The sequence below is a fragment of the Rhizobium rosettiformans W3 genome, assembly GCF_004912135.1.
In the GTDB taxonomy this organism is placed as follows: Bacteria; Pseudomonadota; Alphaproteobacteria; order Rhizobiales; family Rhizobiaceae; genus Allorhizobium; species Allorhizobium rosettiformans.
The window spans coordinates 53,033-109,127 of sequence record NZ_STGU01000011.1 but is presented as its reverse complement, the minus strand read 5'-3'; the positions used below and the strand labels follow the sequence as shown (position 1 = coordinate 109,127).

Below are 56,095 nucleotides of genomic sequence, written 5' to 3'. Positions count from 1 at the left end.
GCTACTGGCCCAAGGCGCGGAGCGCATTGATGACTGAGCATAATGTTCGCAACTTCAACATCAACTTCGGCCCGCAGCACCCTGCGGCGCACGGCGTTCTCCGCCTGGTGCTCGAACTGGACGGCGAAATCGTCGAACGCGTCGATCCGCATATCGGCCTGCTCCATCGCGGCACCGAGAAGCTGATCGAGACCAAGACCTATCTGCAGGCGCTGCCCTATTTCGATCGTCTCGACTATGTCGCGCCGATGAATCAGGAACATGCCTATTCGCTGGCCGTTGAGAAGCTCCTCGATATCCAGATCCCGATTCGTGGTCAGCTGATCCGCGTTCTCTACTCGGAAATCGGCCGTATCTTGTCGCACCTCCTGAACGTCACCACGCAGGCGATGGACGTCGGTGCGCTGACGCCGCCGCTCTGGGGCTTCGAAGAACGCGAAAAGCTGATGGTGTTCTACGAGCGCGCTTCTGGCGCCCGCATGCACGCCGCCTATTTCCGCCCCGGTGGTGTCCACCAGGATCTGCCGCATCAACTGGTCGAGGATATCGGCAAGTGGTGCGACCAGTTCCCGGAAAAGCTCGACGACATTGACGACCTCCTGACCGGCAACCGTATCTTCAAGCAGCGTAACGTCGATATCGGCGTCGTCAGCCTCGATGATTGCTGGGCCTGGGGCTTCTCGGGCGTCATGGTCCGCGGGTCGGGCGCTGCCTGGGATCTGCGGAAGTCACAGCCTTACGAATGCTATGCCGATCTCGACTTCGACATCATGGTCGGCAAGAACGGCGACTGCTATGACCGCTACCTGATCCGCATGTTCGAAATGCGCGAGTCGGTGAAGATCATGAAGCAGTGCGTCAACCGGCTGCTCGGCGACGCCAAGACCGGTCCGGTCTCGTCGCTCGACGGTAAGGTCGTTCCGCCGAAGCGTGGCGAGATGAAGCGATCGATGGAAGGCCTCATCCACCACTTCAAGCTCTACACCGAAGGCTACCACGTGCCGGCCGGTGAGGTTTATGCCGCTGTCGAAGCCCCCAAGGGCGAATTCGGCGTCTTCCTCGTCTCCGATGGCACGAACAAGCCCTATCGCTGCAAGATCCGCGCCCCGGGTTATGCGCATCTGCAGGCCATGGATTTCCTGTGCCGCGGCCACCAGCTGGCCGACGTCTCGGCGATCCTCGGCTCGCTCGACATCGTGTTCGGGGAAGTAGACCGCTGATGCTGAAGAACCTCGCAGCACTGTTGATCTGTCTCGGTGCCACCCAGGCGGTGGCCCAGGACAACAACGTTGTCTCGTCGAGGGATACAGTGTCGATGGCGAAGCTGATCCGCGATGGATACGAGATCAAGAGCTCCAGCTGGACCGGCTCGAAGCTCTTCGTATTCCTTCAGAAAGACAATTCGGCCTATGCCTGCGAATTCGCCAATGTGACGAATACGCGGTGTGGTTCCATAAACTGAGACAAGGCGTGAGGAAGTATGTCCGTTCGTCGACTAGCCGAAGAGCAATTCCAGCCGGCAGGCTTTTCCTTCAACCCGGAAAATGCCACCTGGGCTGAGGCCACCATCCGCAAGTATCCGGCGGGCCGCCAGCAATCGGCAGTCATTCCGCTTCTGATGCGTGCGCAGGAACAGGAAGGCTGGGTCACCAAGGCTGCGATCGAGTATGTCGCTGAAAAGCTGGAAATGCCCTATATTCGCGTCCTCGAAGTCGCGACCTTCTACACCCAGTTCCAGCTGAAGCCGGTCGGCACCCGCGCCCATATCCAGGTCTGCGGCACGACGCCCTGCATGCTGCGCGGCGCGGAAGACCTGATCCACGTCTGCAAGTCGAAGATCCATCCGGAGCCCTTCGAGCGCAATGCCGAGGGCACGCTGTCCTGGGAAGAGGTCGAGTGTCAGGGCGCCTGCGTCAATGCGCCGATGGTCATGATCTTCAAGGACGCCTATGAAGACCTGACGCCGACCCAGCTCGAGCACATCATCGATCGCTTCGCAGCCGGCAAGGGCGCCGACATCAAGCCCGGTCCGCAGGTCGACCGCATCTTCTCCGCGCCGGTCGGTGGCCCGACCACGCTGACCGACGAGATCCAGCCGATCCGCTTCAACGACATGGCCGCTCCGGAACCCGAAGAAGTGTCCGTGCCGCCGGCCAATGCGGCAAAGCCTGTGACCGACGCCCCGGAAACGGACAAGAAGCTGAAGACGCCGGCGACCGCCAAGAAGGCGGCAGCCGAAAACGTCAAGCAGAAGGGCGACAGCGCCGATACGGCCCGCCCGGTCGAAAAGGAAGCCGCGCCGGCTCCTGCTTCGGTCATGGACGAGAAGAACCGTCCTGCCGGCATCGACCGTCCGGAAACGCCAGACGATCTGAAGATGATTTCGGGCGTCGGCCCGAAGATCGAAGCGACACTGAACGGCCTTGGCATCTACAAGTTCGAGCAGATCGCCAAGTGGAAGAAGGCAGAGCGCGAGTGGGTCGACACCTATCTCAAGTTCTCCGGCCGCATCGAGCGGGACGACTGGGTCAAGCAGGCCAAGGCGCTCGCCAAGGGCGGCGAAGCGGAATACATCAAGGTCTTCGGCAAGAAGCCGCGCTGAGAGGTTAGGTTATGTTGAGAGATCAGGATCGCATCTTCACCAATATTTACGGCCTCAAGGACAAGTCCCTGAAGGGCGCCATGTCGCGCGGCCACTGGGACGGCACCAAGCAGATCCTCGAAAAGGGCCGTGACTGGATCATCAACGAGATGAAGGCTTCCGGCCTTCGCGGTCGCGGCGGCGCAGGCTTCCCGACCGGTCTCAAGTGGTCCTTCATGCCGAAGGAATCGGATGGTCGTCCGCATTACCTCGTCGTCAACGCAGACGAGTCGGAGCCCGGCACCTGCAAGGACCGCGAGATCATGCGCCATGATCCGCACACCCTGATCGAAGGCTGCGTCATCGCCTCCTTCGCCATGGGCGCTCATCATGCCTTTATCTATGTCCGCGGCGAGTTTATGCGCGAGCGCGAAGCCCTGCAGGCCGCGATCGACGAGTGCTATGACTACGGTCTGCTCGGCAAGAACAACAAGCTCGGCTACGACATCGACATCGTCGTGCACCACGGCGCCGGCGCTTACATCTGCGGCGAAGAAACGGCACTTCTCGAAAGCCTTGAAGGCAAGAAGGGCCAGCCGCGCCTGAAGCCGCCGTTCCCGGCCAACATGGGTCTCTACGGCTGCCCGACCACGGTTAACAACGTCGAATCGATCGCCGTTGCCCCGACCATCCTGCGTCGCGGTGCGGCCTGGTATTCGAGCTTCGGCCGTCCGAACAATGCCGGCACCAAGCTTTTCTCGATCTCCGGTCACGTCAACAAGCCGTGCACGGTCGAGGAATCCATGTCGATCACCTTCCAGGAGCTGATCGAGAAGCATTGCGGTGGCATCCGTGGCGGCTGGGACAACCTGCTCGCCGTCATCCCGGGCGGTTCCTCGGTACCTTGCGTACCGGGCGCCCAGATGAAGGACGCCATCATGGACTATGACGGTCTGCGCGAGCTCGGCTCCGGCCTCGGCACCGCCGCTGTCATCGTCATGGACAAGTCGACCGACATCGTGAAGGCGATCTGGCGCCTCTCGGCCTTCTACAAGCACGAGAGCTGCGGCCAGTGCACGCCGTGCCGCGAAGGCACCGGCTGGATGATGCGCGTCATGGAACGCATGGTGAAGGGCAATGCCCAGAAGCGTGAAATCGACATGCTCTTCCAGGTTACGAAGCAGGTCGAAGGCCACACGATCTGCGCGCTCGGTGATGCGGCCGCATGGCCGATCCAGGGCTTGATCAAGCATTTCCGTCCCGAGATGGAAAAGCGCATCGACCAGTACACCCGCAACGCGATCGCCCACGGGGTGGTCATGGAAGCGGCAGAGTAAGGGGCAAAGGGTATGACGAGCTCTTCGGACAAGGGCGGGAAGAGGGGGCCGGACGAACCGGCTTCCGACGCTCGTGCCTCCGAAGGCCTCGACGACCTGATGACCAACCCGGCGGCTGTTATGGCCGCCGCCACCGCGTTCGGTTTCGGCGTGGCGGCGCAGATGAGCAAGCTCTTCCTCGGCTCCATCCAGGGTGCCATGGAAGTGACCGGTCAGATCGCGCGCCAGCTTGAGGACGAGCGCAAGGCGGCAGAGGGAGAAAAGCCAGCCGAGGCAAATGTCGAGGCACCGGCCCAGACGGCAGAGCCAGCGCCAGTTGCGGCGAAGGCGAAGCCCGAAAAGCCGGCGGCCGCGAAGGTGAAGGCTAAGGCAGCCACCCCCGCCAAGGTGGTTCCGGTCAAGGCTGACAAGCCAGCGCCGGCGCCGAAGGCCAAGGCAGCACCGAAGGCGAAGTCGGCCGCAAAGCCGGCAGAGCCGCCGCAGGAAAAGGCGGCAGCTAAGCCAAAGGCCGCGCCGAAGGCCAAGGCGGCGCCGAAGGCAGAGGAAGAGGTTGCAGCCTCGGCTGCGAAGCCGAAAAAGGCCTCCGGCAAGGCCGACGATCTGAAGCGGATCGACGGCGTGGGCCCGAAGGTTGAACAGGTTCTGAAGGGCAGGGGGATCACCCGCTTCCAGGATCTGGCTGAAATGGATGAGAAGGCGCTCGTCGCGCTGGACAAGGAATTGGGTCTCGACGGCCGTGCGCTGCGAGACGACTGGGCAGGCCAGGCGCGCCGTTTGGCGGGCAGCAAGCTTCGGTCACGAAAGTGAGATTAAGGTCCGGCCGCGCAGGGGCGATGCGCCGGGCTTGAGGGATAAAACCGGCAGTTTTCATCCGGTGCGGACGAAGGCTGTCAGTCGCGGCAGGAATGCCACGGCAGGATGCGCGGAAGCGTGAGGCAGGAAGGCGAATATGGCTAAGCTGAAGATCGACGGCAAAGAGATCGAGGTTCCGGATCATTTCACGCTGTTGCAGGCGTGTGAGGAAGCTGGCGCCGAGGTCCCGCGGTTTTGTTTCCATGAACGGCTGTCGGTCGCCGGCAATTGCCGCATGTGCCTTGTCGAGGTGAAGGGTGGCCCGCCGAAGCCGGCCGCGTCCTGCGCCATGGGCGTGCGCGACATCCGTGGCGGCCCGAACGGCGAACTGCCGGAAGTCTACACCAACACGCCCATGGTCAAGAAGGCCCGCGAAGGCGTGATGGAATTCCTGCTGATCAACCACCCGCTGGATTGCCCGATCTGCGACCAGGGCGGCGAATGCGACCTGCAGGACCAGGCTATGGCCTTCGGTATCGATAGCTCGCGCTACACCGAAAACAAGCGCGCCGTGGAAGACAAGTATATCGGCCCGCTGGTCAAGACGGTGATGAACCGCTGCATTCACTGCACGCGCTGCGTCCGCTTCACCACCGAAGTCGCTGGCATTGCCGAACTCGGCCTGATCGGCCGTGGCGAAGACGCCGAGATCACCACCTATCTCGAGCAGGCGATGACGTCTGAGCTGCAGGGCAACGTCGTCGACCTTTGCCCGGTCGGCGCGCTGACCTCCAAGCCCTTCGCTTTCACCGCCCGTCCGTGGGAACTCGGCAAGACCGAATCGATCGACGTCATGGACGCACTCGGTTCGGCCATCCGCGTCGATACCCGTGGTCGCGAAGTCATGCGCATCATGCCGCGCGTCAACGAGCAGATCAACGAAGAGTGGATCTCCGACAAGAGCCGCTTCGTCTGGGATGGCCTGAAGACCCAGCGTCTCGACCGCCCCTATGTCAAGAAGGACGGCCGCCTGCAGCCCGCGACCTGGGGTGAAGCCTTCGCCGCGATCAAGTCTGCCGTCGCCTCGACCTCTGCCGACAAGATCGGCGCCGTCGCCGGCGATCTCGCTTCCGTCGAAGAAATCTTTGCGCTGAAGTCGCTGATCAACGCGCTGGGCTCGTCGAATACCGACTGTCGCCAGGATGGGACGGCACTCGATCCGTCGCTCGGTCGCTCGACCTATCTCTTCAACGCCGGCATCGAAGGCATTGAAGCCGCTGATGCAATCCTCATCGTCGGTGCCAACCCGCGCTACGAGGCTGCGGTTCTCAACGCCCGCATCCGCAAGCGTTGGCGCCGGGGCGGCCTGCCGATCGGTGTGATCGGTGAAGGCGGCGAACTGCGTTACCCCTATGAGTACCTGGGTGCTGGCACCGAGACGCTCTCCGAACTCGTTTCTGGCAAGAACAGCTTCGCCGAAACGCTGAAGGCCGCCAAGAACCCGCTGATCATCGTCGGCCAGGGCGCATTGACCGGTGCTGACGGCAAGGCGGTTCTGGCGAATGCGGCGAAGCTTGCAGCCGATGTCGGCGCTCTCTCGGACGAGTGGAATGGCTTTGCCGTCCTGCACACCGCAGCGTCGCGCGTCGGCGCGCTCGACCTCGGCTTCGTGCCGGGCGAAGGCGCTGTTGCAGCCGGTCAGATGCTCTCCTCGCTCGACGTCGTTTTCCTGCTCGGCGCCGATGAACTCGACTTCTCCGCCAAGACCGCCAAGTGCGTCGTCTATATCGGCAGCCACGGCGACAACGGCGCACACCACGCCGACGTCATCCTGCCGGGCGCGACCTACACCGAAAAGTCGGGCACTTGGGTCAACACCGAAGGCCGCGCCCAGATGGGCAACCGCGCCGGCTTCGCGCCGGGCGAAGCCCGCGAAGACTGGGCAATCCTGCGCGCACTCTCCGACGTGCTCGGCAAGAAGCTGCCCTTCGATTCGCTCTCGCAGCTGCGCGTGAAGCTCTACGAAGCCCACCCGCATTTTGCCGAGATCGACGAGATCGTACCGGGCGCCTCGGCCGATATTGCTGCACTGGCGAAAAAACCCGGGAAGATGGGCAAGTCTCTGTTTGCGTCGCCGGTCAAAGACTTCTATTTGACGAACCCGATCGCACGCGCTTCGGCCGTCATGGCTGAGTGCTCCGCATTGGCCCGCAACAACTTCAAGGCTGCGGCAGAGTAAGGGCAGGGGACCATGGATAATTTCGTTTCCACCTACGTGTGGCCGGCGGCCATCATGATCGGGCAGTCCCTGCTTCTGCTCGTCTGCCTGCTCGTCTTCATCGCCTATATCCTTCTGGCCGACCGCAAGATCTGGGCAGCCGTCCAGCTGCGCCGTGGTCCGAACGTTGTCGGCCCCTGGGGTCTCTTCCAGTCCTTCGCCGACCTTCTGAAGTTCGTCTTCAAGGAGCCGATCATCCCGGCAGGTGCCAATAAGGGCGTCTTCCTGCTCGCGCCCCTGGTCGCCGTGACGCTGGCACTCGCGACCTGGGCCGTCATTCCGGTCAATGCCGGATGGGTGATCGCCAATATCAATGTCGGCATCCTCTTCGTCTTTGCGGTCTCGTCGCTTGAAGTCTACGGCATCATCATGGGTGGCTGGGCTTCGAACTCGAAGTACCCCTTCCTCGGCGCGCTTCGCTCGGCAGCGCAGATGGTGTCCTATGAAGTCTCGATGGGCTTCGTCATCGTCACCGTTCTGCTCTGCGTCGGCTCGCTGAACCTGACCGACATCGTCGTTGCCCAGAATACTGGTCTTGGCACGATGATGGGTCTGCCGGCCTCCTTCCTCGACTGGCACTGGCTGGCGCTCTTCCCGATGTTCGTGATCTTCTTCATCTCGGCATTGGCAGAAACCAACCGTCCGCCCTTCGACCTCCCGGAAGCCGAATCCGAACTCGTCGCCGGCTTCATGGTCGAATATGGCTCGACCCCGTACATGATGTTCATGCTCGGCGAATATGCCGCCATCGTCCTGATGTGCTCGCTGACCACGATCCTCTTCCTCGGGGGCTGGCTGCCGCCGGTTGATATCGCGATCCTGAACTGGGTCCCGGGCATCATCTGGTTCGTGCTGAAGGCAACGATGGTCTTCTTCATGTTCGCGATGGTGAAGGCCTTCGTTCCGCGCTACCGCTATGACCAGCTGATGCGTCTCGGCTGGAAGGTCTTCCTTCCGATCTCGCTCGCCATGGTCATCATCACTGCATTCGTGCTGAAGCTGATGGGTTGGGCGTAATGCCCGGCTGCAACCTCAGCTGCATTGGAGAATAAGATGGCAATTGCACAGGCTATCAATTCGGTCTTTCTGAAGGAGTTCGTCGGCGCTTTCTTCCTGTCGATGCGCTACTTCTTCAAGCAGAAGGCGACGATCAACTACCCGTTCGAAAAGGGACCGGTTTCCCCGCGTTTCCGCGGTGAACATGCGCTGCGCCGCTATCCGAACGGCGAAGAGCGCTGCATCGCCTGCAAGCTCTGCGAGGCGATCTGTCCTGCCCAGGCCATCACCATCGAGGCCGGCCCGCGCCGCAACGACGGCACCCGCCGTACGGTGCGTTATGACATCGACATGGTGAAGTGCATTTATTGCGGTTTCTGCCAGGAAGCCTGCCCGGTCGACGCGATCGTCGAAGGTCCGAACTTCGAGTTCGCCACCGAGACCCGCGAAGAACTCTACTTCGACAAGGCACGCCTCCTCGACAACGGCGACCGCTGGGAACGTGAAATCGCGCGCAACATCGCGATGGACGCTCCCTACCGCTGATCCCCTCGGGATCGATCGCCTCAGGCGGAGCGCGGGGCTTCGCCGGGGCACATGATGAAATTTGTAACGGGCGTGCCGATGGGGATATCGGTCACGCCTAATCGGGCGGCGGGGCAGGGCCCTCGTCCGGGGGAAGATGAAAAGGCACCAACATGGGTCTTCAGGCTCTCTTTTTCTATCTCTTCGCCTTTGTCGCGGTGGCTTCGGCCTTCATGGTGATATCGGCTCGGAACCCGGTCCATTCGGTCCTGTTCCTCATTCTGACCTTCATCAACGCATCGGGCCTTCTGCTGCTGACCGGGGCTGAATTCCTCGCGATGATCCTCTTGGTCGTCTATGTCGGCGCGGTTGCGGTTCTCTTCCTCTTCGTCGTCATGATGCTCGACATCGACTTCACGGAGTTGAGGGCAGGGGCTGCAAAATATGCGCCCATCGGTGCCCTGATCGGCCTGATCGTCGCGGTCGAGCTGGTCGTCGTCATCGGCGGCAGCACGATCAGCCCGGAAGCGCTGAACGCGATCACCCAGCCGATCCCGGCCGTGGCTGAACGGCAGAACACGCAGTCGCTCGGTGACGTCCTCTACACGGACTACGTCTTCTTCTTCCAGATTGCGGGCCTCGTCCTCTTCGTCGCCATGATCGGCGCGATCGTGCTGACGCTCCGCCACCGCACAAATGTCAAGCGCCAGGACATCTCCGCCCAGGTCGCCCGCACGCCCGAGACTGCCGTCAAGGTGGTCAAGGTCAAGCCGGGCCAGGGCGTCTAAGCCGAGCACGAGGTCAAGGAACAGAAAAATGGAAATCGGTCTTTCCCACTACCTCACGGTCAGTGCCATCCTCTTCACCCTCGGCGTCTTCGGTATCTTCCTGAACCGCAAGAACGTCATCGTCATCCTGATGTCGGTCGAGCTGATCCTGCTCGCCGTCAACATCAACATGGTGGCCTTCTCGACCTTCCTCGGCGACCTCGTCGGCCAGGTCTTCGCGCTGTTTATCCTGACGGTCGCGGCCGCTGAAGCGGCCATCGGTCTCGCGATCCTGGTGGTCTTCTACCGTAATCGCGGCTCCATCGCCGTCGAAGACGTCAACATGATGAAGGGCTGATCGGGTCATGATCTACAAGGCTATCGTCTTTCTCCCCCTGATCGGCTTCCTGATCGCCGGCCTGTTCGGTCGACAGATCGGCGCCAAGGCTTCGGAATACGTCACCACCGGTCTGATGATCATCGTCGCGGTGCTCTCCTGGATCGTCTTCTTCAACGTCGCCATGAGCCATGAGGCCCACGAGGTCATCAAGGTTCCGGTTCTGCGCTGGATCCAGTCCGGCGGCATCGACGTCGAATGGGCCTTCCGCGTAGACACGCTGACCGCCGTCATGTTCGTCGTCGTGAACTCGGTGTCGTGCCTCGTGCACCTCTACTCGATCGGCTACATGCATCATGATCCGCATCGGCCGCGCTTCTTCGCCTACCTCTCGCTCTTCACCTTCGCGATGCTCATGCTCATCACGTCGGACAACCTGCTGCAGATGTTCTTCGGCTGGGAAGGCGTGGGCCTCGCGTCCTATCTGCTGATCGGTTTCTGGTTCAAGAAGCCGTCGGCGTCGGCTGCCGCCATGAAGGCCTTCATCGTCAACCGCGTCGGTGACTTCGGCTTCATTCTCGGCATCTCCGCCATCTTCGTGATGTTCGGCTCGATCAACTTCGAGACCATCTTCGCCTCGGCCCAGTCCTACCTGCCGGCCGACCCGAATGCGGCTCCGGAAGTCGTGCTGAACCTCTTCGGTCTCGAACTCGACCGCAGCCATGCGCTGACCGGCGCCTGCCTGCTGCTCTTCATGGGCGCGATGGGTAAGTCGGCCCAGTTCCTGCTGCACACCTGGCTGCCGGACGCCATGGAAGGCCCGACCCCGGTCTCGGCTCTCATTCATGCCGCGACCATGGTCACCGCCGGCGTCTTCCTCGTCGCCCGCATGTCACCGATCTTCGAACTTTCGCCGGATGCGCTGACCATCGTCACCATCGTCGGTGCGATCACGGCCTTCTTCGCCGCGACCGTCGGCCTCGTGCAGAACGACATCAAGCGCGTCATTGCCTATTCGACCTGCTCGCAGCTCGGTTACATGTTCGTGGCACTCGGCGTCGGCGCCTATGGCGCGGCCGTCTTCCACCTCTTCACGCACGCCTTCTTCAAGGCGCTCCTGTTCTTGGGTGCGGGCTCCGTCATCCACGCCGTCGATGGCGAGCAGGACATGCGTTACATGGGTGGCCTGCGCAAGCACATCCCCTATACCTTCTGGGCGATGACGATCGGCACGCTGGCGCTGACCGGCGTCGGTATCCCCGGCACGATCATCGGCTTTGCCGGCTTCTTCTCGAAGGACGCGATCATCGAGTCTGCCTTCGCCTCGCATTCGGCTGTCGGCGGCTTTGCCTTCACCCTGCTGGTGATCGCAGCGCTCTTCACCAGCTTCTATTCCTGGCGGCTGGCCTTCATGACCTTCTTCGGCAAGCCGCGCGCTTCCGCTGATGTCATGCACCATGTCCATGAATCGCCGATGGTCATGCTGCTGCCGCTGCTTCTGCTCGGCATTGGTGCAGTCGTTGCTGGCGTGATCTTCCACGACTACTTCTTCGGCCACCACTATGCCGAATTCTGGAAGGGCGCACTCTTCACGCTGCCGACCAACACGATCCTCGAAGAGTATCATGAAGTGCCGAAGTGGGTGAAATGGAGCCCGTTCGTCGCCATGGCGCTCGGCTTCGTCACCGCCTGGTACATGTATATCAAGAACCCGTCGGCACCGAAGAAGCTCGCGGAACAGCAGTGGATGCTCTACCAGTTCCTGCTCAACAAGTGGTACTTCGACGAGCTCTACGACTTCCTCTTCGTTCGTTCTGCCAAGGCACTTGGCCGCTTCCTCTGGAAGAAGGGTGACGTTGCCACAATCGACGCCTATGGCCCGAACGGCGTTGCCTCGGCCGTCGGCGGCCTGACCCAGAAGGTCGTCCGCCTGCAGTCCGGCTACCTCTACCACTATGCCTTCGCGATGCTCATCGGCATTGCGGCCCTCGTTACCTGGATGATGCTCGGGAGCTCCCTCTGATGACCGATTGGCCCATTCTCTCGACGGTCACCTTCCTTCCTCTGGTCGGCGTGGCTCTGCTTCTGCTGACCCGTGGTGACACCTCTCTCGGCCGCCGCAACATCCTGAACGTCTCGCTGCTGACGACGGTCTTCACCTTCGTCGTGTCGCTCTTCATCTGGATCAACTTCGACAATTCCAATGTCGGCTTCCAGATGGTTGAGAAGCATTCCTGGCTCGGCACAGGGATCTCCTACCATGTCGGCGTCGACGGCATCTCGATGCTCTTCGTCATCCTGACGACGCTGCTCATGCCCTTCTGCATTCTCGCGAGCTGGACTTCGGTCGAGAAGCGCCTGAAGGAATACATGATCGCCTTCCTGGTGCTCGAGACCCTGATGATCGGCGTCTTCGTGTCGCTCGACATCGTGCTCTTCTACGTCTTCTTCGAAGCCGGCCTGATCCCGATGTTCATCATCATCGGCGTCTGGGGTGGCAAGGATCGCGTCTACGCGTCCTACAAGTTCTTCCTCTACACGCTGCTCGGCTCGGTGCTGATGCTGCTCGCCATCATGGCCATGTACTGGGATGCCGGCACGACCGATATCGCAGCGCTTCTGCAGCACGACTTCCCGCCGCAGATGCAGACCTGGCTCTGGCTTGCCTTCTTCGCGTCCTTCGCGGTGAAGATGCCGATGTGGCCTGTTCATACCTGGCTGCCGGACGCACACGTTCAGGCACCGACGGCCGGCTCCGTCATCCTGGCGGGCATCCTCCTGAAGCTTGGCGGCTACGGCTTCCTGCGCTTCTCGCTGCCGATGTTCCCGCTGGCCTCCGACATGTTCGCGCCCTTCGTCTTCGCGCTGTCGGTCATCGCCATCATCTACACCTCGCTGGTCGCGATGATGCAGGAAGACATCAAGAAGCTGATCGCCTATTCCTCCGTCGCCCATATGGGTTACGTGACCATGGGTATCTTCGCCGCCAACCAGCAGGGCGTGCAGGGTGCGATCTTCCAGATGATCAGCCACGGCTTCGTCTCCGGCGCGCTCTTCCTCTGCGTCGGCGTGATCTATGACCGTCTCCACACCCGCGAGATCGCGGCCTATGGTGGTCTGGTCAACAACATGCCGAAATACGCGCTGGCCTTCATGGTCTTCACCATGGCCAATGTCGGCCTTCCGGGCACCTCGGGCTTCATCGGCGAATTCCTGACCCTGATCGGCGTCTTCCGCGTCAACACCTGGGTTGCGCTCTTTGCCGCCACCGGCGTCATCCTCTCGGCAGCCTACGCGCTCTGGCTTTACCGCCGGGTGGTCTTCGGTGCGCTGGAGAAGGAAAGCCTGAAGGCGATGCTCGACCTTTCCGCTCGCGAAAAGCTGGTTCTCTACCCGCTGATCGCACTCACCATCTTCTTCGGCGTCTATCCGGCTCCCATCCTCGATGCGACCGCCGCTTCCGTCGACAATCTGGTGAACAACTACTCCGCAGCCTTGCAAGCAGCCCAGTCCCTGGCGCTGATTGCGAACTGACGACAGGATCCTTTGGACATGACCGTTGAAACTCTCATTGCTAGCCTGCATCTGGTCACGCCGGAATTGATCCTGGCCGTGGGCGCCATGGTGCTGCTCATGATCGGCGTGTTTTCGGGCGATCGGTCGAACAGTGTCGTCACGGGCCTTGCGATCGCGCTTCTGATCTTCTCCGGCGCCTGGTTGCTCTTCGCCGGCAACGAAGGCGAAGCCTTCAACGGCGCCTATCTCGCCGACGGCTATGCCAAGTTCATGAAGATCCTCGCCCTCATCGGTTCGGTGACGGCGATGATCATGGCAGTCGGCCATGCCCGCTACGACCATCTCGACAAGTTCGAGTTCCCGGTCCTGCTGGTGCTCGCGACGCTCGGCGTCATGCTGATGATCTCGGCCAACGACCTGATCACGCTCTACATGGCGCTCGAACTGCAGTCGCTCGCGCTCTACGTCGTCGCCGCGATCAACCGCGACAGCCTGCGTTCCACCGAAGCTGGTCTGAAGTACTTCGTCCTCGGCGCCCTGTCCTCGGGCATGCTGCTCTACGGCATGTCGCTGGTCTATGGCTTCACCGGCAACACCGGCTTCGATGAAATCGCTGCTGTCCTCTCGACTGGCGAACCGTCGCTCGGCCTGATCTTCGGCCTCGTCTTCGTGTTGGCCGGTCTGGCATTCAAGATCTCGGCTGTGCCGTTCCACATGTGGACGCCGGATGTCTACGAGGGCGCACCGACTCCGGTCACCGCCTTCCTGGCGGCTGCCCCGAAGATCGGCGCCATGGCGATCTTCGTCCGTATCGTCATCGATGCCTTCCTGCCGATCTTCGCCGAATGGCAGCAGATCGTCGTGTTCATCGCGATCGCCTCGATGGTGCTCGGCTCTGTCGCCGCCATCGGCCAGAAGAACATCAAGCGACTGATGGCCTATTCCTCCATCGGTCACATGGGGTATGCGCTGGTCGGTCTCGCCGCCGGCAATGACACCGGCGTCGCCGGCGTCCTGCTCTACATGATGATCTATCTGGTGATGACGCTCGGCACCTTCGCCTGCATCATGGCGATGCGCCAGAAGGAAGGCGGCAATGTCGAGAATATCGACGATCTCGCCGGCCTTTCGACCACGCGTCCCTTCATGGCCTTCGTGCTGACCGCGCTGATGTTCTCGCTCGCCGGCATTCCGCCGCTCGCAGGCTTCTTCGCCAAGTACTTCGTCTTCGTGGCCGCCATCGAAGCCAAGCTCTATGCGCTCGCCATCATCGGTGTTCTGGCCTCGGTCATCGGTGCCTACTACTACCTGCGCATCATCAAGGTCATGTGGTTCGACGAAGCCAAGGGTGAGTTCGCCCGTACGGCCGTCGAGCTGCGTCTCGTCTTCGGTCTCTCCGGCCTCTTCGTGGTTGGTTATGTCCTCTTCGGCGGCCCGCTCGGCACGGCCGCGGAAGCTGCTGCAAAGACGTTGTTTAATTGACCAGCCTCGGTAGACCGGGCCGGATCTCGCTCGACGATTTCCGGCACGAAGCCTTAGACGAAGTCTCGTCCACCAATACGGAAGCATTCGCCCGCGCTCGCGCGGGCGATTCCGGTTTTCTGTGGCTGACAGCCGAGCGCCAGACCGGCGGCCGCGGCCGCCGCGGTCGGCCATGGGTGTCGGAGCGTGGCAATCTCTATTCGACACTTCTGCTGATCGATCCGGCACCGCCAGAAGATCTGGGGTCCTTGCCGCTCGCCGTAGCGCTTGCCGTCCATGCCGCCGTGCAATCGGTCATGCCGCCAGGCGGCGAGGTCGTGGAAATCAAGTGGCCCAACGACGTGTTGATCGGCCGCCAGAAGACGTCAGGCATTCTGCTCGAGGCAGAGCGCCTCTCGGACGGTCGCATGGCGCTCGCGATCGGCATCGGCATCAACATCGCCCACCGCCCGGATGTCACGCTCTACCCGGTGACCTCGCTCGCCGACCAGGGGGCGTCGATCTCGCCACCAGAGTTCTTTGCGCATCTTTTTGCCGAAATGGCAGAGGTGCTCTCCGTCTGGGATGAGGGCAGGGGGATCGCCGAAATTGTTCGCCGCTGGCGCCGTGTCGCCTGTGGCATTGGTGAGAAAATCACGGTGAACCTGCCGGACCGCTCGATTTCCGGTATCTTTTCCGGAATCGATGATAAGGGAATTTTGTTGCTCGACCGGGGCCCCGACGGAATGATGTCGGTCGCGGCCGGAGATGTGTTTTTCGGGTAGACTGGATCGGAAGTAAGAATGGCCAATAACGACGAACTGGTTTTCCTGCCGCTGGGCGGCGTGGGTGAAATCGGCATGAACCTCGCATTGTACGGCTATGGACCGCCGTCCAATCGACAGTGGATCATGGTCGACTGCGGCGTGACCTTCGCCGGTCCCGATCTGCCGGGCGTCGATCTGGTTCTTCCGGATATCGAATTCATCAAGAAGCAGAAGAAGAACCTCAAGGGCATCATCATCACCCATGCCCATGAAGACCATTACGGCGCTCTGAACGACCTCTGGCCGGGCCTCAACGTGCCGGTCTACGCCTCGCGCTTTACGGCCGGCATGCTGGAAGCCAAGCGCGACTATGAAGGCTCGCGCGCCGAAATCCCGATCACGCCCTTCAAGCAGGGCGACCGCATCAATGTCGGTCCCTTCGAGATCGAGGCGATCGGCGTCAACCACTCGATCCCCGAGCCGATGTCGCTCGTCATCCGCACGCCGCTCGGCAATGTCGTGCATACCGGTGATTGGAAGATCGACCATAACCCCTCGCTCGGGCCGCTGACCGACGAAGCCCGCTTCCGCGCCGTCGGCGACGAAGGCGTGCTGGCACTGCTCTGCGACTCGACGAATGCCGTGCGTGACGGCGTGTCCCCCTCCGAGGAGGAAGTCTCCGCAGGCCTGCAGAAGATCATCGAAGCGGCAGAGGGCCGTGTTGCGATCACCACCTTCTCCTCGAATGTCGGCCGCATCCGCTCGATCGCCCAGGCCGCCGAGGCTGCCGGTCGCGAAGTTCTGCTGCTCGGCAGCTCGCTGAAGCGGGTCACGAATGTGGCTCAGGACATCGGCATCATGCAGGGCATCAAGCCCTTCATCGCCGAAGACGAATACGGCTTCATCCCGCGCGACAAGATCGTCGTCATCCTGACCGGCAGCCAGGGCGAGCCGCGTGCGGCACTCGCCAAGCTCTCGCGCGACGAGATGCGCAATGTGGCTCTCACCTCGGGCGACACTGTGGTGTTCTCGTCCCGCGCAATCCCGGGCAATGAGAAGGCGATCCTGGAGATCAAGAACGGTCTGATCGAGCAGGGCGTGCACATCGTCACCGACAACGAGGCGCTGGTGCATGTCTCTGGACACCCCCGCCGCAACGAGCTCCTGAAGATGTACGAGTGGGTCCGCCCGCAGATCCTCGTGCCGGTGCATGGTGAGGCAGCGCATCTGGTCGCCCAGAAGGAGCTCGCGCTGCAGGCCGGCATTCCGACCGTTCCTCGCGTCCGCAACGGCGATGTTCTGCGGCTTGCTCCCGGTCCGGCCGAGGTGATCGATCAGGCGCCCTTCGGCCGCGTCTACAAGGACGGCAAGCTGGTTGGCGACATTGAGGAAATGGGCATCGCCGACCGCAAGAAGCTGGCTTATGTCGGCCACGTGGCCGTCAGCGTCTTGCTCGACAGCCGCTTCGACTTCCTCGGCGATCCCGAAGTCGTGCCCTTCGGTCTGCCGGAATATGATGACGAGGGCGAGTCGATGGAAGACACGCTCTATGATGCGGTCCTCGGTGCCGTTGAAAGCATCCCGCGCAGCCGCCGGAAGGATCTGGAGACCGTTCGCGAAGCCGTTCGCCGGGCAGTCCGCTCCACCGCCAACGAGGCCTGGGGCAAGAAGCCCGTGGTCACGGTCTTCCTGACCAAAGTCTGAGGGACGGCGCGGGCAGGGATGACCTAATCTTTGCCCGCAACGTATGGAGGAAGAAATGCTCGGCCGCGTCAATCACATCGCCATTGCCGTCCCGGATCTCGCTATGGCGACCGCGAGCTATCGCGACACGCTGGGTGCCAAGGTCTCCCAGGCGCAGGCTTTGCCCGAGCATGGGGTGACCGTCGTCTTCGTCGAGCTGGAGAACACCAAGGTGGAACTCCTGGAGCCGCTCGGCGAGGCCTCCCCGATCGCTGCCTTCCTCGAAAAGAACCCGGCAGGTGGCATGCACCACATCTGCTACGAGGTGAACGACATCCTCGCCGCTCGCGACCAGCTCTCCGCATCCGGCGCCCGGGTGCTCGGCAGCGGCGAGCCGAAGATCGGTGCCCATGGCAAGCCGGTCCTCTTCCTCCATCCCAAGGACTTCTTCGGCACCCTGATCGAGCTCGAACAGGTCTGAAGCGCAGTCACGCCGCGATGAAGTCTTCTTGATCGCTGGCAAATCCGGCCTGCGACTCTTTTGTCTTTGTGCCGGATAACATCCGCGCTTATAGGAGACGGACGGCGCAGGTAGGGACCTGCCGCTCAAGTCTGGAGCGAGACATCATGGCGATCCTGTCGGGACTGGCGGTTTATTTCGTGATCTGGTGGCTGACGCTGTTCGCCGTCCTGCCGATTGGCCTGCGCACTCAGGACGAAGAGCAGGAGGTCGTGCCGGGGACGGTCGCGAGTGCGCCTGCGCGGTTCCGGGCCCTGCGCATTTTCTTGACGACCACGATCGTATCGGGCTTGATCTATGGCGCCTGGTATGTGGCCGGCGCCTATTTCGGCATAGGCTTCAATGACTTGCCTGTCATCATGCCGGGCCTTGAGCCCAAGGCCTGATCTCCCACGGCAACGACGCATCTGTCGATAAGGCAAAAAAAAACAAGGTCAAAAGACCTTGTTCGAAGCTTCGCGTGATCCTTCACCATTTAAGGGGCTGCGAACGTGCGCGCCTAGATCTGATCCTCCCAAGACTTGACCGCGAGTGTGGCAAAGATTTGAACTCCCTGCCTCTTTTATGGGCTGAACCTAGCCCAATCAGTGACCGTTGTCACCCCTGAATCTTGCAGATTTGTTACAGTCACCAAAAAAAATTTCTGCAGATGTTTTTGTCGCATGAAAGTCATGGAATGGCCGGATCTGCAGGGCTTGTCGGCACGATTTCTGTACCCAGGGTGGCTCTTGGCGCAGCGAAATCGGCCCAGCTGTGGGCAGGGACGGTGAACGGCGCTTGCGGGTTTTCTTCTGAAGACCAAACGGCTATGAACGCTTCCTGATATCCATCCTCAATCGCTGATTCCGCGCGTTTGTGCGGCATCGACAACCATCTGGAATTCGTTATGCGTCTGTCGCGCTACTTCATGCCGATCCTCAAGGAAAATCCCAAGGAAGCGGAAATCGTTTCCCACCGCCTGATGCTGCGGACGGGCATGATCCGCCAGCAAAGCCAGGGCATCTATTCCTGGCTGCCGCTCGGCAAGCGCGTGCTCGACAAGGTCAACGCCATCATTCGCGAAGAGCAGAACCGTGCCGGTGCCATCGAGCTGTCGATGCCGACCCTGCAGTCGGCCGAGCTCTGGCAGGAAAGCGGTCGTTACGAGGATTACGGTAAGGAAATGCTGCGCATCCGCGACCGGCAGGACCGCCCCATGCTCTACGGCCCGACCAACGAGGAGATGATCACCGACATCTTCCGCTCGTCGGTGAAGTCCTACAAGAGCCTGCCGCTCAACCTCTACCACATCCAGCTGAAGTTCCGTGACGAGATCCGGCCGCGCTTCGGCACCATGCGCTCGCGCGAATTCCTGATGAAGGACGCCTATTCCTTCGACCTCACCCAGGCTGACGCGATCCATTCCTACAACAAGATGTTCGTCGCCTACCTGCGCACCTTCGACCGTCTCGGCCTGCGCGCCATCCCGATGCGCGCCGACACTGGCCCGATCGGCGGCAATCACAGCCACGAATTCATCATCCTGGCCGATACCGGTGAATCGGAAGTCTTCTGCCACAAGAGCTTCGTCGACTTCGATATTCCGGCAGCCGACACCGATTTCGACAGTGTCGACGGTCTGCAGTCGATCTTCGACAAGTGGACCTCGGTTTATGCCGCAACCTCGGAAATGCATGATGAGGCCGCCTTCGGTGCGATCCCGGACAGCGACCGCCTCTCGGCGCGCGGCATCGAGGTTGGCCACATCTTCTATTTCGGCACGAAGTATTCCGAGCCGATGGGTGCCAAGGTACAGGGTCCCGATGGCAAGGAACACCTTGTCCACATGGGCTCCTATGGCATCGGGCCGACACGCCTTGTTCCCGCCATCATCGAAGCCTCGCATGACGAGAACGGAATCATCTGGCCGGCGTCTGTCGCGCCCTTCGACGCCGTTGTGATCAACATGAAGCCGGGTGATGAGGGCTGCGACACGACCTGTGACCGCCTCTACACCGCCCTGCAGAATGCCGGCAAGGACGTGCTCTATGACGACACGGACGATCGCGCGGGCACCAAGTTCGCGACCGCCGACCTGATCGGCGTTCCCGTCCAGGTCATCGCCGGTCCGCGTGCCGTCGCCGCCGGCGAAGTGGAGCTCAAGGACCGCAAGACCGGCGCCCGCGAGACCCTCACGATCGAGGCCGCGATCAACAAGCTGACGGCCTGAGGCTTTTCGCCTCAAGCCGAACCGAGACTGGGTGCGCGAGATCGCAATCCCGAGGCAAGGAGAGACCATGGCGAAGACGGCCGCTGGCAACGAGACGGCAGACAAGGGGAAGGCGGCATCCGCGCGCGCCTTTTCCGGCTTTGAGCGCATGGTGGCCTGGCGCTATCTGCGCGCCCGCCGCAAGGAAGCCTTCATCTCCGTGATCGCCGGCTTCTCCTTCATCGGGATCATGCTGGGTGTTGCGACCCTGATCATAGTCATGGCCGTGATGAACGGCTTTCGCACCGAACTCGTCTCGCGCATCCTGGGCATCAACGGCCATATGATCGTCCAGGCCGTCGACCAGCCCCTGAGTGATTATGCCGGGCTTGCCGAACGTTTTGCGGCAGTCCCGGGCGTCACCATGGCGCTGCCGTTGGTCGAGGGCCAGACGCTGGCCTCGGGTCGTGAAGGGGCCGGCAGCGGCGCGCTCGTGCGCGGCATCCGGCCGGATGATTTGACCAAGCTCACCGTCGTGTCGTCCAACATCCGCTCCGGGGACATGGTCGGCTTTGCCACGGGGCAGGGCGTCTTGATCGGATCGCGCATGGCCGCGCAGCTTGGTCTGGCCGCGGGCGACACCATCACGCTGGTCTCGCCGGAGGGCGATGTCACGCCGCTCGGTGTCAATCCGCGCGTCAAATCCTACCCGGTCTCCGGCATCTTCGAGATCGGCATGTCCGAGTATGACGCCTCGATCATCTATATGCCGCTCGAGGAGGCCCAGCTTTATTTCAACGTCGAGGGCATCGTCCAGTCGATCGAGCTCTTCATCGCCGATCCCGACGCCGTCGACGAGCTGCGCCCGCAGATCGAGGAGGCCGCCGGTCGCCAGATCTTCCTCACCGACTGGCGCCAGCGCAACCAGACCTTCTTCTCCGCACTGCAGGTCGAGCGCAATGTCATGTTCATGATCCTGACGCTGATCGTTCTGGTCGCCGCCTTGAACATCATCTCCGGCCTGATCATGCTGGTGAAGGACAAGGCAAGCGACATCGCCATCCTGCGCACCATGGGCGCGACCTCGGGCGCGATCATGCGGATCTTCTTCATGACGGGTGCCGCGATCGGCACGGTTGGCACGATCGCCGGCGTCTTTCTGGGCGTGATCGTCTGTCTCAACATCGAGAGCATCCGCCAGTTCTTCTCCTGGGTCTCCGGCACCGTGCTCTTCGATCCGGAACTCTATTTCCTGAGCCAGCTGCCGGCCGACATGAACATGAGCGAGACGCTCTCCGTCGTCATCATGGCACTCAGCCTGTCCTTCATGGCGACCATCTTCCCGGCCTGGCGGGCTTCGCGCCTGGATCCGGTTCAGGCCCTGCGTTACGAATGAGGATGCCGAAATCAATGGCAAAAGACGTGGTTCTCACGCTCACCGGCATCGATCGCCATTATGGCCAGGGCGAGACAGTCCTCTCGATCCTCAAGGGGGCGGACTTCACGCTGCGAAGCGGTGAGACGGTCGCGCTGGTCGCGCCGTCCGGAACCGGCAAGTCGACGCTTCTGCATGTGGCGGGGCTGCTCGAACACCCCGACGGCGGCGAAGTCACCGTGGGCGGTGTCGCCTGCCAGGAGCTCGGCGATGAGGAGCGCACCGCCATCCGCCGCAAGTCGATTGGCTTCGTCTATCAGTTTCACCATCTCCTGCCGGAATTCTCCGCGCTGGAAAATGTAATGATGCCGCAGCTGATTGCGGGACTGTCCAAGCCGGAAGCCGCAGAACGCGCCAAGCAGCTTCTTGACTATATGCGCGTCGGCCACCGTGCCGACCACCGGCCTGCCGAATTGTCCGGCGGTGAGCAGCAGCGTGTCGCCATTGCCCGTGCGGTTGCCAATGCGCCGCTTGTCTTGCTCGCAGACGAGCCGACCGGCAACCTTGATCCGGAGACGGCGAGCTACGTCTTCTCGGCGCTTGAAGCGCTCGTCCGCCAGTCCGGTCTTTCGGCCATGATCGCGACCCACAATCACGACATCGCGCGCCGCATGGATCGCTGTGTGACCCTCGTCGACGGCAAGGTCGTCGAACTCGAGGTCTAAGACCCAAATCCCAGTCTGAAGCAGGCCCGTGCCTCGGTAGAATCGCTCTACCGAGGTTCACGGTCTTTTTGGGTTGACTTTGGAACAAGATAAGAACAAAATAAAAACATAAAGGGACAAGGAGACAGAGATGACCGATATTCTTCGCGACGTTGCTGCATTTGCCTCGATGGCCGTCTTCGTATCCAGCATGACTCTGCTGATGATGGCTCTCTGAAATTAAGGGCGGCAAAGCTGGTGAGGAAGGCTTTGCCGCCCGACTTCCTTCTGGACTTCGCGGACGCGAAGACCGAAAATCCCGACCGATTCATGAAGCAAGGAATGAAGCGGTATGGGCGAGGACAGCGTCGTTAAGGAAGCGTCCGGTGGGCTGGGCAATGGCCCCGGTTTTGTGCATCTGAGGGTGCATTCCGCCTATTCGCTGCTCGAAGGCGCTCTGCCGCTTAAGAAGATCCTCGGCAAGGCTGTTGCCGATGAGCAGCCGGCGATCGCAATCACCGATACCAACAATCTCTTCGTCGCGCTGGAGTTCTCCCAGAAAGCACTCGGGGACGGTATCCAGCCGATCATCGGCTGCCAGCTCTCGATCGACATGGAGGATGCCACCGGTGAAAAACGCGGTGGCAACGGGCATCTCCCGGATCTGCCCTCAGTCGTTGTTCTGGCCTCTGACGCAGACGGGTATGAACGGCTCGTCGATCTGGTGAGCCGTGCCTATCTCGGTGGCGATGCCGGGCAGCCGACGCATGTGAAGCTCTCCTGGTTCGAGGAGAGCGGCACTGAAGGGCTGATCCTGCTCACTGGCGCTGGCGGCGGTCCTGTCGACAGGATGCTGAAAGACGGGCACAAGGCTCAGGCGGAAAGCCGGCTTCTTGCGCTGAAACAACTGTTCGGTGATCGGCTCTATGTCGAACTCCAGCGGCACGGGGAATACGATCGCACGCATGAGCGGCGCATGGTGCAGCTCGCCTATCAGCATGATATTCCGCTGGTCGCCACCAACGAGGCCTTCTTCCCGGCGCGGGATGACTATGACGCCCATGACGCCTTGATGGCTGTGGCCCACAACGCCATCGTCTCCAACGATGACCGCTTCCGTCTGACCCCGGATCATTATCTGAAGAGCCGGGCAGACATGATGAAGCTCTTCGCCGATCTGCCGGAAGCGCTCGAGAATTCCGTCGAGATCGCACGACGCTGCTCCTTCATCCTCGATACCCGCAAGCCGATCCTGCCGCGCTTCACCGGCGGCAGTGATGACCCGGAAGAGGCCGAACGCGAGGAAGCGCTCGAGCTTCGCCGCCAGGCGGTCGAGGGTCTCGACCAGCGCCTCGCGGCGCTCGGCATGGCGCCGGGCTACGAGGAAAAGGATTACCGCGAGCGGCTGGAATTCGAGCTCTCGGTCATCGAGCGCATGAAGTTTCCGGGCTACTTCCTGATCGTTTCGGACTTCATCAAATGGGCCAAGCAGCATGACATCCCGGTCGGCCCGGGCCGTGGTTCCGGTGCGGGCTCGCTGGTTGCCTATGCGCTGACGATTACCGACGTCGATCCGCTTCGCTTCTCGCTGCTCTTCGAGCGCTTCCTCAATCCGGAACGCGTCTCGATGCCCGACTTCGACATCGACTTCTGCCAGGAGCGCCGCGAAGAGGTCATCCGCTACGTCCAGCGTAAATATGGCCGCGAGCAGGTGGGCCAGATCATCACCTTCGGTTCGCTGCAGGCCCGTGCGGCTCTGCGCGACGTCGGCCGCGTGCTCGAAATGCCCTATGGTCAGGTCGACAAGATCTGTAAGCTCGTGCCGAACAATCCGGCCAATCCGACGCCGCTGTCGAAGGCGATCGAGGAGGAGCCGAAGCTGCGCGAGGCGGCCGACGAGGAGCCTGTCGTCGCGCGCCTCCTGGAAATCGCCCAGAAGATCGAAGGCCTCTACCGTCACGCCTCGACCCACGCCGCCGGTATCGTCATCGGTGACCGCCCGTTGTCGAAGCTGGTGCCGATGTATCGCGATCCGCGCTCGGACATGCCGGTCACCCAGTTCAACATGAAATGGGTCGAACAGGCCGGCCTCGTGAAGTTCGACTTCCTCGGCCTGAAGACGCTGACCGTTTTGAAGACGGCGGTCGATTTCGTCGAGGAACAACGGGGCATCAAGGTCGATCTGGCGGCGATCCCGCTCGATGACGTCAAGACCTATGACATGCTGTCACGCGGCGAAACCGTCGGCGTCTTCCAGGTGGAAAGTGCCGGCATGCGCAAGGCCCTGATCGGCATGCGCCCGGACTGCATCGAGGACATCATCGCGCTCGTGGCGCTCTACCGTCCGGGCCCGATGGAGAACATCCCCGTCTACAACGCCCGCAAGCATGGCGAGGAGGAGGTTGCCTCCGTCCATCCGAAGATCGATTACCTCTTGAAGGAAACCCAGGGCGTTATCGTCTACCAGGAGCAGGTCATGCAGATCGCTCAGGTCCTGTCGGGCTACTCGCTCGGCGAAGCCGACCTTCTGCGCCGCGCCATGGGTAAGAAGATCAAAGAGGAAATGGACAAGCAGTCCGCCCGTTTCGTCGACGGTGCGATGAAGAATGGCGTGTCCAAGCCCCAGGCGACCAACATCTTCGAACTCTTGGCCAAGTTCGCCAACTACGGCTTCAACAAGTCGCACGCGGCAGCCTACGCTATCGTCTCCTATCAGACGGCCTACATGAAGGCGCATTATCCGGTCGAGTTCCTCGCCGCCTCGATGACGCTCGACATGTCGAACACGGAAAAACTGGTCGACTTCCGCCAGGATGCCGGCCGTCTCGGCATCGAAGTGGTGCCGCCCTCGGTCCAGACCTCCTACCGCCATTTCCAGACCGGCCCGAACCGCATCTATTACGCGCTCGCCGCCATCAAGGGCGTGGGTGAAGGTGCCGTGGACCACATCGTCGAGGTACGTGGCGACAAGCCCTTCGACAGCATCGAGGACTTCTGCCTCAGGATCGACCCGAAGCAGATCAACCGACGCGTCTTCGAAAGCCTGATTGCCGCCGGCGCCTTCGATTGTTTCGGCCGCGACCGCGCCGAGCTCGTCGGCAGCATCGACAGGATCATGGGGTACGCCCAGCGCGCCCAGGAAAATGCCGTCAGCGGCCAGTCCGACATGTTCGGTGCAGGCGGCGCGAGCGGCCCCGAGCGCATTGCCTTTGCACCCTACACGCCTTGGCTCTCCTCCGAAAAGCTGATGCGCGAATTTCAGGTGCTCGGCTTCTATCTGTCTGCACACCCGCTTGATGCCTATCGCGACCTGCTGGAAAAGCTGCGCGTTCAGAACTTTGCGGATTTCTCGGTGGCGGTGAAGCAGGGCGCGACGGCGGGCCGCCTTGCCGGCACGGTCATCTCGAAGCAGGAGCGCAAGACCCGCACCGGCAACAAGATGGGCATCGTGACATTTTCGGATGCGTCGGGGCAGTACGAGGCCGTTCTGTTCTCGGAAGGTCTGAACCAGTATCGCGATCTTCTGGAAGCGGGAAAGTCTCTCGTCATCACGGTTCAGGCCGAGGAACGACCCGAAGGTATCGGCCTGCGCATTCAGACGGCCCAGTCGCTGGAAGAGCAGTCGATCCGGATGCAGAAGGCCATGCGGGTCTATGTCCGCGATTCCGGCCCCTTGCGTGCCGTGGCAGCCCATCTCAACGCCCGCGGCGACGGCCTCGTCTCCTTCATAGTCATCAAGGACGAGGGACAGCGCGAGATCGAGGTCGAACTCACCGAGCGCTTCCGGATTTCGCCGGAGATCGCAGCGGCGATGCGCTCGACGCCCGGCGTTCTGGATGTGGAGCTGGTCTGAGTTCAGGCCTTCGGCCTGGCCCGCGTCACGGTGATGAAATCCGTCCCGTTCCCGGTCTCGGAACCGAGCCCCGTGTCGGAAATGGTGATCGATGACCCTTCGCTCAGCATGGTCTCGATGCGGGCGCGCAGCTCATCGGGCATCACGATGCGCGAAAGCGCAGCTTCAGCCGTGAAGAGTGCAGGATCGTCTGCGGGGATCGTGATCCCAAGCCGCTTCTGGGTAGAGGCGGGCAGGTGGTCGTCGAGCGTCACGCCGCGCCACACCGCCTTGCGCTTGAAGCGGTCGACATCGGTCGCTTCGAGGAAATGGGTGCCCAGCGCCTTTTCAGGCTCCTTGAGATCGATGGGGGCAGAGAAGAGCGGCTGGAACTTCTGCCGGATCATCAACTGGCCCATGGGCGGATGGTCTTCGCCGGCTTGCTCGTAGAGCGCAACCAGGAACGGCTTCGACAGGATTTCCGGATCCTTTTCGATGGCATTCTTGTCCTTGAAGGCCTTGATCGCCGCAATTGTCCGCGAGCCAAGCAGACCGTCCGGAACGCCGGAATCGAAGCCCAGCTGGTTCAACAGCCGCTGCACGTCCATCGCGACATCGCGCTGGGTGCGGCGTGTGATGAGGATCCTGAGCGGTGGCGGCTCCTCGATCGTCAGCTTGGTCTCCGCACCGCTGCGGGGTGTGACGGAATTCATCGCCACTTCCACAGGCTTCAGTCCCGCCTCAACCCGGCCGGGCCGCAATTCGACGTCCGACAAGAGCCCACCATCGTCGACTGGCAGCCTCGGCGTGAACAGATTGGCGTGGACGACAGGCTTGGGCACCACCGGATCGTCGGTGATGATCACGTGCGCCCCGCGTTCGGTCATCTGGAACAGCGTCTTGGCAAAGCCGTTCGGCAGGCGCACGCAGCCATGCGAGGCCGGATGGTTCGGAACCTTGCCCTCATGCAGGGCAATCCCCGACCATGTCAGCCGCTGCATGAAGGGCATCGGCGCGTTCGAATAGAGATTAGACTCGTGATATTTGCGCTTTTCCAGGATCGAAAAGATGCCGGAAGGCGTCGTGTGCCCGGGTTTGCCGGTCGAAACCTTGGACGTCGCCACGACCTTGTCGCCGTCATAGACGGTGAGCGACTGATCGGCCTTCGAGACGAAGATCTGCAACGGACCCTCCGCGGCCAGTGCCGTGCTGGCCGCAAGAGATAGGCTGAAGGCGAGGGCGAAACGCTGAAACATGGTCGACCACTTGAAACGCAAAACTGAATGCAAGCAGTCTATGAGGCGATGTTTAAGAAAAGTTTTGTGAAACGGCAGAGCGCGGCCTTGTCACGTCGCTGTGATCAACTGTCCACAGGTGTCACATCAAGCTCACGATCAGAGGCCGGCAGTCGGGCGTGGTCGAAGCTGCGGCGAAGCAACCGCCAGCAGCAGCGCGGCGATCGGCAGAGAGAATGCGTGGCCGAGATGCTTGAAGCCGAGCGCCCCGACAAGTCCGCCCAGGAAAAACATGCCGACGATCGGCAGCAGAATGGAAAGCTTTCGGCCGTCCGCCACGATCGGTGGGTGGTCGAGAGCACGCGCAAGGCTGCAATAGGCGAGCTTGCCGAGCTCGATCCCCATGTCGGTGATCATGCCGGTGAGGTGGGTGGTGCGGATGCGCGCGCCCGATATCTTGGTGATCGTCGCGTTCTGCAGCCCCATCACGAAGCAGAGCAGCACTGCGGTGACCGGGGCGGCGGCTTCAGGGGAAACCACGGCGCCAATCCCGGCAAAGGCAATCAGCAACCCGGATTCGAGCGCCAGCGGATAGGCATATTGCTGCCGCCGCGCATGGCGCCGTGCCCAGTTGATCAGAATGGCCGAGCAGGCAGCGCCGAGGATGAAGCTGACGAGAAGCACGACGCCTGAGCCAACAAGGCCGAAGAGCCCGAGTGCCAGGTTGTCGGCGATCGCGGAGACGATGCCGGTCATATGCGAGGTATAGTGCCCGATCGCCAGAAAGCCGCCGGCATTCATCGCGCCGGCGACGAAGGCGAGGATCGCGCCAAGCATCAGGTCGTTGCGCCCTGTCCTTCGATGAGCCGCTGCAATCCGAAACAGCCGCAGCCGCCCGGTATGGCTGCCGGCTCGCCGAGGCTGATCTTTGTCGATGCCGCTGGCTGCATGCGTCACGTGGTGGCCTATCGTTTGGATGGGAAGGTGTAACCCGTCTGCACGGTCCCCTTGCCGAACTTGTCGCGCAATTTGTCCATGGCCGCCTCTGCCGCCGCCCGCCGGGATGCCTGTGCATCCACGAGATCGGGCGGATCGGCCAAGGTCGAATCCTGCAGATCGCTGACGCCGATGCCGATCAGGCGAAACTTCGTGCCGTCGGTTTCCTTCTCGAGCAGCGACATGCCGATCCGGAAGATGCGGTCGGCAAGCTGCGTCGGATCGTCCAGCCGCCGGTTGCGCGTGCGCAGCTTGAAGTCCGACGTCTTGAGCTTCAAAACGACCGTCTGACCGGCAATCGCATGCCGCTTCAGCCGCCAGGCCACTTTCTCCGAGAGTGCGCGCAGATGCACCACGAGATCATCGAGACGGTGGATGTCCTCGAAGAATGTCGTTTCCGCCGACACGCTCTTGGCCGGGTCATTGGGATGCACGGTGCGATCGTCGATCCCACGGGCCAGGCGCGCCAGACGCTGCCCCATCGTGCCGTAGCGCCGCATCAGATCGGTCTCGTCCATCACCTGCAGCTGGCCGATCGTGCGGATCCCATCCGCATGCAGCGTCGCGGCAAAGGCTTTTCCGACGCCCCAGATCATCGTCACCGGCTTGTCCGCGAGAAAGGACAGTGCCTTGGCTTCGCCGATGACCGAGAAGCCCCGCGGCTTCTGCAGGTCGGACGCCACCTTCGCCAGAAACTTGCAGTAGGACAGGCCGACGGAAACGGTGATGCCGATCTCCTGCTCGATGCGCCGGGCAAGCCGGGCAAGAACCCGCGCCGGCGGATCGTGGTGCAGCAGTTCCGTACCCCTCAGATCGAGGAAAGCCTCGTCGATCGAGATCGGCTGCACCAACGGCGTCAGCTCCTCCATCATCGCCCTGATCTCGCGGCCCACGCGCGCATACTTCTCCATGTCCGGCCTGATCACCACCGCCTGCGGGCAGGCCTCGAGCGCCTTGAACATCGGCATGGCAGAGCGCACGCCATGGATGCGGGCGACATAGCAGGCGGTCGACACCACGCCGCGCTTGCCGCCGCCGATGATCACGGGCTTGTCGATCAGTTCGGGATTGTCGCGCTTTTCCACGGACGCATAGAAGGCATCACAGTCGAGATGGGCGATTGAGAGGTCGTAGAGTTCCGGATGATAGACCAGCCGTGGGCTGCCGCAGGCGCGGCAACGGCGCACGCCTTCGGCCTGCCCGGTCAGACAGTCTCGACAGAAGCCGGCATGGAGGACGGGTGCGCTAGTCATGGCAGGAACAAAGGTTGAACATCGCCACCATAAGCCGCGCGATGGCGGGAGACAAGTCCGAGCGGGCCCGGATGCGCAACTCTCTCAGGTCAGGAGGCGAAATGACTGCGGATGACCCTTGCCGCCTCCGACCAGTTGTCGACGCGCTGCACGGTTTCCGGCGGGTCCGGGGCAAATTGGAAGATCTCGAGCGGTGGCGGCAGGTAGATCAGCAGGCATTCCGGCACATGCGCGCCGACCGAATGAAGGTTGTGGACCATGTCATCGATGAAGGCGAGGGGCAGGGACCTTTCCGCATGAAGGGCTGCCACCATCGGTCCTTTCGCCTCTTCGGTGGCGATCATCGGAAAGTCGAGCGTCAGCTGGTCGAGCAGCCTGCGCCGCACCTCGGCATGGCGCGGCGGCATGGCGGTCAGGAAGACGAGATCGCTATCTGCGCCAAGCGCGTGAAGGCTCTCCACCGCATCGGCAAAAGGCGTCTGCCAGCGCTCCTGCTCGGTGAAGAAGTCGTCGATCAAGGCTTTCACGGCAGGCGCCTCGACGACGCTCTCGTCGGTGCCATTGACGATATTGCCGGTCAGCTTGAAGGAGCGCGGCAGCAGCCGATGTCCCCGCGTCTGCAGGAAAGACTCGAACGGTGTCGCAAACTGCAACACCACGTCGTCGACGTCGCAGACGATCAGCGGCCGGTCGCGGAGCCGGATGTGTTGAAGGTCGGTCAGCATCAGAAATCGGCGCTGTCGAAGCTCGGACCCGCATAGCGGTGATAGGCCTCGACCACCGATTCGGGTTTGGTCTCGGTTGCCGCGCAAAAGGCCATGAGCGTCGGCTCGTGCTGCATCAGGAATTCCAGCATGCCGGCAAGGAAGGCCGGGTCATTCACCGCCTGGCGCAACTGCCCCGGCTGCACACCGGACAGCGCCAGAAAACGCGACAGCATATCCGGTTCATTGGCCAGCCAACCTAGCACGGCAACCGCAGTCGCCTCGGCATCGGCCGGTATATCTCTGTTTTTCATAAAGTCTTTTCCTGTTGCTCTGGCAAATTACCGATTTCGAAACCAAATTGCACTAGCATGCTTGATGACGGAAGAAGCAACTCGCGCCGGGAATCCACGTCCCGGAGGCCCATCGGCGCGGGACAAGGGACCGGGTGAATGCCGAAAAAGGTTATGATTGTCGAAGACAACGAGCTGAATATGAAGCTCTTCCGCGATCTGATCGAGGCATCCGGCTATGAGACGGTGCAGACCCGCAACGGCATGGAAGCCATGGATCTCGCCCGGCGCCATCATCCCGATCTCATTCTGATGGATATTCAGTTGCCCGAGGTCTCAGGTCTCGAAGTGACCAAGTGGCTGAAGGACGATCCCGAACTGCACGTCATCCCGGTCATCGCCGTCACGGCCTTTGCCATGAAGGGTGATGAGGAGCGCATCCGCCAGGGGGGCTGCGAGGCCTATGTCTCCAAGCCGATCTCGGTGCCGAAGTTCATCGAGACGATCAAGACCTATCTCGGAGATGCGTGAGGACCGACAGCCATGACTGCCCGCATCCTGGTCGTTGACGATATTCCCGCCAATGTGAAGCTGCTCGAAGCGCGGCTGATGGCGGAGTATTTCGACGTCCTGACCGCAAGCAATGGCCGCGACGCCCTCGATATCTGCGACCGGACCCAGGTCGACGTCATCCTGCTAGACATCATGATGCCGGAAATGGACGGGTTCGAGGTTTGCGAGCGGCTGAAGTCCAATCCGCGCACGGCCCATATCCCCGTCGTCATGGTCACCGCGCTCGACCAGCCTTCCGATCGCGTCCGCGGCTTGAAAGCCGGTGCCGATGACTTTCTGACCAAGCCGGTCAACGATCTGCAGCTCATTTCTCGCGTGAAGAGCCTGGTGCGCCTCAAGACGCTCACGGATGAATTGCGCATTCGCCACGACTCGACCCGCCAGGCCGGTCTCGACGATATGCTGCGCCTGCAGGATGGCCGCCTGGAAGAACAGGCGCATGTTCTCCTCGTCGACAGCCGCGGCGCATCGCAGGAGCGCATCATCAAGGCGCTGAAGCCGATTGCCGAGGTGTCCGCCATGTCGGATCCGCAGGCGGCGGTCTTCGAGGCGGCGGAGAACAGTTTCGACCTCGTGATCGTCAATGGCAATCTGGAAGACTACGATCCCCTGCGGCTCTGCTCGCAGATCCGGTCGCTGGAGCGCACGCGCTTCATTCCGATCCTGTTGATCACGGAGCAGGGCGACGAGCAGATGATCATCCGGGCGCTCGATCTGGGCGTCAATGACTACATCGTCCGTCCACTCGACCCCAACGAACTGATTGCCCGCTCGCTGACCCAGGTGCGCCGCAAGCGCTATAATGACCGTCTGCGCAACAGCGTACGCCAGACGATCGAACTCGCCGTCACCGACGCTCTGACGGGCCTGCACAATCGTCGCTACCTCGACACCCATCTGCGCACGCTCTTTGCCCGCGCCAAGGTCCGCGGCCGTCCCCTGACGATCTGCATCACCGATATCGACCGCTTCAAGCAGGTCAATGATGTCTACGGCCATGATGCCGGGGATGAGGTGCTGAAGGAGTTTGCCGGGCGCATCCGGTCGACGGTGCGTGGCGCCGATCTTGCCTGCCGCTTCGGCGGCGAGGAGTTTGTCGTCGTCATGCCCGACACGCCGGCGGAAGCCGCAGCCGCCGTCGCTGAGCGTCTGCGTGGCATGATCGAGGCGCGGCCCTTCCAGCTGCGCTCGGGCGAGACACCGTTGATGCTGACGGCCTCCATGGGGATCGCGACCCTGATGCCCGGGATCGATACACCCGAGCAACTCCTGAAGCAGGCTGACCGCGCGCTCTACGAAGCCAAGAATTCCGGCCGCAACAGAGTCGTTGCCGCCGCGGCTTGAGCGTTTTGTGTCAGGAATTTCCTGCTTTGCTCGATTTTGATCCTAGCCCGGCAAGATGTTCACAGCTTTATTGATGCTGGTCGCCTGAGCAGGGGCGCCAGATCCTGCTGCGTTTTTGAGCAGTTACAAAGGCACCTATCCATTATTTCCGGAATAGACCTGCGCGAGCCGGAGGCTCATTGCGTCAACCAAAGCTGACATGTGCTTAGTGATCTTTGTATTTAATTGAATATTAGATTGCGCTTTGGCGGGTGAGACCTGCTCGCCTTTCGCGAGGGCATGCAGCGCGGAGAAACTAGACTTGGGACTTTGCCAAATGAACTGAGGGTATTCTAAAAGATTAATGTGTGTAGAACTGACTATCACCTTCCAAGCACAAGATCATCCGCGGCTAATTTAACCATATTGGAGCGATGATCCGCGCCTCAGTTAATAAACTGTTGATTTTTTTCTCTACGTGAGAGAACTTGCACCCATCAGACAAGACCTCTGCGGAGGTTGAGAATACCCCATGATGCTCAGGTCCGCCGCATCTCCTGGGTCGTGGGGTCGGTCGGTTGGTATGTGACGTCAAAACGGTTCCTCGTGCCGTGTCCCATGCCGACCGACCCCCTAATTGAAAAACACCGGTTTCCGCGAGGGAGCCGGTGTTTTTCGTTTTGGACATCCGTGACGTCAGGCAGGACTGCAAAAGAAAAAGGCGCGCCGCAGAACGGCACGCCTTTTTGAGAAGCCTTCGATCAAGTCTTACTTGATCTTGGTTTCCTTGAACTCGACATGCTTCTTAGCAACCGGGTCGTACTTGGTCTTCGTCATCTTGTCCGTCATGGTACGGCTGTTCTTCGTGGTTACGTAAAAGAAACCCGTGTCAGCCGTCGACAGAAGCTTGATCTTGATGGTTGTAGCCTTGGCCATGGTCGTCCTGCCTCTAATAAACGAAGCCGTGGACGACCGAACGAGGCCCACGGCAAATCTGGCGCGAAACTACAAATCGCGCCTGAAAAGTCAAGTGCGTTTCGGCTTAAAAAGCAGGCGTCCCAGGGAAAGCACCACATAGAGGGCGAAGAAGCCGGCAATTGCCCATGCAAAGCCGTCATTGCCGGTGATGTCAATGGCGGCTCCGATCGCCTGCGGGCCGGCAACAGTCCCCACGGCATAGCAGAAGATGAAGGCCGCGTTCGCGGCAGCAAGATCAGCACCGGTGAGTCGCGAGCCGAGATGGCTCAAGCCGACGGTATAGAGACCGGACACGCAGCCGCCCCAGAACAGAAGCACGATGGCCATCAGGTGCCAGTGGTCGGAAAGCCAGGGCAGGGCGAGCGATCCCGCAAGCCCGATGACGGCGAGTGCAGAGAGAAGCTTGCGGCGGTCGCGCATTCGGTCGGAGAGGAGCCCCAGCGGGATCTGGAAGACCATGTTGCCAATTCCCATGACGGTGAGCAGAAGCGCTGCCTGTGTCTCGGTGAAGCCGCTGCGGGTGGCATAGATCGGGAAGAGCGACAACCCGCCGGCCTCGACCGCCCCGAAGACGAAGACCGCCACGGTCGCTGTCGGCACAAGGAAGATGTAGCGGAAGAAATGCATCTCCGGCTTTTCGCCCAGCACAGGGCTTTCGTGGCGAGCGATATAGATCGGGATGGCAGCCGCCAGGATCGCCACGGCACCCACGGCAAAGGGCAGCAGTCCGTCACTGCCGATCACCGAGAAGAGCAGGGGACCGCAGGCAAAGCCGACCGCCAGCATCGTGGCATAGATGCCCATGACCAAACCGCGCTTGCGCGACGGTGCTGCGGCATTGATCCAGAACTCCGAGAGAATGAAGAGCGTGGTTGTCGCGCCATGGAAAACGATGCGCAGCGGAAACCACATCCAGAACTGCGTGGCGTAGTAGAAGCCAACCGCGCTGATCGCCGACAGCAGGACCGCCCACAGCATGGTCGGCACGACACCGAACTTGTGGGCGAGCTTGGTCGTCACCGGTGCGGCAGCCATCGCGGCAATGCCGGCCATGGCGGAGTTCAGCCCGATCAGCGTGGAGGAAATGCCGCGCTTTTCGAGAATGATGCTGAGCAGTGGCAAGCCGAGCCCGATGGCAATGCCGACAGCGGAGATCGAAGCAATCGCCGCCACGAGAGAGGGCCAGTGTATCTCTTCACGATGGCCGTTCAGGCCCTGTTTCGCCTCAGACATCGGACACCCGGTCGTTGATGTCAGGTCCCAGCCTGCGATCGAGACGCAGGCAAGCGGGTGTCGAAATCTGTGATGGCATCGGCGCGTATTAGCTCCCGGGCGTCGTCGATCGGCGCGGCATGTTCAGACCGGAAATCGCGCACCTGTCAAGCGCTTCTGATCTCTCGCGGCGAATCAAGCCGGCGACTTTTTTGGACCTTTAACGATAAACCGCCACAGCCACGTGACGGCTGAGTGACTTAGTCGCGTCCCTCGACGAAGGCTTCCGGCTCGTCTTCCTTGCCGCCAAAGCCATGCATGCGCAATGCCCATTGCAGGCCAACGACGCCACCCTTGATCGGCTGCAGGCACAGAAGCGAGGTCACCACGCCGATCGGAGCCCAGATCGCGAAATGCACCCAGGCCGGCAGCACGAAGACCAGATCGGTTGCCATGAAGCCGCCGACCAGCACATGGCCGAGGATCAGGATGACCAGATAGGCCGGCAGGTCGTCTGCCCGATGATGATGATAGTCCTCTCCACAGGCGGCACAGTTGTCGACCACCTTGAGGTAGCTGCGGAACAGCTTGCCGGATCCGCAGGCGGGGCACTGGTTCAGCATGCCGCGCTTGATCGAGCGCCCGAGTGGGCGGTCGGTCTTGTCGCTGGCGCCATATTGCATGGTCACTGGGGTCTGATTAACGGTCATGTCCTGCCTCCGGGGCAAAAGGGTCAACGTCGCGAGCGTGGCGGACGCGTGCCGGGCTGCTTGCGCCCGTTCCGCCGTCCCGCCTTGTGGAAGGAACGCGTCGCCACCGGCATCTTGCGTCCCTCGCTCAGCATCTCGAAGCGCAGCGCACCGGCGAGCGGCACAGCTTCCACCAGACGAACCTCGACGGTATCGCCGAGCTGATAACCGAGCCCGGACTTCTCGCCCGTTAGGGCCTGATGCGCTTCGTCGTAGATATAGTAGTCGCGACCCAATGTTGAAACCGGGATGAAGCCATCTGCGCCAAATTGCGGCAGGCTGATGAAGAGGCCCGACTTCGTCACGCCGCCAACCTGACCCTCGAATTCGTCGCCGATGCGACCGGCCAGGTGATGCGCGATCAGCCGGTTGATCGTATCGCGCTCAGCCGCCATGGCCCGCCGCTCGAAGGTCGAGATCTCGGCCGCGATATCTTCGAGGCTTGCTTCCTCGTCCGGCGTGATGCCGCCTTCGCCGAGGCCCAAAGAGCCAACCAGCGCCCGATGCACGATCAGGTCGGCATAGCGCCGGATCGGCGAGGTGAAGTGCGCATACTTCATCAGATTGAGGCCGAAATGGCCGATATTGTCGGGGCTGTAGATCGCTTGGCTCTGGCTGCGCAGCACCATCTCGTTGACCATGGTCTGGTGCGGGGTGCCCTCAGCCTTGGCAAGGATGCCGTTGAACGAGTTGGACCGCATGTTGCCGCCCTTGACCAGCGACATGCCAAGCGTCGCCAGAAACTCGCGCAGCACTTCCTGCTTGGCAAGTGTCGGCGCGTCATGGATGCGGTAGATCAGCGGCTGGCGCTTCTTCTCCAGCGTCTCGGCAGCCGAGACGTTGGCCTGGATCATCATCTCCTCGATCAGCTTGTGCGCATCGAGGCGTTCCGGGACGTGCACGCGATCGACCGTGCCGTCCTCCTTGAGGATGATCTTGCGTTCGGGCATGTCGAGCTCGAGCGGCTGGCGACGGTCGCGACCGCGCTTCATCACCGCATAGGCATGCCAGAGCGGCTTCAGGATAGGTTCCAGCAGAGGACCGGTCTTGTCGTCAGGCTTGCCGTCGATCGCGGCTTGCGCCTGCTGGTAGGAAAGCTTGGCCGCACTCTTCATCATGATGCGATGGAAGGTGTGGCCTGCCTTGCGGCCCTCATGCGAGAAGACCATGCGCACGGCGAGAGCCGGACGGTCGACACCCTCACGCAGCGAGCAGAGATCGTTGGAGATCCGCTCGGGCAGCATGGGAACGACGCGATCGGGGAAGTAGACGGAATTGCCGCGCTTCAGCGCCTCGCGATCGAGCGCCGATTTCGGCCGGACATAATAGGACACATCGGCGATGGCGACGGTGACGATGACGCCGCCCTCATTATCGGGCGAGGGGTCGAGCTCGGCATAGACGGCGTCGTCATGGTCCTTGGCATCATGCGGATCGATGGTGATCAGCGGCAGGTCGCGCCAGTCCTCGCGATGCGACATCGAGGCGGGCTTGGCCGCCTCGGCTTCTGAAATCACGGACTGCGGGAAGATATGCGGGATGCCATGCGCATGAATGGCGATCATCGAGATCGCCTTTTCGGATGCGACAGAGCCGACCACCGTCAGCACCTTGGCACGTGTCAGGCCCATGCGCGCTGCACGGCCGACCTCCACCTCGACCAGATCGCCGTCCTTGGCCTCACCCAGATCGCTGGCATCGATCTGCATTTCTTCGCCACGACGATCGATCGGCATCAGGCGTGCGCCGCCGTCGGGCATCATCCTGACGACGCCCATGACCGAGCCCACATGCCGGTCAAGGATCTTGATGACCCGCGCCGTATAGGCGGGCCCGGAGCGGTCCTTGTTGGTGAAGATCTTGGCGAGCACCCGGTCGCCGAGCCCGCCAACCGGTGTCTTGCCCTTGGACCGGTCCGAGCTCGACTGGCGGATCAGCACCGCCGGTGCGGCACCGGCCTCATCGGGCCACTCGGCCGGACGGCCGATCAGTTCGCCATCCTTGTCGCGCGTCGTGATGTCGAGAACGGTCACCGGGGGCAGGGCGCCCGGCCGCGTCAGAGACTTGCGGCTCTTCTGCACCAGCCCGTCATTTTCCAGATCCTTCAGGGCCTGCTTGAGCTCCACCCGCTGCTCGCCCTTGAGGCCAAAGGCCTTGGCGATCTCACGCTTGGAGGCGCGATCCGGGTTCTCCGTGATGAACTGCATGAGAACATCACGCGGCGGAACCTCGCCGTGGATCAGGGCCGCCGGGTTGCCGGCCTTGGCCTTGGCCGCGCCTTCCGCACGCCGGCTCTTGCGGTTGCCGGAGCCGGGGATCTCGGAGGGGTCGCGGAATTTCTTGCTCAAGTCGCACTCTTCTTCGTTGTCTTCGCCTTCGCAGCCGTCTTGGCCGGGGCCTTCTTGGCAGCGGCCGCCTTCGGCTTCGCAGCGGCCTTCTTCGGCTTTTCGGCAGCGCCGTCATCCGACTTTGCCTTGGCAGCCTTGGCCGGAGCCTTCTTCGCCTTCGTCTTGCCGCCGCCATCCTTGGCCGCGCGCTCGGCGATCAGTACCAGCGCTTCCTCAACGGTCACGCTCTGTGGATCCTTGCCCTTCGGCAGGGTCGCATTCACCTTGCCCCAGTTCACATAGGGACCGTAGCGCCCGTCACGAACCGTAATCGCGCCGCCGTCGGGATGTTCCCCGAGTTCCTTGAGGGCTGCGGCCGCCGTCCGGCCACGGCCGCCCGGGCCCTTGCTCTGCTTCTCGGCGAGCACGGTCACGGCGCGGTTGATGCCGATGGAGAGCACATCTTCGATGCCTTCCAGGTTGGCATAGGTGCCGTCATGCAGCACGAAGGGTCCGTAGCGCCCGAGACCGGCCGTGATCATCTTGCCGGTTTCCGGATGCGGACCGACGTCGCGCGGCAGCGAGAGCAGCGACAGCGCCTTCTCGAAATCGATATCGGCCGGCGACCATCCCTTGGGCAGCGAGGAGCGCTTGGCTTCCTTGCCGTCGCCGCGCTGGACATAGGGTCCGAAGCGCCCGGAGCGCAGCGTGATTTCCTCGTCGGTCACCGGATCCTTGCCCAGCGCCCGCGGCTCGTTGCTGCCATTGGCTTCGGCTTCCGCGCCGCCTTCGGAGGTTAGCTGGCGCGTGTAATTGCATTCCGGATAGTTGGAGCAGCCGACAAAGGCGCCGTACTTGCCAAGCTTAAGCGACAGGTTGCCGGTGCCGCAGACCTGGCAGATGCGCGGATCCGATCCGTCCTCGCGCTTCGGGAAGACGAGCGGCGCCAGCGCCTCGTTCAGCGCGTCCAGCACGTTCGTGACGCGCAATTCCTTGGTGTCTTCGATCTGGGCGAAGAAGTCCTGCCAGAAGTTGCGCAGCACGTCCTTCCAGTTCAGTTCGCCGGCCGAAATCTTGTCGAGTTTCTCCTCGAGATCGGCGGTGAAATCGTATTCGACATACTTCGTGAAGAAGTTCTCGAGAAACGCCGTGACCAGCCGTCCCTTGGAATGCGGGATCAGCTTCCGCTTGTCCATGATGACATATTCACGGTCACTCAGCGTCTTCAGCGTCGCCGCATAGGTGGAGGGTCGGCCGATGCCGAGCTCTTCCATCTTCTTGATCAGCGAGGCTTCCGAATAGCGCGGCGGCGGCTCGGTGAAGTGCTGGCTGGCATTCACCTTCTGCTTGGCCAGTGCCTCGCGGGCATTGATCTCGGGCAGGCGGCCATCCTCGTCGTCACCATCTTCCGGTGCTTCGCCTTCTTCGCGCTGGTCCGTATAGGCGGCAATGAAGCCGTCGAAACGGATGACCGAGCCCACGGCGCGGAGACCTGCCTTGTCACCCTTGTTGTCGGCGAGGATCTCAACCGTCGTGCGCTCGATTTCCGCCGAAGCCATCTGACTCGCGATGCCGCGCTTCCAGATCAGGTCGTAAAGGCGCATCTGGTCTGCATCAAGGAAGCGCCGCAGCTTGTCCGGCGAGCGATTGAAATCGGTCGGGCGAATGGCTTCGTGCGCTTCCTGGGCGTTCTTCGCCTTGGTCGAATAGAAGCGCGGCTTCTCCGGCACGTAGCGCGGACCGAACTGATCGAGCACGGCGGCACGGGCAGCGTCGATGGCTTCCGGGGCCATCTGCACACCGTCGGTACGCATATAGGTAATGAGACCGACGGTCTCGCCGCCGATATCGATACCTTCGTAAAGCTTCTGGGCGACCTGCATGGTGCGCGACGCCGAGAAGCCGAGCTTCGAGGAGGCGGCCTGCTGCAGGGTTGAGGTCGTGAAGGGTGGGCCTGGATTGCGCTTGACGGGCTTCGCCTCGACGCTGTCGACGGCATAGGCCGCGCCATCGAGGAGCGCCTTGATCTGGTTGGCCTGTTCGCCATTCGTCACGGAGTTGCGTTGGATGCGCTTGCCGAGATGCGAAACGAGCTTCGCCTCGAATTCATCGCCCCGCGGCGTCTTCAGGAGCGCGGAGATGTTCCAGTATTCTTCAGCGACGAAACGCTCGATTTCCGTCTCGCGGTCACAGACAAGACGGAGCGCAACGGACTGTACGCGGCCAGCAGAGCGTGCACCCGGCAGCTTGCGCCAGAGAACCGGTGAAAGGTTGAAGCCGACGAGATAGTCCAGTGCGCGGCGGGCGAGATAGGCATCCACCAGCGGTGTGTCGATGTCGCGCGGATTGGCCATGGCATCGAGCACGGCCTTCTTGGTGATCGCATTGAAGACGACGCGCTTGACCGGCTTGTCGCCGATGACGCGCTTCTTCTTCAGGAGATCGAGCACGTGCCAGGAAATGGCTTCGCCTTCGCGATCCGGGTCGGTTGCGAGGAACAGGCCGTCGGATGACTTCACCGCGTCGGCGATATCCTTCATGCGCTTCTGGGATGCGCCATCCACCTCCCAGAACATCTCGAAATCCTGGTCCGGCAGAACGGAGCCATCCTTGGCTGGCAGATCGCGCACATGGCCGAACGAGGCGAGCACCTTGTATCCGGAGCCCAGATACTTGTTGATCGTCTTGGCCTTGGCCGGGGATTCTACGACTACGACGTTCATTGGATAGCTGTACCTTCAACGCATCCGATCAGTGGCACCGCACCACAGTCTTCGGAACACGGTTTTCCGACATGGAGGGCGAAACGGCTGCGGTCAAGAGGCGCGGCCTATTTTCCGACCTATGGACACATACAACCGGAGGAAGATCATAGGTAGATTGCAATCTAGGATAAATGCTCTATTGTGGTCGTGCGAGATATGGCGAGGCCAGGTTGTGGCGGCCTCTGGTGGTGACGGGCGAGAGCGATGGCACGAGACACAGGCGAAACGAATGGTCGCGCAAACCGCACGATGGAAAACATCGCCTATATCAGACAGATGCTCGCCGAGCTGCGCATGGTGGCCGAGAACGAAGGCGCCGAAATGCTGTGTTACCTGATCGAGATGGCCTATGTGGAGGCTGGAGACGTCCAGTCCGGCCGCCGCTCGCTGTCAATCAATCATGCTCAGCGAGACAAAGCCACCCGCATGCCGTTCTAGCCGGCCCGCAATGTCGAGTTCCAGCAGGACCAGATAGACCGAGGAGGCGGCAAGCCCGGTATGCCGGATGATATCGTCGATCTCGACCGGCGTCGGCCCGAGTGCCTCGACGATCACGAGGCGCTCATCATCATTGGGCGGCGGTGCAAGGGCGTGCTCCCGGCCTTCCTCGCTATCCGGCTCGTCTGCCTCGTTCTGCGAAAAGAGATCGACTTGCGAGATCGGCGCCAGCGCCTGCAGCACGTCCTGCGACCTGGTCGTCACCGTCGCCCCATCCTTCAGTAGCCCGTTGGTGCCTTCGCAGCGCGGATCGAGCGGCGAACCCGGAACGGCAAACACCAGCCTGCCGAACTCGCCGGCAAGCCGAGCCGTGATCAGAGAGCCCGACCGCGCCGCAGCCTCGATGACGACAACGCCCAGGGCCACACCCGCAATCAGCCGGTTGCGCCGGGGAAAATCCCGCGCCCGCGGCTCCCAGCCGAAGGGCATTTCAGAGATCGCAAGACCTCGACCACTGCAGATCTGGTCGAGCAGGTCGACATTCTCGGGAGGGTAGGGCTGGTCGAGCCCGCCGGCCATTGCCGCGATCGTACCGCTGTCGAGACTGGCACGATGCGCGGCGGCATCGATGCCGCGGGCGAGACCGGATACGACGCAGTAGCCGGCTCTGCCGATCTCCCGGGCCATCATCGCCGCAAACTTTGCGCCACTGATCGAGGCATTGCGCGACCCGACGATCCCGACGGACGGAAGGTTCGCAATGCCGAGATCGCCTTTCGCGGCAATCAGGGGAGGAGCCGCATCGATCTGCCGCAGTGCCGGGGGATAGTCGGGTTCGCCAATGCCGATGAAGCAGGCGCCGAGACGATGCGCAGTCTCGATCTCACGCTCGGCTTCGGCGACGGTGGCAACCCGGATGCTGCGCGTCGATCCGCCCCGCCGGGAAAGCTCTGGAAGCGCGTCCAGCGCAGCTTCGGCGGAACCGAAATGGTTGATGAGATCGCGAAACGTCGCCGGTCCGACATTGTCGCTGCGAATGAGCCTGAGCCAGGCGATCCTCTGGCGGTCCGTCAGCGCAATCCCTTTTCGTCTTGCGCCGTCTGACCCCATGGCTCTCCTCTAGCCCTTTTTGCCGATCTTGCTTTCGGTGCCCGCGATCAGCCGCTCGATGTTCTGCTTGTGACGCCAGTAGGTGATGACGGTCATGACTGCCGTCACGAGCGCCGCCTCTTCAACCCCAAGTATCCACAATGCAACCGGAATGACAAGTGTGGCGACAAGGGCAGACAACGAAGAGTAGCGGGTGATGAAGGCGACCGAGAGCCAGGCAACCGCAAAGACGAGAACCATCAGCGGCGCCACGCCGAGCAGCGTTCCGATATAGGTCGCGACACCCTTGCCGCCCTTGAAGCCCAGCCAGACTGGGAAGAGGTGGCCGATGAAAGCGGCGAAGCCGCCGAAAAGGCCGGCATTATGGCCAAACACCGCATGCGCAATCAGCGCCGCTGCCGTGGCCTTCAAGGCGTCGAGCAGGAGCGTCGCAGCCGCAAGCTTCTTGTTGCCGGTGCGCAGGACATTCGTTGCGCCGATATTGCCCGAGCCGATCGAGCGCAAGTCGCCAAGCCCGGCCATCTTGGTCAGCACCAGGCCGAAGGGGATGGAGCCCAGCAGGTAGCCGAATACGAGAACGATGGCGAGATTGCCCCAGCCGAGGGCGGAAAAGTCGATCATGGGGATCCGTCTCCTCTTGGATTCCTTAGAGTGCGTGGACGCACTGGCCGCCGACATAGGTCGCAACGGCCCGGCCCGAAAAACGAGCATCTTCGAACGGTGTGTTCTTCGACCGCGCAAGCAGGCTGTCGCGCGAGACGAGCCAGGGTTCATCGAGATCGATGAGCGCGATATCGCCAGGCGCTCCGGGCTTCAGCGTGCCGCCCGGAAGGCCGAAGATCTCCGCCGGCCGCGTCGACATGGCATCGATCAGCCGCATCAGCGGCACCTGACCGGCATGGTGCAGGCGAAGGGCGGCCGAGAGCATGGTCTCAAGCCCGATCGCACCATCCGCTGCCTCGCCGAAAGGCAGACGCTTGGTGTCCACGTCCTGCGGATCATGCGAGGAGACGATGATGTCGATCTGACCCTTGGCCAGCGCATCGACCATCGCCATCCGATCGTCTTCCGAGCGCAGCGGCGGATAGAGCTTGAAGAAGGTCCGGTACTCGCCGATATCGTTTTCGTTGAGGCTCAGATGGTTGATCGAGATGCCGCAGGTGACCTTGGCGCCGCGCTTGCGGGCCACCTCGATCGCCTCCACCGATTCCGGTACGGAAATCTGCGAGGCGTGATACTTGGCCCGCGTCAGCGCCGCGATGCGCAGATCACGTTCGAGCGGAATGATTTCGGTTTCCTTTGGAATGCCCGACAGACCGAGCCAGCTCGCAAGCAGCCCTTCATTCATCACGCCGTTGGCGGCGAGATATTTTTCGCGCGTTTCGAGCGCGATCACGGCGCCGAACTCCCGGGCGTAAGTCATGGCCCGCCGCAGCACCTGCGTGTCGTTGAGCCCATAGCGGCCGTTGGTGAAGGCAACCGCTCCGGCCTGCTGGAGCATGCCCATTTCCGTCATTTCCGCGCTGGTCAGCCCCTTGGTCAGGGCCGCTGCCGGATACACATTGACGTCGGCCGTGTCGCGCGCCGTCTTCTTGACGAATTCGACGAGAGCGATGTCGTCGATGACGGGATCGGTTTCCGGCATCATGATGAAGGACGTGATGCCACCGGCCGCTGCCGCCTTGCTGGCCGAAGCAATGGTTTCGCGGTGTTCTGCACCGGGCTCGCCGACGAAGACGCGGGCATCAACAAGGCCCGGCATCGCCGTGAGACCCTGGCAGTCGCGGATATCGGCACCCTCGGGTGCGCCCTGGTTTTGCGCATCGGCGCCAGAAGCGAGGATCTTGCCGTCAGCGCCGACAATGATAGTGCCAACTTCCTCCAGCTTGCGCGAGGGATCGACGATCCGGACATTCTTGAGAACGAGAGGCTTTCTCATGCGCTCATTCCCTCCGAACGCGGTCCCTGGTTCTGCGAGACGAGCAGCGTCTCCATGACGGCCATACGCACCGCGACCCCCATCTCAACCTGGCTCTCGATCACGCTCTGCGGGCCATCGGCCACTTCGGAGGCGATTTCGACGCCGCGGTTCATCGGACCCGGATGCATCACGAGCGCATCCTCCTTGGCGGCCTTCAGCTTTTCGGCATCGAGGCCATAGAAGTGGAAATATTCGCGCACCGAGGGCACGAAGGAGCCGGACATGCGCTCGCGCTGCAGGCGCAGCATCATCACGACGTCAGCATCCTTGAGCCCTTCCTTCATGTCGTGGAAGACCTCGCAGCCCATGTCGGCAATGCCGGCGGGCAGAAGCGTCGCAGGCGCCACGACGCGCACCCGGGCGCCCATGGCGTTCAGAAGTAGGATGTTGGAGCGCGCCACGCGTGAATGCAGCACGTCGCCGCAGATCGCGACGATGATGCGCGACAGCTTGCCCTTGGCGCGGCGGATGGTGAGCGCATCGAGCAGCGCCTGGGTCGGATGTTCATGCTGTCCGTCGCCGGCATTGACCACAGCGCAGGCAACCTTTTGCGAAAGAAGGGCTGCCGCACCCGCCGAGGAATGCCGCACCACCAGCACGTCCGGCCGCATGGCGTTCAGCGTCATCGCCGTGTCGATCAGCGTTTCACCCTTCTTTACGGAGGAATTGCCGACCGACATGTTCATCACGTCGGCGCCCAGCCGTTTGCCCGCGAGCTCGAACGAGGCTTGCGTCCGCGTCGAGGCTTCGAAGAAGAGATTGATCTGGGTGAGGCCTCTCAGCGTGGAAGTCTTCTTCTCCCGCTGGCGGCTGATTTTGACGGCTTCGTCAGCCTTGTCCAACAGAAACGTAATGTCCTGCTCGGTGAGGCCCTTGATGCCGATGAGATGGCGATGGGGAAAGAAGACCATGGACGTCCTCCTGAGATGTCACGCGGTCTATAAAGTGTGGGATCGGACCCGGCAAGCACATGCTAGGTGGATTGACGCGCGGTCCCCATGTAATAGGAGCGAAGAGAAGGTAGGGAACACCGGCGTTTTTTGCGCCCTGGATGCTCCGACCAACGGAAAAATGACGAAGGCGAGGCGTTGGCGGACCAATGCATGTCTTCTTTCGAGATCGGCAGGATTGATGAACCGGACTGAAGAAAAACTCGCAGCGCTGAACCAGCCCAAGCCCTGGTCCGGCGTCAATGCCTACCGCGCCGATCCGTTGCTCGTCGATCTGACATCCTCGCTGTCGCGCCCGCTGCGCGAGGAATATGATGTCATCGGCAAATATGTGACCTCGCCGGAAGCGCAGGAACTGGCGCGTATGGCGAATGCCAGCCCGCCACAGCTCAGAACCCACGGCGTGCGCGGCGAACGGCTCGACGTCGTCGAATTCCATCCGGCCTGGCACGCCCTGATGCGCCGCTCGATGGCCTCCGGCCTGCATTCCTCCGTCTGGGAAAATGCGCCGGAAGCGCGCGGCCACGAACACAAGGCCCGCGCCGTCCGCTTCTTCCTGACGGCCCAGCTTGAATCGGGTCATCTCTGCCCGCTCACCATGACGAGCGCATCGGTGGCAGCCCTCGTGGCCTCGCCGGCTGTCCAGAAGGAATGGACGCCGCGGATCCTGTCGCGCAAATACGACAGCAGCAACAAGCCGCCGATGCAGAAGAGCGCCGTCACCATCGGCATGGGCATGACCGAGAAGCAGGGCGGCACGGATGTCCGCGCCAACACCACGAGCGGAGAGCGGGTCGGCGAGGGGATCTATCGCCTGTCCGGCCACAAGTGGTTCATGTCCGCCCCGATGAGTGATGCCTTCGTAATGCTCGCCCAGACAAAGGACGGCATGGGCTGCTTCCTCGTGCCCCGGCTTCTGGAAGACGGTTCCGCCAACGGTCTCGAATTCCAGCGCCTGAAGGACAAGCTCGGCAACCGCTCGAATGCCTCGTCCGAGGTCGAGTTCTCCGAAACCTTCGGCTTCCTGCTCGGCACGCCCGGTGACGGTGTGCGCACCATTCTCGATATGGTGACGCTGACGCGCCTCGATTGCGCGCTCGCCTCCGCCGGCATCATGCGCGCCTCCATGGCGGAAGCGGTTCACCATGTCCGCGGCCGCATGGTCTTCGGCAAGACGCTGATCGACCAGCCCTTGATGACCCGCGTGCTGGCCGACATGGCGCTCGATGTCGCCGCTGCCACGGCGCTGGCCTTCCGCCTCGCGGACAGCTTCGACAAGGCGCGCGAAAGCCCTGTTGATGCAGCCTATGCCCGCGTCATGACGCCGGTTGCCAAATACTGGATCTGCAAGATCGCGCCATCGCTGATCTACGAAGCCATGGAATGCATCGGCGGAAGCGGTTACGTGGAGGAGCGCCCGATCGCCCGCCACTATCGCGAAGCCCCTGTTAACGCGATCTGGGAAGGCTCTGGCAATGTCATGGCGCTCGACGTTCTGCGTGTCTTGAGCCGCGGCAAGGATCTCTTCGAGACCCTCTTCGCCGGCCTCGAGCGGGATCTCGGCCCCTCCGGCAAGAAGACCGTCGAAGTCTTGCGTGCAGCGACAGCGCTCGCCGAACAGGACGAGGCCGCCGGACGGCTGCTGATCGAGCAACTGGCGCTCGCAGCCGGTGCCGCGGAACTCTATCGCTTAGGCGCGGGCAAGATCGCGGATGCCTTCCTCGAATCACGTCTGGCCGGAGGTTGGCGCCACACCTACGGCGTTCTCGATGCGCGATTCGATTCCCGTTACGTCATTGATCTTCTCTATCCGCCGGCTACCTGACCGGCGAAGTAAAGCACGACGGGTATGGTGAAGAAGGCGGCGACCGTCTGCACGGTTGCAGCTGCCGCGTAAAGATCGGCGTCGCCGCCCATTTGCTTCGCGAGCACATAGCCGTTCATCGCCGTCGGCACGGCAGCGCCGAGTGCAATCATCACCACGATGTCGCCGGAGAAGCCGAAGGCGAGCGCCAGCGCGACCGCCACGGTCGGGAAGACCAGGAGCTTGAAACCAAGCGTCAGCAACACGCTGGCCTGTGGTTTCAGCGCATCGGCGATCCTCAAGCCAGCGCCGACCGTCACCAGGCCGAGGCCAAGGGAGGCACTCGCGATCAGGTCGACGGCCGTCATGACGGGCGCATAGACCGTAACACCAGCGAGATTGACGCCCACGCCCAGTGCGGCACCGATGATGATCGGGTTGGTGATGATGCGAACCACGAATGTCTTCAGCCCGCGGCTTTCGCCTGAGAACCAGACCAGCACACCGACATTGATGAGGTTCAGGGGCACGATGATGGACGCCATGATGATGGCGATCACCGCCAGACCCGTTTCGCCGGTCAGTTTCTCGGCGATGGCGAGCGCCATGAAGCCATTCCAGCGCGTCGATGTCTGGAAAACAGAAGTGTATGTCGGGCCCGCCATGCCCTGGCGACGCAACAGTGGCCAGATGGCGAGCACAAGCGCCGTCATCACGCAGACCGCCATCAGCGACACCAGCCCGATGCCGCCACTGTTCATCGAGGAGAAGTTGGTCGTCGACAGCGTCTCGAAGAGAAGGGCCGGGAAGAGAACGAAATAGCCGAACTGCTCCAGTCCGCTCCAGAAGCTCTCGTTGATGAGCCTCGTGCGCTTCAACACGACCCCGAGAATCACGAGCAGGAAGATCGGCAGGATGCTTTCGAAGATGATGAGCATGACAGGTCCAGAATGGCGGGCAGGCGAGGGGTAGACCCCGCAACTCCGGCTTTCAATCGAAAATCGTGTCCGGAAGACATTTTCGCCCATGTCCCTGAAACTGCTCATCCACAGCCGCCGTTAACCTTAACAAAGGGTTTACGTTGCGCCGTGGCGCCGAACGGGTCACCTTTTGGGCGGGACAGACGTTAAAGGGCAGAGTGGTGACGGACGCGGTTTTTGCACGGCCGGTAGCGACCATCATGATGATGGTTTTCTTTTCGGGATTGGCGCTCGATATCGCCGTTCCGGCTGCCGTGCTGACCGTGATGGCGTCACTGAAATGGCTGGTGGAAAGCTGGCCCGCGGCAAATGACTTGCCGTTCGATCGAAAGGCGGAAACGGCATGAAGACACTTCTGCTCTTATGGGCTCTGCCCATCACGCTCCTGGGCGCCTGGTACGGTTTGTCCTACTACGACATGAGCTTCGGCATCTTCATGCTGACGCGCGATGCCCATGATCTGGTTTTCCAGATCTACGGCAACGTGCTCGGCATTCCGCCGGAAACCATTCCGCCGCTGGTCTTGCGCGCGATCATCGTCGACAGCCTGATCCTGTTTGCCTTCATCGGCTTCCGCCGCCGCAAGCAGATCAAGGCCTGGTGGGTGGCGCGTCAGGAAAAGTCGGCGGAATTGTCCGAGGCACGCGCAAGTGCCGAGAGCCTGTCCAGTGCGCCCTGAAGAATGAAGCTCGCAGCGGCGGAATCGATCCGCTCGCTGCGCTTGGCCCTGGAGACATCCATTTCCAAGAGGGCCCTTTCGGCAGCGACCGTCGACAGCCGCTCATCCCAGAAGACGAAGGGGATCTCGGTCTTCTCCGACATCGAGCGCACGAAGGCGCGGGTGGCCTGAACGCGCGGCCCCGACGATCCGTCCATGTTGACGGGAAGGCCGATAACGAAGGCGACGACCTTTTCCTTGGCGGCAAAGGCCAAGAGAACCTCGGCATCCTGGGTAAACTTCACCCGCTTGATGACGGGGCGAGGGGTGGCGAATCGCCGTCCGAGGTCCGATGCCGACAGTCCGATCGTCTTCGTGCCGAGATCGAGGCCTGCAATCGCCTCGCCGGGTTTCAACCGTTCTGCCAGTTCTTCGATCGTCAGCGTCGCCATGATGGTCCGTTTCCCGTCGCTCAGCGCTTGCGCACGAATTCCGTTCTCAGCACCAGGCCCTTGATGGCATCGTGCTTGCAGTCGATGTGCTCAGGATCATCCGTCAGGCGGATCGAGCGGATGACGGTGCCCTGCTTCAAGGTCTGGCCGGCGCCCTTCACCTTCAGGTCCTTGATCAGCACCACCGAGTCGCCGTCGGCAAGTTCGGTTCCGGAGGCGTCGCGTGCAACCGGCTTGGCCGCTGCCGCTGCCGCCATCTCGGAGGCCGGACGCCATTCGCCGGTCGCTTCGTCATACACGTAGTCGTCATCGGCCATGGTCGTTCCTTTCTTGCGCTGAGAGCGCTACGGCTGTCATGCTGGTCGCTTAAACCAGCGGGAGGGGCGAGGCAACTCGTTGTGCCCGTTGCCGAAACAAACGATCGCCATATATTCCGACAGACATTTCAAGACCGGAGACTGACATCATGAAAATCACCTGGCTCGGCCACGCCGCATTTCGTCTCGACTCGGCGAAGGCCTCGATCCTGATCGACCCGTTCCTGACGCATAATCCGGGTTTTGCAGGCCTTGACCGCAAGGACATGACCAAGGGCGTGACGCATATCCTGCTCACCCACGGTCATGGCGACCATGTCGGCGACACGGTTCAGCTGGCCAAGGAAACCGGTGCAACGGTGCTTGCCAATGCCGATCTCGCCGCCTGGCTCGGAGCCAAGGGTGTCGACAAGCTGGAAATGGGCAATACCGGCGGCACCATCCACTTCGAGGGCTTCACGGTCACCTTCACCAATGCACTGCATTCCTCCGCCCAGATCACCGAAGATGGCGTTTCACATGCGCTTGGCAATGCAAACGGCCTGATGCTGCATTTCGACGACGAAGCCTCGGTTCTGCACATGGGCGACACCGACATCTTCTCCGACATGAAGCTGATCAACGAACTGCACCAGCCGGATGTCGGTCTCGTGCCGATCGGTGACCGCTTCACCATGGGCGGTGCGGTCGCAGCACTGGCCTGCCAGCGCTTCTTCGACTTCAAGACGGCGATCCCCTGCCACTACGGCTCCTTCCCGATCATCGACCAGACACCGGAGAAATTCGTGGCCGGCATGGACGGAACCCGCACCCGGGTGGCCACGCCGGAGGCGGGATCGGCCATCGAGGTCTGAGAAACCCCGTTGCACCTGCGCTTGACGGCCATTATAGCGAAGAAAACAGCTTATCCGGAGAATGCCATGTCTGTTGACCTCGCCACCGTCAAGCGCGTCGCCCGCCTTGCCCGCATCGCTGTCAGCGAGGAGGATGCCGCACGCATGACCGGGGAATTGAATGGCATTCTCGGTTTTGTCGAGCAGCTGAACGAAGTTGATGTCACCGGCGTCGAGCCGATGACCTCGGTGACTCCGATGGCTATGAAGAAGCGCGAAGATGCCGTCACCGACGGCAATAAGGCTGACGACATCGTCGCCAATGCGCCCGCCACCGACCGCAACTTCTTCCAGGTGCCGAAGGTCGTCGAATAAGACGCCTTAGAATTCAGAGCGCCTCCCGTTTTTCTTGGGCCCGCCGGCCCGTCGACAGTTTGAAGTGAACCTGCCATGAGCGAATTGACCAGCCTCACCATCGCGGAAGCCCGCGCGAAACTCGCCGCCAAGGAGATCAAGGCCGTCGAACTGACGGACGCCTATCTTTCTGCGATCGAAGCGGCGAATGGCGCGCTGAACGCCTATGTGGCCGTCACCCCGGATGTCGCCCGCGACATGGCCAAGGCCTCCGACGCCCGCATTGCCGACGGCAAGGCCGGCGTTCTCGAGGGCATTCCGCTCGGTGTGAAGGACCTCTTTGCCACCCGCGACGTCCACACCCAGGCCTGCAGCCATATCCTCGACGGCTTCAAGCCGAAATACGAGTCGACCGTCACGCAGAACCTCTGGGATGCCGGCGCCGTCATGCTCGGCAAGCTCAACATGGACGAATTCGCCATGGGCTCGTCAAACGAGAGCTCCTATTACGGCCCGGCGGTCAACCCGTGGAAGGCCAAAGGCTCCGACGAGAAGCTCGTGCCCGGCGGCTCCTCCGGTGGCTCGGCTGCAGCCGTTGCCGCCCATCTCTGCGCCGGTGCGACCGCCACCGACACCGGCGGCTCGATCCGCCAGCCGGCTGCCTTTACCGGTACTGTCGGCATCAAGCCGACCTATGGCCGCTGCTCGCGTTGGGGCATCGTCTCCTACGCTTCGTCGTTGGATCAGGCCGGCCCGCTCGCCCGCGACGTGCGCGATGCCGCAATCCTTTTGACGTCCATGGCAAGCGTCGACCCGAAGGATACGACCTCGGTCGATCTCCCGGTTCCGGACTATGAAAAGGCGATCGGCGGCTCCGTGAAGGGCATGAAGATCGGTATCCCGAAGGAATACCGCGTCGAGGGCATGTCGGAAGAAATCGACGCGCTCTGGCAACAGGGCGTTGCCTGGCTGAAGGAAGCCGGCGCCGAGATCGTCGACATTTCCCTGCCGCACACGAAGTACGCCCTTCCGGCCTATTACATCGTCGCCCCGGCGGAAGCCTCGTCCAACCTCGCCCGTTACGACGGCGTCCGCTACGGCCTGCGCGTCGACGGCAAGGACATTGTCGACATGTACGAGAAGACCCGTGCCGCCGGTTTCGGCAAGGAAGTCCAGCGCCGCATCATGATCGGCACCTATGTGCTGTCCGCCGGCTACTACGACGCCTATTACCTCAAGGCCCAGAAGGTCCGCACGCTGATCAAGCGCGACTTTGAACTCGCTTTCGAAGCCGGCGTCGATGCAATCCTCGCACCGATCACCCCGTCCTCAGCCTTCGCCATCGGCGACAAGGAACTGGCCGCCGATCCGGTCAAGATGTACCTGCAGGACGTCTTTACGATCACGCTGAACATGGCCGGCCTGCCGGGCATCTCGGTTCCCGCCGGCCTCGACAAGAAGGGCCTGCCGCTCGGACTTCAGGTCATCGGCAAGCCCTTCGAGGAAGAAACCCTCTTCAAGACCGCCCATGTCATCGAACAGGCTGCCGGCAAGTTCACGCCGGCCAAGTGGTGGTAAGGGACTTCGTCATCCGTGACATGACAGCGGCCGATGCTGAAAGCGTCGGCCGTGTCGGTTTTGACGCCTGGACGGCCAATCCGGTGCTGAATGCCTTCGGCGTCGATATGATGGTCAAGATCCGCCTGAGCTTTCGCCGCTTTGCCCAGGAGCACTTCAGCCTGATCACCGTCGGCCAACTCGGCGACGAGATCGTCGGCTGGACCGCCCGAGATGGCGCGCGCGACTACATCTCCGATCTGTGGGTGAGCCCCGCCCATCAGGGTCTCGGAATCGGCTCGGCGCTAATTTCCAACACGCTGCGCGAGATGCGTGCAGAAGGCCTGAAGCGCGCCAGGATCGACACGCATGCCGCCAACGAGGGCGCAATCCGGCTTTACAAGGATCTGGGCTTTTCGATCATCTGGCGCGGCATGCAGCATTCGCCGTCCATGGGAATGGCGGTCGACAAGGTGAAGATGCAGCAGGTGTTTTGAGCCTCACCCCTCCATCAGCGGATACAGCATCCGCTGATGGAGAATGGTCACGATATCGAGTTGAGCGGTTGAGACGATCCGGTAGATGATCGTGTAGAGAAGCCCGTGCACCGGTAATTCGCGTGTGCCGGAGACTGTGCCCGTTCGCCCCAGCAAGGGATGATGCCTCAGCGTTTCCGTGGCCTGCCTAAGGCGCGACAGAATTCGGTCGGCCAGCAAGTTTGTCCTGATCCGAGATGTAGGCATGAATGGCAAGGAGATCTGCATTTGCTTGTGGTGAGAACTAACGTTCAAAGCCAAAGCGCTCCCACACGTCATCCGCTGGGATCATGGCATCACGATCCTCGCACTGCCTGAGTGCCTTGGTGATCTTCTCGACTTTCCAGGCCTCATACTCCGCCTGCGACACTGCCGACGATGGAGCGAAGTCTATGTCTTCTGAAGCTTCTGATTTCGGTTCAGCCATGGAAAGAGAATAGCGCAAGTCATGGCTAAGGCCAATTGCCTCCTGACGGCCGGCACCGCGTTTCCGCGGCACCGGCCTTCGGCCTCACCGGTTGTCCAGTTCCGACCTCACGAGCCGCAGGCCCCGTTCGGTGATGCGATACGGTTTGCCCTCCTTCGAGCTGATCGCCCTCAGGCGTTTCAGCCTGCGGAAAAGCTCGAGGTCGAAGCCGGGATAGAGCCAGCCGTCGCGGGAAAAGCACAAGGCTTTCTCGATCTTGCGCCGCTCGTCGCGATGGATTTCGATCCAGCCGCCCTGGGCCATGAGGTGAAGGATACGCTGGTCTGAGCGTGAAATGTCCATGGTTTGATGTCCGGAGAAGCGCGCTCCAACGCGCGCATGAAAACGGGTCCGGCGCTGTATGAGCGTCGGGGCTTCGTTTTCTGGCCCTGGCCGGTCGATCACTGTGGGATCGCGGGCAGGGCCTTTACCGGGTCTCGGACAAACCGAACATCAAAACTCCTGTAGACGAACGGCGAATAGCACAAGCCATTCGCCTGCGTCCATTGCGTCAGGGACACACACTCTGGTCAAGAATCATCACGGATGCTTAACTGGCTCAATTGAAGAGGTGAGGATGGTCACGATCCGCAAGGCTCACCAGGACGACGCAGAGCTCCTCACGGAGATCGGCATGCGCGCCTGGCGCAAGGCAATGGCGTCAGTGGGGGAGGCGGCCGAGATGGCGGCCAATGCCCGGGATGCCTTTGCCGCCTTCACCCAGGAAGGCTGGATCACCATCACCGTCATCGAAAAGTCCGGGAATGTTGTCGGCTGGGCCGCGCGCGAGGACATGGACGAGACCATCACGGACTTCTGGATCGATCCCGACCACGAGGGCCAGGGCTTCGGCACAGCACTCCTCAACGCCGTCGAAGAGGGGCTGAAGTCTCAGGGCTTTTCGGTGGCGCGTCTGCAGACCCACGCGATGAACGAAGACGCGCTGAAATTCTTCGAGAAGAACGGCTATGCGGTCAACTGGCTGACCGTCACCTACAATCCGAAGCTCGATCGCGACGTGCAATCGGTCGGCCTCTCGAAGTCGCTCTCGGAAGCCGGCGGTGCCGGCTACGGTCAGGAATTCTGACCGGGTACCGTCGGCTAGCCGATCACTTGGGACACCAGCTGCGGAAACAGCCCGAATACGACCAGAAGGACGAGATGCAGCGCCGCCGTGAGCGGGAGCAGGACAGGGAAGGGCTGCTTCCTCGTCTTGTGGCGCAGCAGTCTCTGGCAAAGCAGCGCTCCGGGTCCGCCGCCGGCGATGGCGAGCAGGATTAGCGTGTCCTCGCGCACGCGCCAGCCGCCCTGCTGGGCTGCGATCTTGTCGAAGGCATAGACGCCGAAGACGAGGCCGTTCCAGAGGGCGAAGACTGCGAGCAGAGTGAAGAGGCTGTCGATGGTCATGTCCGGGATATACTAGCCGAGCTTCGTGCCTTTTCCGTCAACGGAAGGTCATCCGGCTGGCTGCCCTCAAAGCCTTGCACCTTGGGCGCAATTGCTCTACCTCACGGATCAACACGTCCACGCATGACACGAGCATCCGATGACCCTGGTAGACACCCGCACGCCTGATCCGAAACGCCTCATTCCCGGTGCCACCGGTGATTGGGAAGTCATCATCGGCATGGAAGTCCATGCCCAGGTGCTGTCGAATTCCAAGCTCTTCTCGGGTGCCTCGACCGTCTTCGGCAATGCGCCCAATTCCAACGTTTCGCTCGTCGATGCCGCCATGCCCGGCATGCTGCCCGTTATCAACGAGGAATGCGTGGCCCAGGCCGTACGCACCGGTTTGGGTCTCAAGGCCCAGATCAACAAGCGCTCGATCTTCGACCGCAAGAACTACTTCTATCCGGACCTGCCGCAGGGCTATCAGATCTCGCAGTTCAAGGACCCGATCGTCGGCGAAGGCAAGATCATCATCTCGCTCGGTCCCGACCGTCAGGGCAATTTCGAGGATATCGAAATCGGCATTGAGCGCCTGCATCTGGAACAGGACGCCGGCAAGTCGATGCACGACCAGCATCCGACCATGTCCTACGTTGATCTCAACCGCTCTGGCGTCGCGCTGATGGAAATCGTGTCGAAGCCTGACATGCGCTCCTCCGACGAAGCCAAGGCCTATATGACCAAGCTGCGCTCGATCGTCCGTTACCTCGGCACCTGCGACGGAAACATGGATGAAGGCTCCATGCGCGCCGACGTCAACGTTTCCGTGCGCAAGCCGGGCGGCGAATTCGGAACGCGTTGCGAGATCAAGAACGTCAACTCGATCCGCTTCATCGGCCAGGCCATCGAATACGAAGCCCGTCGCCAGATCGCGATCCTCGAGGATGGTGGCGTCATCGACCAGGAAACCCGTCTCTTCGACCCGAACAAGGGCGAGACGCGCTCCATGCGCTCGAAGGAAGATGCGCATGACTATCGCTACTTCCCCGATCCGGACCTGCTGCCCCTCGAATTCGACGACGCCTTCGTCGAAGAACTGAAGAAGACGCTGCCGGAACTGCCCGACGACAAGAAGGCCCGCTTCGTCGCCGAACTTGGCCTGTCCGTCTACGACGCTTCCGTGCTCGTGTCGGAAAAGGCGATCGCCGACTATTTCGAAGCCGTGGCCGAAGGCCGCGATGGCAAGACGGCCGCCAACTGGGTCATCAATGACTTGCTGGGCGCCTTGAACAAAGCCGGCAAAGGCATTGAAGAGACTCCGGTTTCCCCCGCCCAGCTCGGCGGAATCATCGACCTGATCAAGGCCGAGACCATTTCCGGCAAGATCGCCAAGGACCTCTTCGAGATCGTCTGGAACGAGGGTGGCGACCCCGCGGAGATCGTCGAAAGCCGCGGCATGAAGCAGGTGACAGATACGGGCGCCATCGAGCGCGCCGTCGACGAGATCATCGCTGCCAACCCGGATCAGGTCGAGAAGGTGAAGGCCAAGCCGACGCTCGCCGGCTGGTTCGTCGGTCAGGTGATGAAGGCGACCGGCGGCAAGGCCAACCCGCAGGCCGTCCAGGCACTGGTCAAGGCCAAGCTGGGCATCGAGGAGTAAGCGCTTGTTCTTCGTCCGCACGGCCAACGACCGGGATGTCGAACCGCTCCGCGCCCTGCTGACGCAGAGTTTTCACGCGACCTATGACCGGTTCTACGGACCGGCCAAGGTCGCCGAGCTGATCGCGGCCTGGCATTCGCCGGCCGAGATCAAGCGGCGCATCCACGTCAAGGGCGGCGAATATCTGGTGGCGGACGATGGCAAGCGGATCGGCGGGATGGCTTTCGCGGCCATGTCCGAAAAGCTGACCAAGACCGCCGTGCTGCACCAGCTTTATGTCCATCCCGACCACCAGCGTCAGGGCATCGGCCGCGATCTCTTCGCCGAGATCGAGACTTGTTTCCCGGATGCCGAGATCCTGAGGCTGGAAGTCGAGCCCCAGAACGACGGCGCCATCGCCTTCTATGAGGCGCATGACTTCGTCGAGGTCGACCGGACGAAGAATTGCGGCGGTCCCGACAGCGGGATCGAGGCTGTGATCATGGAAAAGCCGCTCAAGTGAGCGGCTTTCTGCTTTTCACGGACATGCCGGATCACTCGAAA

Annotated in this window: 55 protein-coding genes (1 of these 55 only partly in view); 34 read left to right on the top strand and 21 right to left on the bottom strand. The window is 61.9% G+C overall.

Going from position 1 to position 56,095, the window contains the following annotated elements:
- Positions 1-29 precede the first annotated feature (29 nt).
- The 21 genes from FAA86_RS18430 to dnaE all read left to right on the top strand — a co-directional run bounded on the left by FAA86_RS18430 (position 30) and on the right by dnaE (position 25,680).
- Entirely contained in the window at positions 30-1,220 is a 1,191-nt protein-coding gene (locus tag FAA86_RS18430) for an NADH-quinone oxidoreductase subunit D (RefSeq protein WP_113459395.1), read from the top strand.
- Positions 1,220-1,462 carry a hypothetical protein gene (locus tag FAA86_RS18425; protein ID WP_136542584.1) on the top strand — a complete coding sequence of 81 codons (243 nt, stop codon included), beginning with the start codon at positions 1,220-1,222 and terminating at the stop codon, positions 1,460-1,462. The genes FAA86_RS18430 and FAA86_RS18425 overlap by 1 nt, the downstream gene beginning before the upstream one ends.
- A gap of 18 nt (positions 1,463-1,480) precedes the next feature.
- Positions 1,481-2,602, top strand: coding sequence for an NADH-quinone oxidoreductase subunit NuoE (nuoE, locus tag FAA86_RS18420; RefSeq protein ID WP_136542583.1), 1,122 nt, complete (start codon positions 1,481-1,483; stop codon positions 2,600-2,602).
- An 11-nt stretch (positions 2,603-2,613) separates the two neighbouring features.
- Complete coding sequence (gene nuoF, locus FAA86_RS18415) at positions 2,614-3,918, top strand: NADH-quinone oxidoreductase subunit NuoF (protein ID WP_136542582.1); 1,305 nt, start codon at positions 2,614-2,616, stop codon at positions 3,916-3,918.
- Positions 3,919-3,930: 12 nt separating this feature from the next.
- A complete protein-coding gene (locus tag FAA86_RS24650; RefSeq protein ID WP_167495030.1) occupies positions 3,931-4,725 on the top strand; it encodes a 5' DNA nuclease in 795 nt (264 codons plus the stop codon).
- A 142-nt stretch (positions 4,726-4,867) separates the two neighbouring features.
- Positions 4,868-6,949 (top strand): NADH-quinone oxidoreductase subunit NuoG, encoded by a 2,082-nt coding sequence (gene nuoG / locus FAA86_RS18400; protein WP_136542579.1) that lies wholly within the window; start codon positions 4,868-4,870, stop codon positions 6,947-6,949.
- A gap of 12 nt (positions 6,950-6,961) precedes the next feature.
- Complete coding sequence (nuoH, locus tag FAA86_RS18395) at positions 6,962-8,005, top strand: NADH-quinone oxidoreductase subunit NuoH (protein WP_113459401.1); 1,044 nt, start codon at positions 6,962-6,964, stop codon at positions 8,003-8,005.
- A 36-nt stretch (positions 8,006-8,041) separates the two neighbouring features.
- A complete protein-coding gene (gene nuoI / locus FAA86_RS18390; RefSeq protein ID WP_113459402.1) occupies positions 8,042-8,530 on the top strand; it encodes an NADH-quinone oxidoreductase subunit NuoI in 489 nt (162 codons plus the stop codon).
- Positions 8,531-8,682: 152 nt separating this feature from the next.
- Entirely contained in the window at positions 8,683-9,297 is a 615-nt protein-coding gene (locus FAA86_RS18385) for an NADH-quinone oxidoreductase subunit J (protein ID WP_136542578.1), read from the top strand.
- 28 nt (positions 9,298-9,325) lie between these two features.
- Positions 9,326-9,634 carry an NADH-quinone oxidoreductase subunit NuoK gene (gene nuoK / locus FAA86_RS18380; RefSeq protein WP_006727580.1) on the top strand — a complete coding sequence of 103 codons (309 nt, stop codon included), beginning with the start codon at positions 9,326-9,328 and terminating at the stop codon, positions 9,632-9,634.
- Positions 9,635-9,641: 7 nt separating this feature from the next.
- Positions 9,642-11,636, top strand: a complete 1,995-nt coding sequence (gene nuoL, locus FAA86_RS18375) for an NADH-quinone oxidoreductase subunit L (RefSeq protein WP_113459404.1) — start codon at positions 9,642-9,644, stop codon at positions 11,634-11,636.
- Positions 11,636-13,147 carry an NADH-quinone oxidoreductase subunit M gene (locus tag FAA86_RS18370; RefSeq protein WP_113459405.1) on the top strand — a complete coding sequence of 504 codons (1,512 nt, stop codon included), beginning with the start codon at positions 11,636-11,638 and terminating at the stop codon, positions 13,145-13,147. Before nuoL ends, FAA86_RS18370 begins: the two co-directional genes overlap by 1 nt.
- 18 nt (positions 13,148-13,165) lie before the next feature.
- Complete coding sequence (gene nuoN / locus FAA86_RS18365; RefSeq protein WP_113459406.1) at positions 13,166-14,611, top strand: NADH-quinone oxidoreductase subunit NuoN; 1,446 nt, start codon at positions 13,166-13,168, stop codon at positions 14,609-14,611.
- The gene (locus tag FAA86_RS18360; protein ID WP_136542577.1) at positions 14,608-15,375 is read left to right on the top strand and encodes a biotin--[acetyl-CoA-carboxylase] ligase; all 768 of its coding nucleotides are present in this window, start codon (positions 14,608-14,610) and stop codon (positions 15,373-15,375) included. The genes nuoN and FAA86_RS18360 overlap by 4 nt, the downstream gene beginning before the upstream one ends.
- Before the next feature lie 18 nt (positions 15,376-15,393).
- Positions 15,394-17,061, top strand: coding sequence for a ribonuclease J (locus tag FAA86_RS18355; protein WP_136542576.1), 1,668 nt, complete (start codon positions 15,394-15,396; stop codon positions 17,059-17,061).
- Positions 17,062-17,116: 55 nt separating this feature from the next.
- Positions 17,117-17,521, top strand: coding sequence for a methylmalonyl-CoA epimerase (mce, locus tag FAA86_RS18350; protein ID WP_136542575.1), 405 nt, complete (start codon positions 17,117-17,119; stop codon positions 17,519-17,521).
- Between the two features lie 146 nt (positions 17,522-17,667).
- A complete protein-coding gene (locus tag FAA86_RS18345; RefSeq protein ID WP_113459410.1) occupies positions 17,668-17,946 on the top strand; it encodes a DUF1467 family protein in 279 nt (92 codons plus the stop codon).
- Positions 17,947-18,446: 500 nt separating this feature from the next.
- Positions 18,447-19,769 carry a proline--tRNA ligase gene (gene proS / locus FAA86_RS18340; protein ID WP_136542574.1) on the top strand — a complete coding sequence of 441 codons (1,323 nt, stop codon included), beginning with the start codon at positions 18,447-18,449 and terminating at the stop codon, positions 19,767-19,769.
- A 67-nt stretch (positions 19,770-19,836) separates the two neighbouring features.
- The gene (locus tag FAA86_RS18335) at positions 19,837-21,144 is read left to right on the top strand and encodes a lipoprotein-releasing ABC transporter permease subunit (protein WP_136542573.1); all 1,308 of its coding nucleotides are present in this window, start codon (positions 19,837-19,839) and stop codon (positions 21,142-21,144) included.
- Between the two features lie 14 nt (positions 21,145-21,158).
- Positions 21,159-21,848, top strand: a complete 690-nt coding sequence (locus FAA86_RS18330) for an ABC transporter ATP-binding protein (RefSeq protein WP_136542572.1) — start codon at positions 21,159-21,161, stop codon at positions 21,846-21,848.
- Between the two features lie 331 nt (positions 21,849-22,179).
- Positions 22,180-25,680: a DNA polymerase III subunit alpha gene (gene dnaE, locus FAA86_RS18325; protein ID WP_136542571.1), complete on the top strand. Its 3,501-nt coding sequence runs from the start codon at positions 22,180-22,182 to the stop codon at positions 25,678-25,680.
- A gap of 2 nt (positions 25,681-25,682) precedes the next feature.
- Here the strand turns inward: dnaE and FAA86_RS18320 are convergent, their stop codons facing one another.
- The 5 genes from FAA86_RS18320 to FAA86_RS18300 all read right to left on the bottom strand — a co-directional run bounded on the left by FAA86_RS18320 (position 25,683) and on the right by FAA86_RS18300 (position 30,161).
- Complete coding sequence (locus tag FAA86_RS18320; RefSeq protein ID WP_136542570.1) at positions 25,683-26,915, bottom strand: L,D-transpeptidase family protein; 1,233 nt, start codon at positions 26,913-26,915, stop codon at positions 25,683-25,685.
- 138 nt (positions 26,916-27,053) lie between these two features.
- Complete coding sequence (locus FAA86_RS18315; protein ID WP_205910043.1) at positions 27,054-27,851, bottom strand: YoaK family protein; 798 nt, start codon at positions 27,849-27,851, stop codon at positions 27,054-27,056.
- Between the two features lie 8 nt (positions 27,852-27,859).
- The gene (locus FAA86_RS18310; protein WP_136542569.1) at positions 27,860-29,143 is read right to left on the bottom strand and encodes a DNA polymerase IV; all 1,284 of its coding nucleotides are present in this window, start codon (positions 29,141-29,143) and stop codon (positions 27,860-27,862) included.
- A gap of 89 nt (positions 29,144-29,232) precedes the next feature.
- Complete coding sequence (locus FAA86_RS18305; RefSeq protein WP_136542568.1) at positions 29,233-29,868, bottom strand: hypothetical protein; 636 nt, start codon at positions 29,866-29,868, stop codon at positions 29,233-29,235.
- Positions 29,868-30,161: a DUF3572 domain-containing protein gene (locus FAA86_RS18300; protein WP_136542567.1), complete on the bottom strand. Its 294-nt coding sequence runs from the start codon at positions 30,159-30,161 to the stop codon at positions 29,868-29,870. Before FAA86_RS18300 ends, FAA86_RS18305 begins: the two co-directional genes overlap by 1 nt.
- A 138-nt stretch (positions 30,162-30,299) precedes the next feature.
- On the opposite strand from FAA86_RS18300, the gene FAA86_RS18295 reads away from it, so the two are divergent.
- The gene (locus FAA86_RS18295) at positions 30,300-30,671 is read left to right on the top strand and encodes a response regulator (protein ID WP_102019694.1); all 372 of its coding nucleotides are present in this window, start codon (positions 30,300-30,302) and stop codon (positions 30,669-30,671) included.
- Positions 30,672-30,683: 12 nt separating this feature from the next.
- Positions 30,684-32,057 carry a PleD family two-component system response regulator gene (locus FAA86_RS18290; RefSeq protein ID WP_136542566.1) on the top strand — a complete coding sequence of 458 codons (1,374 nt, stop codon included), beginning with the start codon at positions 30,684-30,686 and terminating at the stop codon, positions 32,055-32,057.
- Positions 32,058-32,804: 747 nt separating this feature from the next.
- Here the strand turns inward: FAA86_RS18290 and rpmG are convergent.
- The 5 genes from rpmG to topA all read right to left on the bottom strand — a co-directional run bounded on the left by rpmG (position 32,805) and on the right by topA (position 40,025).
- On the bottom strand, positions 32,805-32,972 hold the full coding sequence (gene rpmG / locus FAA86_RS18285) for a 50S ribosomal protein L33 (RefSeq protein WP_003547442.1): 168 nt from the start codon (positions 32,970-32,972) through the stop codon (positions 32,805-32,807).
- A 90-nt stretch (positions 32,973-33,062) separates the two neighbouring features.
- Positions 33,063-34,247 carry an MFS transporter gene (locus FAA86_RS18280; protein ID WP_136542565.1) on the bottom strand — a complete coding sequence of 395 codons (1,185 nt, stop codon included), beginning with the start codon at positions 34,245-34,247 and terminating at the stop codon, positions 33,063-33,065.
- Positions 34,248-34,486: 239 nt separating this feature from the next.
- Entirely contained in the window at positions 34,487-34,936 is a 450-nt protein-coding gene (locus FAA86_RS18275) for a DUF983 domain-containing protein (RefSeq protein ID WP_136542564.1), read from the bottom strand.
- A 23-nt stretch (positions 34,937-34,959) separates the two neighbouring features.
- Positions 34,960-37,182, bottom strand: coding sequence for a ribonuclease R (gene rnr / locus FAA86_RS18270; protein ID WP_246035125.1), 2,223 nt, complete (start codon positions 37,180-37,182; stop codon positions 34,960-34,962).
- Positions 37,183-37,319: 137 nt separating this feature from the next.
- Positions 37,320-40,025, bottom strand: a complete 2,706-nt coding sequence (gene topA, locus FAA86_RS18265) for a type I DNA topoisomerase (protein WP_136542563.1) — start codon at positions 40,023-40,025, stop codon at positions 37,320-37,322.
- A gap of 246 nt (positions 40,026-40,271) precedes the next feature.
- Here topA and FAA86_RS18260 point away from each other — a divergent pair, with 246 nt between their 5' ends.
- The gene (locus tag FAA86_RS18260; protein ID WP_113459422.1) at positions 40,272-40,505 is read left to right on the top strand and encodes a hypothetical protein; all 234 of its coding nucleotides are present in this window, start codon (positions 40,272-40,274) and stop codon (positions 40,503-40,505) included.
- Here the strand turns inward: FAA86_RS18260 and dprA are convergent.
- Genes dprA through FAA86_RS18240 form a run of 4 tightly spaced genes read right to left on the bottom strand, consistent with a single transcriptional unit; the run spans position 40,458 to position 44,507 of the window.
- Entirely contained in the window at positions 40,458-41,615 is a 1,158-nt protein-coding gene (gene dprA, locus FAA86_RS18255; RefSeq protein WP_136542562.1) for a DNA-processing protein DprA, read from the bottom strand. The two genes, FAA86_RS18260 and dprA, sit on opposite strands and share 48 nt — an antisense overlap.
- Positions 41,616-41,624: 9 nt before the next feature.
- The gene (gene plsY / locus FAA86_RS18250; protein WP_136542561.1) at positions 41,625-42,236 is read right to left on the bottom strand and encodes a glycerol-3-phosphate 1-O-acyltransferase PlsY; all 612 of its coding nucleotides are present in this window, start codon (positions 42,234-42,236) and stop codon (positions 41,625-41,627) included.
- A 25-nt stretch (positions 42,237-42,261) separates the two neighbouring features.
- Entirely contained in the window at positions 42,262-43,554 is a 1,293-nt protein-coding gene (locus tag FAA86_RS18245; RefSeq protein WP_136542560.1) for a dihydroorotase, read from the bottom strand.
- Positions 43,551-44,507 carry an aspartate carbamoyltransferase catalytic subunit gene (locus tag FAA86_RS18240; protein ID WP_136542559.1) on the bottom strand — a complete coding sequence of 319 codons (957 nt, stop codon included), beginning with the start codon at positions 44,505-44,507 and terminating at the stop codon, positions 43,551-43,553. The genes FAA86_RS18245 and FAA86_RS18240 overlap by 4 nt, the downstream gene beginning before the upstream one ends.
- A 220-nt stretch (positions 44,508-44,727) precedes the next feature.
- On the opposite strand from FAA86_RS18240, the gene FAA86_RS18235 reads away from it, so the two are divergent.
- The gene (locus FAA86_RS18235) at positions 44,728-46,371 is read left to right on the top strand and encodes an acyl-CoA dehydrogenase family protein (RefSeq protein WP_136542558.1); all 1,644 of its coding nucleotides are present in this window, start codon (positions 44,728-44,730) and stop codon (positions 46,369-46,371) included.
- On the opposite strand, the gene FAA86_RS18230 is transcribed toward FAA86_RS18235, so the two are convergent.
- On the bottom strand, positions 46,353-47,288 hold the full coding sequence (locus FAA86_RS18230; protein ID WP_113459497.1) for an AEC family transporter: 936 nt from the start codon (positions 47,286-47,288) through the stop codon (positions 46,353-46,355). The two genes, FAA86_RS18235 and FAA86_RS18230, sit on opposite strands and share 19 nt — an antisense overlap.
- A gap of 143 nt (positions 47,289-47,431) precedes the next feature.
- Between FAA86_RS18230 and FAA86_RS18225 the strand changes: the two genes are divergently transcribed.
- Both FAA86_RS18225 and FAA86_RS18220 read left to right on the top strand, forming a co-directional pair.
- On the top strand, positions 47,432-47,677 hold the full coding sequence (locus FAA86_RS18225; protein ID WP_136542557.1) for a hypothetical protein: 246 nt from the start codon (positions 47,432-47,434) through the stop codon (positions 47,675-47,677).
- Entirely contained in the window at positions 47,674-48,009 is a 336-nt protein-coding gene (locus FAA86_RS18220; protein WP_136542556.1) for a DUF6105 family protein, read from the top strand. Before FAA86_RS18225 ends, FAA86_RS18220 begins: the two co-directional genes overlap by 4 nt.
- Here FAA86_RS18220 and ruvX read toward each other — a convergent pair.
- Both ruvX and FAA86_RS18210 read right to left on the bottom strand, forming a co-directional pair.
- Positions 47,943-48,440, bottom strand: a complete 498-nt coding sequence (ruvX, locus tag FAA86_RS18215; RefSeq protein ID WP_113459430.1) for a Holliday junction resolvase RuvX — start codon at positions 48,438-48,440, stop codon at positions 47,943-47,945. The genes FAA86_RS18220 and ruvX overlap by 67 nt on opposite strands.
- A gap of 20 nt (positions 48,441-48,460) precedes the next feature.
- Positions 48,461-48,757: an alkylphosphonate utilization protein gene (locus FAA86_RS18210; RefSeq protein ID WP_136542555.1), complete on the bottom strand. Its 297-nt coding sequence runs from the start codon at positions 48,755-48,757 to the stop codon at positions 48,461-48,463.
- A 149-nt stretch (positions 48,758-48,906) separates the two neighbouring features.
- Here FAA86_RS18210 and FAA86_RS18205 point away from each other — a divergent pair, with 149 nt between their 5' ends.
- The 4 genes from FAA86_RS18205 (at position 48,907) to FAA86_RS18190 (ending at position 51,998) form a co-directional block, all read left to right on the top strand.
- Positions 48,907-49,611 carry a metal-dependent hydrolase gene (locus FAA86_RS18205; protein WP_136542554.1) on the top strand — a complete coding sequence of 235 codons (705 nt, stop codon included), beginning with the start codon at positions 48,907-48,909 and terminating at the stop codon, positions 49,609-49,611.
- A gap of 66 nt (positions 49,612-49,677) precedes the next feature.
- Positions 49,678-49,965, top strand: coding sequence for an Asp-tRNA(Asn)/Glu-tRNA(Gln) amidotransferase subunit GatC (gene gatC, locus FAA86_RS18200; protein ID WP_136542553.1), 288 nt, complete (start codon positions 49,678-49,680; stop codon positions 49,963-49,965).
- 75 nt (positions 49,966-50,040) lie between these two features.
- Positions 50,041-51,522, top strand: a complete 1,482-nt coding sequence (gatA, locus tag FAA86_RS18195; RefSeq protein WP_136542552.1) for an Asp-tRNA(Asn)/Glu-tRNA(Gln) amidotransferase subunit GatA — start codon at positions 50,041-50,043, stop codon at positions 51,520-51,522.
- A 20-nt stretch (positions 51,523-51,542) separates the two neighbouring features.
- Positions 51,543-51,998 (top strand): GNAT family N-acetyltransferase, encoded by a 456-nt coding sequence (locus FAA86_RS18190; protein ID WP_136542551.1) that lies wholly within the window; start codon positions 51,543-51,545, stop codon positions 51,996-51,998.
- A 3-nt stretch (positions 51,999-52,001) separates the two neighbouring features.
- On the opposite strand, the gene FAA86_RS18185 is transcribed toward FAA86_RS18190, so the two are convergent.
- Positions 52,002-52,154 carry a type II toxin-antitoxin system RelE/ParE family toxin gene (locus FAA86_RS18185; RefSeq protein WP_246035124.1) on the bottom strand — a complete coding sequence of 51 codons (153 nt, stop codon included), beginning with the start codon at positions 52,152-52,154 and terminating at the stop codon, positions 52,002-52,004.
- Between the two features lie 394 nt (positions 52,155-52,548).
- Positions 52,549-52,806, bottom strand: coding sequence for a YjhX family toxin (locus FAA86_RS18180; RefSeq protein WP_113459438.1), 258 nt, complete (start codon positions 52,804-52,806; stop codon positions 52,549-52,551).
- A gap of 274 nt (positions 52,807-53,080) precedes the next feature.
- Between FAA86_RS18180 and FAA86_RS18175 the strand changes: the two genes are divergently transcribed.
- Positions 53,081-53,590 (top strand): GNAT family N-acetyltransferase, encoded by a 510-nt coding sequence (locus FAA86_RS18175; RefSeq protein ID WP_136542549.1) that lies wholly within the window; start codon positions 53,081-53,083, stop codon positions 53,588-53,590.
- A gap of 14 nt (positions 53,591-53,604) precedes the next feature.
- On the opposite strand, the gene FAA86_RS18170 is transcribed toward FAA86_RS18175, so the two are convergent.
- On the bottom strand, positions 53,605-53,910 hold the full coding sequence (locus FAA86_RS18170; protein WP_136542548.1) for a DUF1294 domain-containing protein: 306 nt from the start codon (positions 53,908-53,910) through the stop codon (positions 53,605-53,607).
- A gap of 139 nt (positions 53,911-54,049) precedes the next feature.
- Between FAA86_RS18170 and gatB the strand changes: the two genes are divergently transcribed.
- Positions 54,050-55,552, top strand: coding sequence for an Asp-tRNA(Asn)/Glu-tRNA(Gln) amidotransferase subunit GatB (gene gatB / locus FAA86_RS18165; RefSeq protein WP_136542547.1), 1,503 nt, complete (start codon positions 54,050-54,052; stop codon positions 55,550-55,552).
- 4 nt (positions 55,553-55,556) lie between these two features.
- A complete protein-coding gene (locus tag FAA86_RS18160) occupies positions 55,557-56,054 on the top strand; it encodes a GNAT family N-acetyltransferase (protein ID WP_136542546.1) in 498 nt (165 codons plus the stop codon).
- 31 nt (positions 56,055-56,085) lie between these two features.
- Here FAA86_RS18160 and FAA86_RS18155 read toward each other — a convergent pair whose 3' ends face one another.
- A protein-coding gene (locus FAA86_RS18155; RefSeq protein ID WP_136542545.1) for a hypothetical protein crosses the window boundary here: on the bottom strand, positions 56,086-56,095 show its 3' portion. The gene runs 425 nt beyond the window's last position; the window shows 10 of its 435 coding nt (coding positions 426-435); its start codon lies off the right edge, out of view; it ends in the stop codon at positions 56,086-56,088.

What these genes read in the sequence shown, in the direction of transcription:
- FAA86_RS18430 (WP_113459395.1), top strand. Translation starts at nt 30, where the DNA reads ATGACTGAGCATAATGTTCGCAACTTCAACATCAACTTCGGCCCGCAG.
- FAA86_RS18425 (WP_136542584.1), top strand. Translation starts at nt 1,220, where the DNA reads ATGCTGAAGAACCTCGCAGCACTGTTGATCTGTCTCGGTGCCACCCAG.
- nuoE (WP_136542583.1), top strand. Translation starts at nt 1,481, where the DNA reads ATGTCCGTTCGTCGACTAGCCGAAGAGCAATTCCAGCCGGCAGGCTTT.
- nuoF (WP_136542582.1), top strand. Translation starts at nt 2,614, where the DNA reads ATGTTGAGAGATCAGGATCGCATCTTCACCAATATTTACGGCCTCAAG.
- FAA86_RS24650 (WP_167495030.1), top strand. Translation starts at nt 3,931, where the DNA reads ATGACGAGCTCTTCGGACAAGGGCGGGAAGAGGGGGCCGGACGAACCG.
- nuoG (WP_136542579.1), top strand. Translation starts at nt 4,868, where the DNA reads ATGGCTAAGCTGAAGATCGACGGCAAAGAGATCGAGGTTCCGGATCAT.
- nuoH (WP_113459401.1), top strand. Translation starts at nt 6,962, where the DNA reads ATGGATAATTTCGTTTCCACCTACGTGTGGCCGGCGGCCATCATGATC.
- nuoI (WP_113459402.1), top strand. Translation starts at nt 8,042, where the DNA reads ATGGCAATTGCACAGGCTATCAATTCGGTCTTTCTGAAGGAGTTCGTC.
- FAA86_RS18385 (WP_136542578.1), top strand. Translation starts at nt 8,683, where the DNA reads ATGGGTCTTCAGGCTCTCTTTTTCTATCTCTTCGCCTTTGTCGCGGTG.
- nuoK (WP_006727580.1), top strand. Translation starts at nt 9,326, where the DNA reads ATGGAAATCGGTCTTTCCCACTACCTCACGGTCAGTGCCATCCTCTTC.
- nuoL (WP_113459404.1), top strand. Translation starts at nt 9,642, where the DNA reads ATGATCTACAAGGCTATCGTCTTTCTCCCCCTGATCGGCTTCCTGATC.
- FAA86_RS18370 (WP_113459405.1), top strand. Translation starts at nt 11,636, where the DNA reads ATGACCGATTGGCCCATTCTCTCGACGGTCACCTTCCTTCCTCTGGTC.
- nuoN (WP_113459406.1), top strand. Translation starts at nt 13,166, where the DNA reads ATGACCGTTGAAACTCTCATTGCTAGCCTGCATCTGGTCACGCCGGAA.
- FAA86_RS18355 (WP_136542576.1), top strand. Translation starts at nt 15,394, where the DNA reads ATGGCCAATAACGACGAACTGGTTTTCCTGCCGCTGGGCGGCGTGGGT.
- mce (WP_136542575.1), top strand. Translation starts at nt 17,117, where the DNA reads ATGCTCGGCCGCGTCAATCACATCGCCATTGCCGTCCCGGATCTCGCT.
- FAA86_RS18345 (WP_113459410.1), top strand. Translation starts at nt 17,668, where the DNA reads ATGGCGATCCTGTCGGGACTGGCGGTTTATTTCGTGATCTGGTGGCTG.
- proS (WP_136542574.1), top strand. Translation starts at nt 18,447, where the DNA reads ATGCGTCTGTCGCGCTACTTCATGCCGATCCTCAAGGAAAATCCCAAG.
- FAA86_RS18335 (WP_136542573.1), top strand. Translation starts at nt 19,837, where the DNA reads ATGGCGAAGACGGCCGCTGGCAACGAGACGGCAGACAAGGGGAAGGCG.
- FAA86_RS18330 (WP_136542572.1), top strand. Translation starts at nt 21,159, where the DNA reads ATGGCAAAAGACGTGGTTCTCACGCTCACCGGCATCGATCGCCATTAT.
- dnaE (WP_136542571.1), top strand. Translation starts at nt 22,180, where the DNA reads ATGGGCGAGGACAGCGTCGTTAAGGAAGCGTCCGGTGGGCTGGGCAAT.
- FAA86_RS18320 (WP_136542570.1), bottom strand. Translation starts at nt 26,915, where the DNA reads ATGTTTCAGCGTTTCGCCCTCGCCTTCAGCCTATCTCTTGCGGCCAGC.
- FAA86_RS18310 (WP_136542569.1), bottom strand. Translation starts at nt 29,143, where the DNA reads ATGACTAGCGCACCCGTCCTCCATGCCGGCTTCTGTCGAGACTGTCTG.
- FAA86_RS18305 (WP_136542568.1), bottom strand. Translation starts at nt 29,868, where the DNA reads ATGCTGACCGACCTTCAACACATCCGGCTCCGCGACCGGCCGCTGATC.
- FAA86_RS18300 (WP_136542567.1), bottom strand. Translation starts at nt 30,161, where the DNA reads ATGAAAAACAGAGATATACCGGCCGATGCCGAGGCGACTGCGGTTGCC.
- FAA86_RS18295 (WP_102019694.1), top strand. Translation starts at nt 30,300, where the DNA reads ATGCCGAAAAAGGTTATGATTGTCGAAGACAACGAGCTGAATATGAAG.
- FAA86_RS18290 (WP_136542566.1), top strand. Translation starts at nt 30,684, where the DNA reads ATGACTGCCCGCATCCTGGTCGTTGACGATATTCCCGCCAATGTGAAG.
- rpmG (WP_003547442.1), bottom strand. Translation starts at nt 32,972, where the DNA reads ATGGCCAAGGCTACAACCATCAAGATCAAGCTTCTGTCGACGGCTGAC.
- FAA86_RS18280 (WP_136542565.1), bottom strand. Translation starts at nt 34,247, where the DNA reads ATGTCTGAGGCGAAACAGGGCCTGAACGGCCATCGTGAAGAGATACAC.
- FAA86_RS18275 (WP_136542564.1), bottom strand. Translation starts at nt 34,936, where the DNA reads ATGACCGTTAATCAGACCCCAGTGACCATGCAATATGGCGCCAGCGAC.
- rnr (WP_246035125.1), bottom strand. Translation starts at nt 37,182, where the DNA reads ATGCAGTTCATCACGGAGAACCCGGATCGCGCCTCCAAGCGTGAGATC.
- topA (WP_136542563.1), bottom strand. Translation starts at nt 40,025, where the DNA reads ATGAACGTCGTAGTCGTAGAATCCCCGGCCAAGGCCAAGACGATCAAC.
- FAA86_RS18260 (WP_113459422.1), top strand. Translation starts at nt 40,272, where the DNA reads ATGGCACGAGACACAGGCGAAACGAATGGTCGCGCAAACCGCACGATG.
- dprA (WP_136542562.1), bottom strand. Translation starts at nt 41,615, where the DNA reads ATGGGGTCAGACGGCGCAAGACGAAAAGGGATTGCGCTGACGGACCGC.
- plsY (WP_136542561.1), bottom strand. Translation starts at nt 42,236, where the DNA reads ATGATCGACTTTTCCGCCCTCGGCTGGGGCAATCTCGCCATCGTTCTC.
- FAA86_RS18245 (WP_136542560.1), bottom strand. Translation starts at nt 43,554, where the DNA reads ATGAGAAAGCCTCTCGTTCTCAAGAATGTCCGGATCGTCGATCCCTCG.
- FAA86_RS18240 (WP_136542559.1), bottom strand. Translation starts at nt 44,507, where the DNA reads ATGGTCTTCTTTCCCCATCGCCATCTCATCGGCATCAAGGGCCTCACC.
- FAA86_RS18235 (WP_136542558.1), top strand. Translation starts at nt 44,728, where the DNA reads ATGAACCGGACTGAAGAAAAACTCGCAGCGCTGAACCAGCCCAAGCCC.
- FAA86_RS18230 (WP_113459497.1), bottom strand. Translation starts at nt 47,288, where the DNA reads ATGCTCATCATCTTCGAAAGCATCCTGCCGATCTTCCTGCTCGTGATT.
- FAA86_RS18220 (WP_136542556.1), top strand. Translation starts at nt 47,674, where the DNA reads ATGAAGACACTTCTGCTCTTATGGGCTCTGCCCATCACGCTCCTGGGC.
- ruvX (WP_113459430.1), bottom strand. Translation starts at nt 48,440, where the DNA reads ATGGCGACGCTGACGATCGAAGAACTGGCAGAACGGTTGAAACCCGGC.
- FAA86_RS18210 (WP_136542555.1), bottom strand. Translation starts at nt 48,757, where the DNA reads ATGGCCGATGACGACTACGTGTATGACGAAGCGACCGGCGAATGGCGT.
- FAA86_RS18205 (WP_136542554.1), top strand. Translation starts at nt 48,907, where the DNA reads ATGAAAATCACCTGGCTCGGCCACGCCGCATTTCGTCTCGACTCGGCG.
- gatC (WP_136542553.1), top strand. Translation starts at nt 49,678, where the DNA reads ATGTCTGTTGACCTCGCCACCGTCAAGCGCGTCGCCCGCCTTGCCCGC.
- gatA (WP_136542552.1), top strand. Translation starts at nt 50,041, where the DNA reads ATGAGCGAATTGACCAGCCTCACCATCGCGGAAGCCCGCGCGAAACTC.
- FAA86_RS18190 (WP_136542551.1), top strand. Translation starts at nt 51,543, where the DNA reads ATGACAGCGGCCGATGCTGAAAGCGTCGGCCGTGTCGGTTTTGACGCC.
- FAA86_RS18180 (WP_113459438.1), bottom strand. Translation starts at nt 52,806, where the DNA reads ATGGACATTTCACGCTCAGACCAGCGTATCCTTCACCTCATGGCCCAG.
- FAA86_RS18175 (WP_136542549.1), top strand. Translation starts at nt 53,081, where the DNA reads ATGGTCACGATCCGCAAGGCTCACCAGGACGACGCAGAGCTCCTCACG.
- FAA86_RS18170 (WP_136542548.1), bottom strand. Translation starts at nt 53,910, where the DNA reads ATGACCATCGACAGCCTCTTCACTCTGCTCGCAGTCTTCGCCCTCTGG.
- gatB (WP_136542547.1), top strand. Translation starts at nt 54,050, where the DNA reads ATGACCCTGGTAGACACCCGCACGCCTGATCCGAAACGCCTCATTCCC.